We start from the raw sequence: 57,671 nt of genomic DNA, 5'->3' as shown, positions 1-57,671 counted from the left end.
ACTCCATCAGCCGTCAGAAGACCGGGCGAAAATCCGGGGAATTGCTCATCCGCAATTACACACTCAACCAAACTAGGAGGTGAATACTCCATGACGGACTTACAGTCACGAAAACCAAATCCATTTACGTTTTACCGCGTCGCATTGCCATCTGATCATCCCGTATCCGCGCAACAGGCGCACACGTTCCTTCAGTCGCTCTCTGGCATCCTGTGGCAAAAGCGCATGCTCGTTTCCCAACGTCCGCTGCCCTTTCGCTTTTTCATCGTCAAGGAACCCGGTGAATCGATCATCCGTCTCTATGTGGGCGTTCCCACCGTTCGCGATTCGTCTATCCAGTCGGCCTTTCGCTCGACGTATCCGCAGGTTCATTTGATTGCTGAGCCGTCGCCGTCGTTCCTGAATCCACACATCGACCGTCACACACGCGCCATGTCGTTTCGCAAAGGTGGACAGGGTCTCGACCCCTGGTTGCCCCTCGCTTCACTCCGCGTCGGAGAAGCCGGGGATCCGCTCGACTACTTGCTCGACGCCTTCGGCTCGGATGTCTCGGGGCGCTGGGTATTTGAAGTATGGTTCTCACCCATTCGCGATACCAAGTTCCGTCGCACACTCATGAAGAAGGCGCAGCCACCCGGAAACAGAGGTTCATCCGGTAAGGCATTGTCCGAAATCCTGTCCGAGATTTTTGGGAAATCGCCGTTACCCAGCCAATCGATGCAACCAGTTCCAGACCCATACGCCGAACAACGTCCTATGGTCCGTGCAAGGCTGCTGTCCAACCATCGTCCGTATCGTGTTTCGATCCGTCTGTTGGCCGGTGGCTCCACCAGTATTCGCGCGCATTTGCATGCCGTGCTAGGTGCCATGGGCCACCTGCGCGAAACAGGGTGGATCGTCCCAAGCCGCATCACCAAACGCCGACTTGCCAAGGCGATGCGTCAGGGCACACCCACCCAGCCCATGTGGTGGACGTCCGGGGAACTCGCATCTCTGGTTCATTTACCGGACAGTCGACAACCCGGCTTTCGCTATGTCGCGACCGCCCAAGGGCTCGTTCTCCCTCCTCCTAAGTGGAAGAACCAAGGACTCCGCCTTGGCTGGTCCAACTTTCCGGGCAGAGAAGGTCAACCGATCCACATCCCGTTTGCACAAGCCGCCAAGCACACATTTCTCGCGGGCGCGACCGGGTCGGGGAAAACCACGACCCTTCTGCAAATCATGTTGGGGTTGGTGGAACAGATGCAGACGAATCCCGACACCGCGCCCGGATTCACGTTCTTCGACCCGCATGGTGGGGCCATTGAACGATTGCTCGCCCATATCCCGCCGAGCCTGCATCACAAGGTGCATGTGATCCCCCTTGGCCCGACCGACTACCCACGGGGACTCAACCTGTTTCGGATGGACCATCGCTCCGATGCAGAGGCGATCACGGGAGAATTCGTCACCACCTTGCAGGAACTGTGGCCCGGTTCCCGACCACGCTCGGAACACTATTTGCGTAACAATGTCCTGTCACTGCTCCAGCAACCACCGCAAACCGTCCTTGGCATCGCGCATCTGTTCTCCAATGCGCGGTTCCGAAGTGATCTGATTCCAAAGCTCCCGCCCCACCTGCAATACTTCTGGCTGCAGGAGTTTGCAGAGATCCGCAACATCGCCGACCATTTGGGTCCCATCTGGAACAAGCTCGGCGCACTGACCACCTATCCATCGCTGCGGCGCATCCTGGGCCAAACCCAGAGCGCCATCGACACGCGCACCGTCATGGATGAAGGAGACATCGTGTTGATTGATGGCTCCGGTTGTACCACCGACGCCATCAAAATCGTTGCCGGACTGTATTTGATTGACCTGCATTTCACGTGTAAACGCAGACCCGAACACCGCTCCCGACTTCATCTCTTCATCGGCGACGAGAGCCATTTGTATTCCGTCAATGTGCTGCAAAAGATCCTCGCGGAGGATCGCAAGTTTGGCCTGTCCCTGTTCCTGGCTACCCAGTATCTCGACCAGTTACCCGACCCGATCCTTGCAGGCATTCTCGGCAACGTCGGCACCCTCATCCTGTTGCAATTGGGCGGCCCGGATGCGGACAGGCTCACGCGGTGGCTGAAACCCGATGTCTCCTCTCGCCAACTGATGACCCTGCCGGAGATGCACGCACTGGTCCGCACCAAACTCGAAGGCGGCGTTACGGAGCTGTTTACGATGCAGAACTCCATTGTCTCCTCCGGGAACGAAGACTGGGCAAGGCAAGCGATTGACCGTTCCAATCGCGAAGATGGCCGACCGGCAGAAGCGGTGGATCGAGACATCGAGGCGATGTACGAACGCTCGAATCGAACGACGCACGAACAAATGGGCTTCCAGTAAATAGACCCATATCCATGTTGAACCCGTGTACCTTCCGCAGGCACTTCCGCAGTAGGTTCGGCAGTACCTTACGGGGAACATCAAGAATTTGGGATGCCCTCAGATCCCACACGGGGTGGGGCTTCCCACATCAGCCGAAGCGAGACATATCTCCATTTGGCGGCACACAGAGAGGAGGGAGGGCCCATGGACGCACCGCGTCAGATCGAACGGGACATCCTGCTGTCACTTCACCGCTATAGCATGCTCACAACCGATCAACTCGGTCTATTGCTGCACTACCAACCAAAGACCGTCCACAACACCTTTCGTCCCCTGAGATCCAGGGGTTGGCTGGAATCCCTCTCCCTTGAGTTCCTCACGCGCAATGTCAAAGGGTGGGTGCTGACAAAAACCGGGATGCGTATCGCTTACGACCTGGCCAAGGAAGAGCGGAAGTGGCTACTCCGACAATCCGGATTTCCGCTTGGGCAGTCAGAGCATTTATATGGCAGCAATCGGTTCTTCACGGACCTGATTCGGCAGAGCCTGACTCGTCCCGCACAGGAGGGACTCGTCGAATGGATCGGCATGCGGGACAGCGGGGATCGATATCCCATCTTCAACCGGAAACAGCAACGGACCACGCCACTGCGTCCCGACGGGATCGGCATATACCAATTTGTCAACGGCAGTGAGGCCGTTTTTCATGTCGAGTACGACACGGGAAGTGAACGTTTGTGGATCCTTCGCGGCAAGCTCTGGAATTACCGCGAGGTTCTCAAAACCTTTTGGGCGGATATCACCTGCGCCAACGTGCTGTTTATCACGCGGGATTCTCGTCGATCCGAACGCATTCTGGAACTTTGGCAAGGCATACGGAACGATGTCTTCCGCAATCAGCCCACACCCACCATTTGGACAGCAGCAGAAGATGAACTTGTGCAACGCGGACCCTTCGCGCCTGTATTGCAAGGGATTGAATCGAAAGCCGTGTCCTTTCTGGATTTCCCTCGACTCAGCGGCGGAAACGGGGATCGAAGCATTCCGCTTGGCAAACAGTTCCGCAAGAAACCGTTCACGAGAACAAAGGCAACAAATTCGCCCTCGTCTATTTGATGTGAAGCGGTGTCATGCATCCGTCAGAGGAGATGTTTCCCACGCTCAAATTTCTCGATGTATTCGCTGGCATTGGCGGCATTCGTCGCGGGCTGGAGGACGCAGGCATGCAATGTGTCGGCTCCGTTGAACGTGACAAGTTCGCCCGCAAGTCATATCAGGCGGTATTTCACACAGAAGGAGAATGGTCGCACGATGACATCCAAACCGTTACACCGGGCACGCTCCCGCAAGCCGACCTCTGGGCATTCGGCTTCCCCTGCCAGGATCTGTCCATCGCAGGAAAACGTCAAGGATTTCAAGGCGCGCGAAGCAGCTTGTTCTTCACCGTTCTCGATCTCGTCCGGACGTTGCCCGAAGACCATCGACCCGAATGGCTGGTCGCTGAAAATGTTGTCGGATTTCTCTCCAGCAACCGGGGCTACGACTTCCTGTCCGCCCAAACTGCGCTGGCCGAAAGCGGGTACGACTGTGAATGGGCGGTGTTCTGTGCAACCTCGTTCGGTATTCCCCAGCATCGGGAACGCGTCTTCCTTATCGGACATACTCGAACCCGAGGTCGACGAACGGTTCTTCCTCTCTACGCGGGCAGAACAGATTCTGCTGTCCCGTCGGCAGAAAGAGCTTGCCGATCACAACAAGACCACCGAGGCCAGGAACAAACAAATGAGGCAGAACATTGTGAAGCCAACCGTCCCATCTATTCCGCCGTCTCCACCCCAGGATTTCTAAGCAAGCAGCAACGGCGGCGATTCAAGGAGCCGGATGAACCGATGTTCACCCTGACCACCACGAATCCACACGGCGTCCTCGTGACGAGGAAAGGCCAGGGACCAGACGCAGAGTGGTTCGCACGAGACGTTGCAACATGCCTGGATGCCAATTACTTCAAAGGGCTGGATGCCCATCAGATGCGCACCGGCGTCGCAGTGCAAACCATCGGACACCTCCCCGATGACTCCAGCCAAACGGGGCGCGTTTTCGATCCAAACGGCATCGCCCCCACCCTGTTGAACCATCACGGAGGCGCTGTCGCAAAGATTCAACTCGAAACCCGCATCCGGCGACTGACGCCACGGGAGTGTTGGCGGCTGATGGGCAGAACGGACACGGAATTTGACGCCGCAAAGTGGGCGGGTGTGTCGAACACACAGCTCTACAAGCAAGCAGGCAACTCCGTCGTCCCACAAATGGTCACGGCCATTGGACGGCGGATTGTGCAAGTCACTGACCCAACAGGATGTCATACCAACGAGAAAATCCAAGACAGGAAAGAGGGATGAATATGCCGCTGATTTCCGATGTTCTATCACTTGGCGCAGGTGTGCAAAGCTCGACTATTCTGCTCATGTCCATCCATGGTGATCTCCCCAAACCGGACGTGGCCATTTTCGCCGATACGGGTTGGGAGCCCAAAGCTGTATACGATTGGCTGACGTTTTTGAAAACACAGGCAGAACGCTCCGGGATTCCCCTTTTGACCACATCCAAAGGAAATCTTCGTGATGTTATTTTGCAGAATGCGGGACCGGTTCGAAGAAAACGATTTGCTGCCATTCCCTTCTTTGTTCGCAATCCAGGCGGTCAGGCCGGGCGCTTGCGGAGACAATGTACACGAGAATTCAAGATCGATCCGATTGCCAGGACGGTGCGGGAATCCATTGGCTTACGCCCACGGCAACATATGAAGCATTCGGTGCGTATGTGGCAAGGCATCACCACGGACGAAATCTATCGAGTGAAAACCGCTCGGATCCCATGGCAAGTGAACCATTACCCGCTCATCGACCTGGGCCTGTCTCGACATGATTGTTTGCAGTGGTTGCGTGAACACGGTTACCCCGAACCGCCCAAATCCAGTTGCATCGGATGTCCCTATCACGACGACGCCTACTGGTCTCGAATGAAACGATGGGCACCGGATGAGTTTGCGGAGGCCGTTGCCTTTGATCATGCCATCCGGCGTTTAGCAACGGTCCATGGCGATGTCTTCCTGCATCGGTCGCTCCAACCGCTCGACCAGGTTGAGTTCAAGCAGAAGCTTGGTGTGGAACCGGACTTTCTCGAAGAATGTGAAGGACTCTGCGGCGTTTGATGGGCGAGTATTTCTTCCTGGGCTACGTGAAGTTCACGTTCAAACGTTTAGTCTCAAGGAGGTGAATGATATGGACTTTATCAGCACTGGCATCACGTGGGCCGAACATACACTTCAGGCCATCTTTTTGTGTGTCGCCGTCTATCGCGGTGTCCGGCTCTATGCGCATGGGGAGCAGAATCGGCTCTGGGGACACATCATCCTCTCCTGCATCCTGGCCATCTTCGTCTTCTTCCCATCGATCGCAGAGTTTCTCGCACAGTACCTGTTGAAACAACTGGGGATCAGCCTCAGTTCCTGACGCACCAGCGGACAAAGGAAGGTGATCCATATGGCCGACCCGCGCGCGGATCGGGCGGTTTACCATGCCTATCGGAGCCTGTTCAAAATGAAAACAGTTCTTTATCAGATCGGGGACATCCGTCTCTGGATGCCGATTGATCAGGATCTCATCTTGCTCTGGCTACAGGTGTTTCTCTTGTTTCTTCTGTTCTATTACGTGATCCCGCTCCTTCGCTGGATCTCTCCCGTCGGACCCGCGCTGACCCTCAGTGTCGGTCCTGCGGCCCTGGCGTACACCCTGCACAAGCTCGACCCGGCAGGCAAATCGACCTCGGCCTATCTGCGGGACATCCTGCGCTTTCTGATACGGAAGAAAACTGTCCGTCGCTTCGAGTACGTGTCGCTGCCACGTGCCCGCCGCACGATCAAGTGGTCCCTGTCCGGCAGGCGTTATCAAACCGTCGATCTGCCAGATGGACAGCGACTGCGTTTCTTTTACGCGGAAGCGATCGCCGGGCGCTTGCAACCGGGGACGACCCTGCGCGTGTATCCAAAAGCGCGACTGCGTTGGCACACGCACAGCCAGCGCTTCACGCTCACGCCACTCACCGACAAACAGGCACTGCGATATCAGGAAGTACGCACCAGGCGCAAGAGAAGTACTTGGGAATGGGCGATCACGGAGCCAGCGGATCTGACCCTCACCGCAGCGGATGCGTCCGTCCGAACCCACACGAGGAGGGGAACCGGATGACGTATCCCAAGTTCCCCGTCCTCTACTACGAACAAAACGTGCTCTTTGACATCAAGCGCCAGGCTTGGGCTGCTTATCGGATCCCGCAGCAACCTTATGCGTTTGCGTCCCAGGAGAAGAAACGTGCCATGGTGGACAGTCTGCGCCAGTTCCTGCATGCCCATCGTGGCGCTTGCCATCTGCTCTCTCTCACCGATGACATTCGCCCGACCGGATTCTTTCAAGCGGATCATCCGGGCGGGGATGAATTTGAGCGTTACAAACAAGCCGTGATCCAAAAGGTATCCAGGCAACGCCCGTGGCGTCGTTCCCTATTTTTGCTCGTCAAGCTTCCGAAATCCCGGTTTGCCATGCCGGACTTCGATCTGGCCGCACCGGGACGGGCGCTCACGTCAGTGGGCGCATTCGTCAAAGGGATCGGGCAATCACTGCAACAGCGCTTCATCGTGGTTCCGTCCGGGGAGATGAACCGTCAGGTGCTGGAGGATACCCTCTCTGCCGAGACCCTGGTGGCGCAGACTGTTCGCGCTTCCCTCGGCGGTGAACGATTAATCAGTTCGGACATCGAATGGTTGCTCTGCCACCCGCTCCATCGGGCCATCGTGCATGAGCATGCACCGCGCCTTGGTCTTGAACCCAGCTATCAGATCGCCGTTCGAGGAGAGCAGGTGTGGCTCAGACCGCGTAAGTCTTTGCCGATCCTCGTGGCGGGAAATACGGTCATTGAAGAACGTCTGCGCACGCTCGTCGTACACCATCAGGATGACGGGTCACAGATGAGCTGGCAGACCTTTTTCTTTCTCGTCGATGTGCCCGAAGAAGTGTCCGACATTGGCTCAGAGTGGTTGTATCGACTCGATGATTTATCTGATCCCGTCGAATGCAGCATTCACTTGGCGTTGGAAGCGCCGCATACGGCAGCCGCAGGTCTCGAACGCAGTCGCAAGGCGCTCAAGGATCAACAGCGGGAATATGTCGACGGCACCGGGGAGTTGCCGATGACGCTGGAATGGGCCGGAGACCGGGGACGACTGCTGGAACACAAACTCCAGCACGGGATGCCGCTTGTCCACGCGACGATCACATATGCCATTTTCGCGCCAACGCGTGAAGCGCTGGAGGCCCGAGCCACACAATTCACCCAACTGTGCAGCACCCTGCGGCTAAGGGTGGTGCGTTCACCCGGTGATCAGGCGCGCGGCTTTTACGATTTCATGCCAGGCACCGATATCGAGAAGAAACCCTGGTCGCTCCCGATGGACCCTGGTTACCTGGCAGCGGGTATGCCACACGGCAGCCGGGATGCCGGAGACCCTACGGGTGATTACATCGGTCGCACCCGTCAAGGCACGCCCGTCCTACTCGATCTCGCTCGCCCGATGTCACGGGAACTCAACCGCAGCGGTGCAGTCGGGATCGTCGGCACCCTTGGCGGCGGCAAATCGGTCTTAAAGAAACTGCTCTTCTACCTCGCCTTCAATCGAGGTGGAAGTATCTTTTCGATTGACCCGAAGGACGAGGATGGCTGTTTCGCGGACATGCCCGCCGTCGCCAAGGGCCTCACAGTTCTGCGCTTGTCTGCTGGTTCACGTACACAAATCAATCCGTTCCGGTTATCCCGGAGTGAGGAACGCAGTCATGCCATCGCGCTCGACTACCTGAGTCTGTTACTGGACGGACAACGCAATGACGAACGCGCGGACATCCTCATGGACGCAGTGGAACGCACCTTCTCCACATCGAAACGGGATCTGTTCCAGGTCATGACCGAACTGCAGAAACTCAGCCAATCCGGCGGTCATGAAGCGATGCGGGTAGAGGCCCGCAGGTGTTTGACCCGCTTGCAGGGTTATCGCAAGAGTCCGTACGGACGCCTCGTCTTTGCAAGGGACAATGGCGTCAGCGCATTGCCGGAGACGCCATTCGTGGTCGCGAGTCTCGCCGGACTCCCATTACCCAAGCGCGTTCCTGGAGAAACCGGCAACTTCACGCCGAACGAGCGCTTTGGTGTCGGCATGATGTACCTGATGGCGGCGCTCGGTCGGGAACGGATGTTTCATACCGCGCTCGGCGGGCTGAAGCTCTTTGGCATCGATGAGACGTGGTTGTTACGCTCGTTCCCCGAAGGACGGCAACTCATTGACGAAACGGTGCGCATGGGCCGCTCTTATGGCGTGGTCCCGGTGCTCGTTACGCAAAATCCAGGGGACATCGCCGAGGAGGAACTGCGCAACAATCTCGGGTCCATTTTCTGTTTTCGCACCGAAGACCCACGCGCCAGCCGAGACAATGCCATTCTGCTCGGTCTCGACCCGGACGAAGCGTCCCTCTGGCAAGCGTTTCGCAGCCTGCGCTCCGGGGATTGTTTCTTCAAGGACATCGAGGGGCGCGTCAGTCTTATCCATGTCGATCCGACACCGGATGATCTGTTGACCGTGTTCAATACCTCTGTCGATGGGGGGCGTCCGTCATGAGAACACGATGGATGAGGATGACGCTTATCACCGCTTGTTTGTTTGGTTTTATGGTCACCGGGATGGCTACCACGCCTTCTGTGATGGCCGCCACGCAAGTCGAAGCGCCATCGATGGTCAATCAGATTCTACCAACCGAACAGCAGATGGGCGTGTCCACAACAGTCACACCGACCTATCGAACCTATCCGCCGGATCGATACGCGTTTGACTTGGGCTACAACCTCGTCACCTGGCAATGGGGTGGACTGAAACCGACGCTCAATGATCCGATCCCGTTTCTCGGCAACGCCATCGCCAGCTGGATCTTTATCGGCGCCGGATTCGTCACGCGTTTTGGTATCTTCCTTGCCGAACTCGGTTTTCACACCAATCTCGTGAACGATCAACTTGCTGCCGTCATTCCGCTACTGGTTGGTTTGCGCCAGAGTCTGTTTGGTCGATTCCTCCCCTTCAGCCTGATCGCCCTTGGTTTTTGGGCCGTCAAAAAGGGCATGATCGACAACCAGGCGACGCGCGTGTGGTCGGGGGTTCTCGCCAGCATCGCGGTCCTGGCGGGCGGATTGTTTTTCATGACAAACACCGGCACCGACATCCGTTTTCTCTCCAACACCATGGACCAACTGTCGCAGGTCACGTTGGGCGCACTGGCACAGCCATTTCAAAAGATCGAAGGCACTTCGTCTTCCCTGTCCCCCACGCAGGCGGCGGACACGGAGTTGGTGGTGACCGCCAATCAGGTCTGGGACTTGCTCGTCACACGTCCATGGGTCATTGGGGAATTTGACCAAACCGAAACACAGCCAGTACCCGTCACATCCACCGAGGCGACGGCCATTGAAAAGTCTGCGGCATCCGACAACGTCTCTCTGCCCGTGACCGTCGGGGAGAACTGGATCGACCTGATGCGCCAGTACCCGGATGGGTCGCAACAACGCACCATCCTGGCCACGACGCTCGGCAATCCATCCCTTGACCACGCGGGACACGAGGATATGCCAGATGTCCTTGGCGCGGGAAGCGTCGTGCCGAGAATGGTGCTCGCGCTCTTCTCCTTGGTCGCATCCTTTGCCTTCCTGGTGTTTATCGCCGTCATCGCAGGCATGCTGGTGGCCGCCCAGGAAATGGCCCTTGCGCTTATTCTCGTCTGCCCGATTGTCTTTCTCGTCGGAGTCTTGCCCGGACATGGATTCGGGTTGGTTCGCGCATGGCTTGGCTGGCTCATCGGCGCACTCGGGACGAAGGTCGTCTATGGTCTCTACTTCGGTTTCACCTTGTTGCTCGCCGACGTGATCACCGATACCACAGGACTACTCATCCTGCAGCAAGTACTCGTTTCCCTGCTATTTTTCATGGCATTTTTGTTCCGCAAGCGGGTGCTGGGTGCGGTGCTTTCCAAAGTCGGCGCGCCCACGCCGCACGAGATGTGGCGCACCTCGGTGGTGTACGTTCGTGAACATTGGCGGGATACGGCGACATCTGTGAATCAGGCTCATGGGTTCGCGAAGAACGTGTTCCGCCGATTTCGGTCAAAGGGTGGCAACAGTGACGGTGACGGATCGTGAAGCGACCCGTTCGGCTCATTCTGGGATGGGGATTGGCAACCCTTGGTGTTTGGGGGTTGGTCATCGTCCTCCTGTTGTTCCTGCTCATCATCATGATGCTTGGAGTCGTCATTTCATCCCGTGACAACGCACTACCTGCATCACCGACAGCGACCGTGGAACCCATCCCGGTCCAACTGTTGCCGATCTATCACCGGGCGGGCGCGAGATATTACGTGCCATGGGCGGTGCTGGCGGCCATTAACCGCGTCGAAACCAACTTTGGGCAGGACATGGCGGTCTCCTCGGCAGGCGCAATCGGGTTCATGCAATTCGAGCCAGCGACTTGGGCACAGTACGGTGTCGATGCGGATGGAGACGGCAAAGCGGATCCCTACGATCCGGTGGATGCCATCTTTTCTGCCGCAAACTACTTGTCTGCGGTGGGGATCGCGAGGAACCCGGAACAAGCAGTGTTTCAGTACAACCACTCCGAGACGTATGTACAGGAGGTGCTACAACTCGCGGAAACCTACCAGACGTGGAACCCGCTGAGTTCCGACTGGGTGTGGCCAGTCACCGATGCCAAGGTGTCTTTTTCGGAGAAAGAAGATTCAGCGGATGAACCCATCCTTGTTTCTATCCACAGCCCGAGAGGAACATCCGTTCGAGCAATTCACGCAGGTACCGTGACAGCCGTGACAAACACAAGCGTCACGCTTGATCTCGATGACGGGCTCATCGTGATCGAACAAGGACTACGTCCGAGCGTGACAACTGGTCAGACGATACATGCTGGTGAAACGCTTGGTATGGCGAATGGTCACCGCGTTCAGATCACCATTGATGAACGAAACACGCCATTGCCTGTGCTATGGTTCGTGAGCCCGTCGCCACCGAAGCTCATTCCTACGCCACCACTGGTGTTGACTTCTCCACCAGCAACCAGCCCGGCGAAGTGAGGGATTCTCGTTGCTTTGGTCCCCACACAGAGCTACGATGTCCGACTGAGAAAGGGGGCGTTTGGCATGCAGAGTGCCGATTTACAAGACATGGTCCGCCGAGTTCGCAAGGAAGGTAGCATTAAGCTACAGCGCAAGGCCGAGGCGCTGGAACTCATCACCCACGCGAAAATCGTGCACGGATACACGTTTCGCATCTCTCGTGAAACGAGCTTTTACTATCGGGTCGTCGATGCGGACGACGAACCGAAGTGACCTTCCCTATCCACATAGAGAGGAGTGATGAAGATGTGCGACCCCACCTATATTTGCTCGAACGGTCACTACTCAATCCTCAACCCGGATATGTTTTCCCTCTCTCCAGATGGCATTGAGATCTCTTGCTCTGTCTGTGAGGAGAAAATACGAATTTCATGTGTGCAGACCAATCATCCTCGCGAAAATCCTGAACACAAACCAGACGAAAACTGACCCAAGAGGTCTGTCCATGACACGATTTCTTCTCGCATTCAGGGGGGCGAAATGGCGTCTTTCGCCCCCAGCTTCTTCTCCATCTCCTGCCGTTGACTCTTCACGCAACCCGAGCGAAGATGGACCTCCAACCGGGAGCCACCATCACTAGACACATTCCCTGTCATGCAATGGTGACCACCCGAACTCACACCAGCAGCATGGGAGTGATGAATCATTGAACAGAAGAAAATCTACGAAGTCGCTGTCTACCTGCGCAAAAGCCGCGACGACACCGATGGTGAAGAGGACGTGCTCCTCAAACACGAAACCGCCCTCACCGATCTCGTCCGCAAGAACAACTGGCGGTACGTCATCTATCGTGAGATCGGCAGTTCCGACAGCATCGACTATCGCCCCGAATTCAAACGCCTGCTCAAAGATGTGGAGAACGATTTCTATGACGCTGTGGTTGTCATGGACTATGATCGACTCAGTCGTGGCGACAAGGAGGACCGGGCACGGGTCGAGAAAATCCTTCAACAGTCGAACACCCTCGTCGTTACTCCCTCGCGGGTATACGACCTGAACGATGAGGATCAGGAACTCATCACCGATATCGAAGGCGTGTTTGCCCGGTATGAATACCGCATGATCAAGAAACGATTCCAACGCGGCAAGAAAATCGGCGCTCGTCTCGGTCACTGGACGAACGGTCCTGCCCCCTTCCCCTACATCTACAACTCAGAGGCGCGAAGTCTCGAACCCGATCCAGATAAACTGGACATCTACAATCTCATCAAACAGCGCCTATTGGATGGCAAATCCTGCGCCGCAGTGTGTTGGGAACTCAACCGCATGGGCATCCCCTCCCCCAAAGGCAAGCTGTGGCAAGAGAGTGTGGTGTATCGACTCGCCATCAATGAGGTGCATCTCGGACGAATCATCTACGGTAAGACGAGCGGCGGTTTACACAAGAATCGAAAAACCGCGCCATTTCGTATCAATCCACGTGAGAACTGGGTCATTGTGGAGAACGCCCACCCTGCAGTGAAAACATTGGAGGAACATGCAGAGATTCTGAAGCTGCTCGAACAGCGCCGCATCCAGTCAAAACGAACCCGACACGGAACTTACGTTTATTCCGGCTTGATCTACTGCGGCAAGTGTGGGGCTGCCCATCAGTTTCAGCCGAAAGAGAATGGAAGACTGCTCGTGAAGAAGTGCCAGAAGATCGATCCATTTGGCAAGCGATGTGGCAATCCCGGTACCGATGTGGAGCATGTCGATCTCGCCGTGATCGAAAGTCTTCGCAACTACGAAGAAGAAATCCGAGCTCGACCGATTCAAATCACCGATACGCCAGACATGGCACCGCAGATGCTCTTGCGTTTGAAGGAAACCGAGTTGGAAGGACTACACGAGGGTGTGGCTCGGCTCAAGGACATGTATGTCTCTGGAGACTTGACCAAGCAGGAATACCGGACACGGTTGGACCACCAAAAGGATCTCATTGTGAAGAAGGAAAACGACATTCAGCACCTGAAGGAAACCCTGCAAGTCGGTGGCCCGGTATCGGATCACGAGCGGCTGCAACGGATCGAGCAGTTGCAGAATGTGTGGAAACGACTCGATAGTCATCCCGAGGAAAAGAACCGATTGCTCAAGCAGCTCATTGAGCGAATTGAGTATGTGCGGGATAATTATCGCATCGATGTGAAGGTGAAGTTCCGCTGAACAGACAAGCAAGCAGATGAACATTTTTCGGATCATGTGGTATGATCAAACTCGGATAGGTGATGATGATGGATTTACTCAAACCAAGTCTCGATTTCGTGTTTAAACGCATATTCGGCGTCGAGGAAAACAGAGATATTCTGATCGATTTTCTGAATGCGATTTTCGAGTCGGCCAATGAACCCGGTGTGACCGAGATTGAAATCCTGAACCCGTTTCTCGACAAGACGGCGGTCTATGACAAACAATCCGTCCTCGACATCAAAGCCCGGACTGCTGACCACACCATCATCAACATTGAGATCCAGCTGCGGGATCAGAAAGATATGGAAAAGAGAACGCTCTATTATTGGTCCAAACTGTATGGAAGCCAATTGGTGCAGGGTGAAATTTATCGGAGCCTCTGTCGCACAGTGACGATTAACATCCTTGGGTTTAATTATATTGACAATGAGCGTTATCACAATACATTTCACCTACGTGAAGATAATACGGGACTCATCCTCACGGATGACATCGAAATCCATATGATTGAATTGGAAAAGCTACGAGATATCGCCGAGGGTCAACAACGAAAACTGGTGCGCTGGATGCTGTTCTTGTTAGGACCAGCGAAAGAGAAAATGGAGGAGATTGCGATGAAGGAACCAGCGATTCAAAAGGCGCTCACGACGCTCGAATTCTTGAGTCAGGATAAAGAAATCCGAGAGTTGTACGAAGCCCGTCAGAAAGCACTACACGACTGGAACTCAAGTATTCATGGTGCGCGGGAAGATGGTATAGAAGAAGGTAAAGCAATAGGTAAGCAGGAAGGTAAAATCGAAGTTGCCATGCATATGTTGAGTAAAGGAATGTCCAGGCAGGATGTTGCAACTTTCACAGGACTGAGTGTCACAGAGATTGAACAATTGCAACGACGCCAAACCCAGTGAACATGATTTTGGACACTCTCACTATAAAAGGCTAGTGCCCAGGTTCCCTTGTTATAGAGAGAACGATAGCACTAGCCTTTTCCCATTCTATTTTCATTTACAAATCAATATTTGAGTTGATTTTTTCATTGTTGAATGATTATGCGAAGTTATAAATTAAAATTAACCCGATATTTTATGGATGAATACCTATCAGTAAATATATGTTTCAAAAAGTAATCATATACTCTGATCTCTCCATCTTCCTCCATTAGAGTAATATATGGACTTGGCATCAATGACAGGTCGATATATTACTCTATTTAAGGGTGCACTATTCATAGCCCCGCAGGGCTACGAATAGCCGATTGACAGGAACACAGCCTTCGACTCCCTCGCGGCTTTTTGGAACGCTTCTTCGCCCCACGGGAACCAATCGACCGGATTATAAGCGTGTTGGAGAAGATACGGAGACTTCTCGTGAATCAACCGATTCGGCTTTCTATTCTTATCGGACATGACCGCAACTCCTTCGTCAAAGAAAAATATGGTACGAAGTCAGTATACCCCTTCCTCTACGAAGGCATCAAAAAGCACCGACTGTTCAAGCCTCTGCCTTGTCTTGACATAGCTGCTGTTTCTTCTCGATTTCATCTATTGCATCATTGAATATCCGGTTTAAGTTCTTTATGCCTTGCTCCTCGCCCCATAATGGGGACACTTGACCAAGCAGGAATATCTGGCGCGGCTGGATGATCAAAAGGACCAGATTGTGAAGAAAGAAAACGACATTGAGCACCTGAACGATATCCGATCAAGAGAGGCGTCAGCGAATTTAGCAATTACAGGATGTGTGGAAACAGCCTGGCAGTCAGCCCAAGGAGAAAAACCGATTGCTCAAGCAGATCATTGAACGGATTGATATGTGCGGAACAATAGCTTACTTCTATTCAAATACATAACCCTGCGCTTGGACCAAGATATGTGGAAGACAAGAAGTCAATCATAGACATCCATGCTCGGACTGTGGACGGCACTCGGATCAATATCGAGATACAACTCGACAACCGTTACGACATGGAAAAACGCACACTGTAATATTGGTACTGTATTTTTCGGATCAGATGCAAAAAGTTAAGTGTAAAATACCCTAGAAGTATAGAATCAAAAGTTCGATCATAAGAGCGATGAATGGCATAAGAACGATGAATGAAAACCAAATGGCGCCTTCCTTTTGAGCTAATCGAGATCATCTCGCGCATCGCGAATTCATATGTGTATGTTGGATTGTTCACGGCCTCCGCTAGTTCGGTCAATATACCTCTTTCATGCACAACCCAATATGTCTTGCTTGTCGCGAAAATGGAGGTAGAAAGTAGACCGATTGAGACCTGCCCTCTGAACGATTTTCCGAACATTGACTACGTCGTATCCTTCCTCAAGAATTAAGTTCGTAAGTGCATCTATTAGTAAACGCTCTGTGCGAATTACGTGTGGATCGACGTGATTCAAACAAATAACCTCTTCGCAAATTTCACAACACTCAGCTCATTTCTGTCCACTAATCGACATTTACAGCTATTTTAATGATTGAATGAAATTTCTCCAGGCTATACCCTAATTATAGATGCTGTGTCGTTTAATTGTTCGGTACTTGCTATTTGCTTTTTATTAGGAAATATTAACCAAATCGGAATGAATTGTGAAGTTGTAAGGTAACCGTTGTTACGGAGGCAGACTCAGGAATGGGGGCGGGAAATCCGGGCGAGATCGCGAAAGTCGCGCTATTCTTGGCATCAAACGACTCAAGCTTTGTGAATGGCACTGTTATGACCGCTGATGCTGGCTGGACAGCATATTAAACCGAATTACGAATATGTTGCAATCAATCACAGATGTAACCAGAAAGGAAGATTACTGTGAGTACTTCAAATCAAAAGCATCCAACATTCAATCTGTTTAGTGAAAACGGAGGTCTTCCGGGGAACCTATTCCCCATATTTGCGATGATGCGAGCAAAGGGCCCGGTGGTTCGTGTACCATTTCCAATCGGCGGCAGGGACATCCAAGCATGGATGGTCGTACGTACAGATGAGGTCACTCAGGTCCTCAAGGACCATGCCCACTTTACAGTGGATCCGACCGCTATCTATGGCGAAAGTCTAATTCGGGAAAACTTGACGGAAAGCGGAAAATCATCTGGACCGTCCACCTTCTTTACCGGCAAGTCGATGCTATTTGTCGATGAACCGGATCATCGACGCCTGCGCGGACTGGTATCCAAGGCCTTCACACCAAAATACATGGAAGACTTACGGCCGCGAGTGCAAGAAATTGCGGACCAATTGCTTGATCGCGTTCAGGGGCAAGGCCACATGGATCTCGTCGAAGACTACGCCTATCCGCTACCGATTCGCGTTATTTCCGAGATGCTTGGGGTTCCTCAAGCGGACTTAGATAAAATCCACGTGTGGTCGGGGGTACTGTCCCGTGGTCTGGGTGTAGGCAAACCAGATCCCGAAGTAGTAGAGAGCATGAGAGCATTCGGCGAATATACATCCCAACTGGTTACCCATAAACGACAGCACCCTGGTGACGACTTGATTAGCCATTTAATTGGCATCGAAGACGAGGGAGATCGGCTCAGTGAATCGGAACTCATTTCAATGATCACGCTTCTGATTTTCGCCGGGCATGAAACGACATCAAACTTGATTGCAACTGGTACCTTGATGTTGTTGGATCATCCGGAGCAATTGGAGAAACTTAAGACCGCCCCTGAACTGATGCCTTCAGCTGTTGAAGAACTTCTGCGTTTCAACGGGCCGTCCACAATCGTAGGACCGCGCTTCGCCACTGAAGATATCGTGCTCGGTAGTGAAGAGATTAAAAAAGGAGAAATGGTGATTTGCGTCGTGAAATCGGCGAATCGGGATGAGAACCAATTCGAAGACGCAGACGAACTCGACGTCACTCGCAACATTAAGCGTCATCTCGCCTTTGGACATGGTATCCATACATGTTTGGGCGCACCTTTAGCCCGTGTTGAAGGAGATATTGCCTTTTCAACCTTGTTAAGACGCATGCCCAATTTACGATTGAACGTTCCGAGAGAGAATCTTACTTGGAGTTCCGGACTGACCGCACAGGGACTCATCTCGTTACCCGTCGCTTTTTAAGCAGAAAAAAACACTAATTGGCGATTGCCGGACATCAGCGGAGTGTCGGAACATGCCTTTCAGTTCTAGACAGAGGAGATCCAAAAGCGAACGACAAAAGCAGAGCACGTCAACATCCCCGTCAGCGAAGCTACGGGGATTATTAATGTATCCAATTAAAATCGATAAGCACCGTTATCACACAGGGTGTGCTAGTTTGACGCTCGCCTCTATTTGGCCTTTGTCATCGATTGGATAGCGTCATCATCTTGGAGCATTCGTGCAACCACAAGAGACAAAGCGGCCGTTAAAGCGCCGGCAAGAAAACCAACGTGATAACCTAGTAAGTGCACAGTCGTACGCGTATTCGTTACGTTATGATCAGTCAATGAGGATAAAAGTATTGTAGATACAGCAACACCTATAGCGCTTCCGAGTTGCTTACTTGAGTTGAAAATAGATGAAGCCTGTCCTGTACGAACTTTATCAATGGTTGCCATGGACGCCGTTTGTGAGGAGATAAATACTGCGGCAACACCAAGGCCAAGTCCGAACATAATAAGGCGTATGTACCATAGATTAGTGTGAAGCGTTACGCTGGACATGAAGACTAGGGTAATTGTGATGATGAGGAGTCCGCCAACCACAGTACGACGAGGTCCAAAACGTCTATAGAGTTTTCTTGCTACAATTTGTCCACCTAACACCACGCCAACAGCTGATGGGAATATGGTTAGGCCAGATTGCAGAGCAGATTTCCCTTGTGCATCTTGCAAAAATAGCGCAGATAAGTACAGCGCACCTAGATAGGATATGGAAGCAAGGCCGTAAAGACTGGTGCAAATCGTGAACAGTCGATTTCGAAAGAGGCGCAAATTGACGAGTGGATGGTGGGACCTGTTTTCAATAATGACCATGCTGATAAGAAACACGACACCGATGATGAGTGTAAATAAAACCACAGGATTAGACCAACCGATAATAGACCCTTCAGATATCGCGTACATCGCCATCCCCAAACCCAAACCGGACAAACAAAAACCTTGCCAGTCGAATTTCCCTGGATGATGTTGCGTGTGTCTAGTGAGCTGCAAAGAGCCATAAAGACAAATCACTATACCGATTAAAACATTGACGAAAAATACCAAGCGCCAAGACCAATAGGTCGTGAAGATACCTCCTAAAATCGGTCCCAAAGCTGGTGCTATCGCTGTAAATATCGCGATCAACGCTGCAATACGGACGCGCTCAGCTGGTGGGTAAACACGGAAGAGCATGGATAATCCAACAGGCGTCATAATCGCGCCACCGATTCCTTGAAAGACGCGGAATATCACGAGCATTGCAAAGTTTGTAGACATGCCGCATAGGGCTGAAGCAATTGTGAACACCCCGATAGATCCTAATAATGCAAACTTACCGCCTAGACGATCCCCTAACCAACCAGAGACGGGGATAAAAATCGTCAAGCTGATGAGATAGGAACTAGACACCAGACCAACTTCGCCGGGACGAGTGTGAAATTGATGGGCAATGGTCGGTAATGCCACGTTGACAATGGTTGTATCCATCACAGCCATAAACATCGCCGCAATGTAGACGACTGGCACCGTTATTTTTTGATTGGAGTTTTGCAGCATGCGCATTTGTGAACACCACTTTCTGTTTTGAATCTTCTGTTCGACGGAGTGTAGTACAAAATGAGGTTAACAAATTAGTGACCATTGGTCAATAATTATATCGTTCTGTTCACGGATTTGCATCTTGCTTCCGATGCGCACACTTTCCGCATTGGCAGGTAGAAAGGTCCCTATGATAAACTATAGATATGAAAATGACTGGAGAAATTCAAACCACTCGCGGACGGCCGCCACGACTAAGCCGCGAGTTGATTGTCGCCGCCGCACTACAAAGAAATTTGGAAAGTTTAACGATGCGCGAACTAGCTGATTATCTTGGTGTATCACATGGTGCACTCTATCGTTGGGTTGAGAGTCGCGATGAATTGCTCCATTTGATTAGTGAAACGCTGGTGGAACGTGTTCTCTCTGTCGGCGTTTTGGATGGAACTGATTGGCGAAAAAGGATATATCGATTAGCTTGGGCAATGTACAACGAATTCCGTCAGGTCCGAGGATTCGCGACGCTCATGGTGCGTCCCCATCGTCACAATGCGCAGGCCTTCACTCGGTTTCGCGACGCGATAATCGATGCGTTTGAACATTCAGGTGTCAATTCAAGTATGGCTGAGCAGAGTTGGTATATATTTATCATTTCAGTGATGGGTTGGATTTCCATGGAAGAGAGCGGACCTGATTTGGGTGGGACAGGTGCGAGATTTGACGTCTTTCTTGGGACGCTCATCAAAGGTCTTCCTGCGAGTGAGCCTGAAGAGTATGTATAAGTGGTCTATAGCCGCATCCAAAATTCCTTTCCCTTCGTCTGTCACACGAATGAAACGATGTAGCTTTCTTCCGTGGGGGTGACGTATCCTTGGCCTTACTTACATCATTCTATATTGTGACATCTTTGTATGAACGGACGGTGAATACAGAACGATGAGTTGAGCCATCATTCACGAGGAAAGACATTGGTCACTGCGAAGAACAACAGCATTTCAACGAGTAACAAACACATCTGTATCAGCCAAACCACACGATTGTTCACCATTCCAAGCAACATGACGCTCATAGATATACTCATCAGAGATGTGATGCCAATTTCCCCAATTTCCAGAATGCCAAACTCCTTCATTCCCCAGACCATAGGCACACAGACCGATATAAATGGCACAAGTACAGCGAGACTTTTACTCCCTGTAGCCAACTCAACGAACATAGCAAAAATAAAAGCCAATGCCATGGTATTCATCATGCAAATGCGCATTCTCGCTGTTTCAGCAACCTGTTCTAAAGTAATGAGTGTCCGGTAACAGACATAAAAACCTACTAGAGAACCAATAAAACTCGTTATGGCCAACAAAGCCGAATGAACACTCATATAAGTGTACCCCCCACCTATATGTATATTCATTCGGCATCGGACAATTCTTCAATTCCGCGATTTACCCCCACATCAGTGGGTGTATGACTATAAAGACTGCTCGGCAATCATGCCGAGCAGTCTGATGTGTTGATTCGCTTAGGCAACGTCGTATCCAGCGTCCTCAATGGCGATCTTCAAGTTCTCGACCTGTACTTTCGAATCGTCAAATGTCACTGTCGCAGCGTTCTTTTCAAGGCTCACGTCTACCTTTTGAACCCCTTCCACAGAATTCAACGCCTTGGAGACAGAGTTCACGCAACCAGCGCATGTCATCCCTTTGACTGCGATTGTCGTTGTTGTCATGATATCCACCATCCTTCCTAAAATTTCGATGAAACGGTTGTTTTACTTGAGGCAATTGCTTCAGATACCATCCCCCTTCACCGAGAGACGTGCGCGCTTCAACAGCAAACTGTTTGACACGACAGAAACCGAACTCATCGCCATCGCGGCCCCCGCAATGATTGGACTGAGCAGACCAAACGCGGACAGCGGAACACCGAGCATGTTGTAAAAGAACGCCCAGAACAAGTTCTGCCGGATCTTTTTCATCGTCAAGCGTGACAACAGAATGGCTTGAACTGCCCCGTACGTCTCAGATTTCATTAACGCAATATCTGCCGCCTCAATGGCGACATCGGCACCGGTTCCCATCGCGATACCAACATCTGCTGCGGCAAGTGCTGGTGCATCATTGATTCCATCGCCCACCATCGCCACGATATGGCCAGATTTCTTCAACGCTTGTACCTGTGCTGACTTATCACCAGGTAGTACGCCAGCCAGCACGTTGTCAATACCGACTTCCTTTGCCACTGCTTTTGCAGTACGCTCGTTGTCACCCGTAATCATCCATACTTCGATGCCTAAGCGCCGAAGCTCATTCACCGCGAGTTTGGCATCTGCCTTTATCTGATCTGCGATCCCAATCACGCCTATGCACTTGCCTTCGACTGCAACATACACAGCCGTTTTTGCCTGTTCTTCGAGGCCAGCTACCAGACTGCGGTCAAAATCATAGATTTCATGTTCTTCGAGCAGTTTTGCATTTCCAATCAATACGCGCTTAGCGTCGACTGCCCCAACGAGACCTCGTCCAGGAATCGCTTCAATGCCGCTTACTGTTGACGCCTTCATGCCCTGTTTTCTCCCATGCTCGACAACGGCACGAGCAAGCGGATGCTCACTCTGCGCTTCAAGAGATGTAGCAAAATGCAGCACATCATTCGGTTCGATGCCTTCTGTAGGTATTAAATCCGTAACCGTTGGTTTCCCTTCCGTGATCGTCCCCGTTTTATCCAAAACCATTGCATTGACTTTATGCGCCAGTTCTAAGTACTCGCCACCCTTAATCAGAATGCCGTTTTCAGCGCCAAGGCCAGTGCCGACCATAATCGCCGTTGGTGTAGCAAGGCCGAGCGAGCAAGGACACGCAATGACTAGAACAGCGACAGCGGCAATCAGAGCATGACTCCACGTACCGAAGATGCCCCACAGCAAGAACGTCACTAATGCAATACCAAGTACCGTAGGAACAAAAACCCCCGAAATCTTGTCTGCCAATCGCTGTACTGGAGCTTTCGATCCCTGCGCCTGATCGACCAGTCGAATGACCTGCGCGAGTGCAGTATCCGAACCTACACGAGTGACTTGCATCGTAAATGCGCTCATTTGATTGACTGTGGCACCATAGACTTCGCTACCTTGTTGTTTAGTCACGGGTACGGCTTCACCAGTCAAAAAAGACTCATCGATACTTGTCATCCCTTCAACGATGACGCCATCCGTCGGTACTTTTTCTCCGGGCCGAACACGAACCACATCATCAATCCGAAGTTGTTCAACAGGCACATCAAATTCCGTGCCATCGCGAACCACGTGCGCCTCTTTCGCTGCCATATTGGCAAGTGTCTCAATCGCAGAACTGGATTGATGCTTGGCGCGTGCTTCAAGCAACTTGCCCATGAAGATAAGTGTAACGACGGTTGCAGAACTGTCGAAGTATGTGTCTGGGTAACCCATCACGGTTCGAACAGCACTGTATACATAAGCAACCGATGTCCCCAACGCCACCAGCACGTCCATGTTGGCGGCGCCACCACGAAGCGAATGATACGCACCTTTATAGAAACGCCAGCCTACATAAAACTGTACAGGGGTAGCAAGTATCCAGCTAACCCAATTTGGCATGAACGCCGCGCCACCAAACAGCATAACGAACATTTGTACGACAAGCGGGATGGTCAGGATGACAGAACCCCAAAATGTAAATACATCGCGGCGATATGCTTTTTGCTTTCGCTCTCGGTCGTCAGCCTCATCCACGTTTCGGATTGGGGTTGCTTCGTACCCTGCTTTTTCAATCTTCGTCACAATTCCTGACTCATCGATAATCCCAGGGATATACTCAACCATGCCCTTTTCGGACGCTAAGTTCACATGCACCGACTCGATACCGTCTGCTCGACCAACAACTTTTTCAATCCGCGCCGCACAGGCGGCACACGTCATTCCGCCGATCTTAAATTCGGCTCTCCTTGTCGAAACGCCATAGCCTGTCTTTTCGATACGTGCTTTCACCGTCCGCCAATCGGTTCCTGGACCAACAAGAACCTGCGCCCGCTCAGACGCCAAATTTACATTGCAAGACTCAACTCCTTCGAGTTGTGAAACAGTCTTCTCTATTCGTGCCGCACACGCTGCGCATGTCATGCCTTCAACTGGGAGAGTCAGCTCCTTTGCCCCTTCACTCATGATGTGTCCCCCCGCCCTAATCATTATGATACCATTACGATACCCCCGTAGAGTATTAAAGTCAAATTGGTGCTGCTCATATTTCATCTTTAGAAAACAAGTTGATGTATGTACAGCCGTATATGGTCTTCGATCACCATGGAGAGTCGCTATTGAGGTTCCCTTAGTCGCTTTGGTTCACATTCAGTTCATAAACAGCAGTCATTCTATGGGCACAGGATTCAATTCTGATTAGATTCGTCGTACAGGTATATCCTCATCTTGATGGTTTGAGAGAAGGCTTCCTCAATTTAAGGATGGCACCCTGTTCAGTTCTCCCACACACAGTGTGGGTTTAATGTTTGAATTAACAATTTCGCAGGGGGAAAGCATATGGATACGGATGTAATTGTGGTTGGCGCAGGACCAGTAGGTCTCATGCTGGCGACCGAGTTGGCTTTAGCCGAAACCAAGGTCATCGTCGTTGACGCGCTCACGGAACGCAGCGGGCAAAGCAAGGCCATGAGCCTGCAACCTCGCACGGCCGAAGTACTCGACCTGAGAGGTTTGCTCGCCCGCGCCAGCGAACACGCCATCGCACGTGTGACGGAGGGGCATTTTGCGACCATCCCATTGAGCTATGACGGTCTCGGCACACGATACCCATATCAGATCGGGCTCCTGCAGTGGCACCTCGAGGCGGTTCTTGAAGAGCGCCTCGCAGAACTCGGAGGTGAACTGCGCCGGGGATGGAAACTCACAGACCTCCAACAAGACTCCGAGGGAGTCACAGCGATCGGCCCAAGCACGCTTCGGGCGTCCTATTTGGTGGCTGCTGATGGGGGCCGAAGTACGGTGCGTAAGCTGCTTGGCGACCCTTTCCCCGGCACAGACGCGACGCGCTACACGACGATTGCCGATGTCATCCTCGGTGCAGGTACCGCAGAGCCGCCGACCCTTTGGGCGTCGATGGGCCAGACCAGGCGGGTTAACCCGGACGGATCATTCGCGAGCGTCGTATCGCTCGGCGAGGCGAGTCTATTCCGCTTCGTGTATTTCGATGGGCAGACCGAACGTACCGACGTCACGGACGAAGAGGTGACTGCCGCTTTTCGACGGTTCTACACCGACGAATACGAGTTGCTGGACATCCGGCACGCATCGCGATTCAGCAACGCAACACGGCAGGCTGAGAAATACCGCTATGACCGGGTGTTTCTCGCTGGTGACGCCGCGCACATCCATCCGCCGACCGGTGGACAAGGTCTCAACCTCGGTGTGCAAGATGCTTTCAACCTAGGCTGGAAACTTGCAACCGTCCTCGGCGGTACAGCCCCGGAGACACTGCTCGATACCTACCAGGCCGAAAGGCATGCTGTCGGAAAGCGCGTTCTCGACAACACGCTCGCCCAAGGTGCTCTTGGCACGCGTGATCCTCAACACATCGCGCTGCGGCAGATCTTTGCTGAACTGATGAAAATCCCCGAGGCGAACCGACACATCGCAGGAATGATCACTGGCCTCGGCATCGACTATGGCGGCGAAGGTCACGTAGGCACTCGACTGCCCGATTTCGAAACCGGGGACGGCTGGGTAAGCGAACTTTTCCATAGCGGCAAAGGTGTATTACTTGCGACCGACCGGATATATTTGGAGGCGGCTGCGCCATGGGCAGATCGGATCATTCGCACGAATGTCCCAAGGCTACCTTGGCCAGAACTGGAGGCGGTTCTGGTACGACCCGACGGCTACGTGTGCTGGAGCTCGTTAACCCGGCCGATCGCGACAGCGCTCCGCGCATGGTTCGGTGACGCAGAATGAGTCCAACCACGCCCGTCGATCGCGATCATCAGCGGCGGCCTCGGTTGCCTGACCACCGCCGCTGTCCTCCACGCACGCACCGCATCGAGTCGGACCGTGGTTGAACTCGATGCAGGTCACCATGTCCGAATTTGACGCCAAATAAGGTACCCCCCGCAAGCTGGGAGTACCTTATCTAGCTCATTTACACAGCACCTTTGACGTAGACTTGAGCTTGTGACTCTAATATTCTCCTTTAATTACAAAAAACGTGCCGCGAATTGTTCCTGCTAATTTAGACTTCTGCCTAGCAAACTTAAACTTGCCTTCTAACTCCTTTGGGACTTCCATCCCCTCAGAAAGCTTTAAACCAACAGCCCGCTTCTTCGGATCATCAACCGTATACATGACATTGAGCCCAAGGCCATCCTCATAAAAGACGTAGGCAAATTTGATGTTTTCCACTTGAAACCGCGACGTTTCTAGAGGTTTTGTCGCAAATTCAATATCACGTTCTTCTTTCAAAATTCGATTCACATAATCAAGGGTCTCCTGGCTTTCACTGGCTGGTACAACCGTAAATTCATGCTTGTATTTGTTCATCAAATAACGGGCTTCATTACCCCGTAAACCAGCAAGCGCTTCCGCTACAGGGGAAGACGTTAACCCAATTGTTGACACATTTTTAAAATCAACGATATAAGACACTTCTGCCCATCCTTTTACCACTTTATTTACTTACAACCGGAATCCACATTTCACCATAAACGAAGCCGTTTCGCTGCCCCATTTCAACAGCTGTGTTTGGCGCACCAACATAGGCAAAGTCCTTCACTTCAGGCAAGACTTGGCCAAAAGCAACGCCAGCAAGCCTATTGTTCAATTCATCAGTCGTCTTTCCTTCGCCTTTGACAACTAGGTATTTCCCTTTAGGAAATTGGATAACCCTCGCTTCTTCAGGTGCTGATGCCTCTGTCATGACGCCAGCATAATGCATCATCTTATTATTCACCGCTTCGTTCACAGCAAACACATAATCGTTTGCAGCGATGGCTTTCAAAGTGTCAAGTCTTCCATCTTCACTGACAGCCTGCCAAAAATCTGACTTTTCCTTGTTTAAGCCAGCAAAGTCTGTGTAATGGCTCTTCAGCTCAGTTCCAAAACCTACAACAATAAAACCATCTTTTTCTTCCAGAGAATAATTTTCCATGTTCGAATCCTCCATTTAAATGAATTTAATGACTGGTATTTCTCACTTCATGGTTATATATTAGCCTTAAATTATGTCAAAAAATGATACTGTTTCGGAGGACCAATGAAAAAAGTTGAACGGATCAATATCATCATGCGGTATATCAACAATCGCGGCCGCTTTACAATTTCGGAAATCATGCAAGAATTTAATATTTCTCGTTCGACAGCGATCAGAGATATCAGAGAAATTGAGGCAATGGGCATGCCGCTTGTAGGTGAAGTTGGAAGAGATGGCGGTTATGTGGTCATGCGCAACGCTGTCCTGCCCGTTGTTCGATTTACCGATAATGAGGTCAAAGCCCTATTCATCGCCTTTATGGCCACAAGAAATCAACAATTGCCCTATCTAAAGAGTCGTCAGTCTTTAGCTGAAAAATTACTTGGCCTCATCTCAGAAAACCAGCAAGATGACCTTGTTCTTTTAAATCAAATCTTGCTTTTTGAAGGGACCAACCCCAATAATCCCGACCTGCTTGAACTTTCAGACCTCCCCCACCCCATGTTAGAAAAACTCATCCAACTCCTTCTTTTGGACAACTATTTACTGATTACGGTCACAGAAGAGGGCATAACAAAGTCTTATCCAATTTATCTTTTGCACCTTTATCGTGAAAAAAGCCTTTGGTTCATTGAAGGCTTTGGCTTAAAGGAAGAGAGGAAACAGATTTTCCCTGTTGATCAGCTCATCCATGTCCAACCCTGCCCGATGAAAGAGCGATTAAGTAAGAAAAAGATTGTAGAAAAACTAAGCAAGCAAGAAGAAGCAATCAACCTTGTCCTTGAACTGGGTCCAAAAGCGATTGCCCAGTTCAAAAAATACCACCCTTTGAAAGTTTCCATTTCCTATACGAGCCCTTACCAAGCCACAGCTATTCTAAGGACATTTATCAATGTTAATCAACCCGAGGAATTGACAGAAATAACAAATTGGCTGCTTTTCCTAGGTGCGGATGTCAAGGTCAGGGAAATGCCAGAAGAGATCGTAAAAAGTTTACAGGAGAGATTAAACTTATACTGCCCATAAATCTCAGCGAAGGCGCCGGATGTATTTTACACTCATAACCACCATTTCCCACGTTCATCAAAGTACGCGGAATCATCTACAAACTCGCTGCTATACCCGATAATTCGCATAGCAGCGGGCATTCTTCTACCCATCTCCCTGTCGTTACACAATCTTTAGCTTCCGTTCATCGAACGTTTATAATGCCATCAACTTTGTTGGCTAGAATCGAAATGAGAAAAATGTGTCCTGTTTAGGTGAAGTGCCCCAGTAGAACATCTACGAACCATCTAGGAGGGTGTGCGTTTTGTTGCCAAATTTCCTAATTGTAGGTGCAGCCAAGAGTGGAACTAGCTCACTGGACAGATACCTGGGCCAGCATCCCGACGTTTACATTCCACCGAAGAAAGAGGCTCATCTCTTCTCGATTCCCGACTTTCCGGCAAAGTTTGAAGGTCCAGGCGATGAAGGTATGAATATGTATACGATTCGGGATAGAATGGCCTATCAACAGTTGTTCGACGACGTCCGAAATGAGTCAGCGGTCGGGGAGTCATCGGTATTTTATTTGTATTATCCGGGGACAGCTGAACGTATTCACGGGGAGATTCCCGGAACGAAAATCATCATTCTGCTCCGCAACCCAGTCGATAGAGCGTTCTCTGCCTACATGCACCTGATTCGCGATGCTCGAGAGACGCTTTCTTTCGAGGAGAGCCTGGCGCTTGAAGAAAAACGCAAAGCCATGCACTATGAGCCCATGTGGCTGTATCGAGAACTTGGACTGTATTCACAGCAAGTGAAACGGTTCCTCGAAATATTTGGTCCAAAACAAGTAAAAATCCTGCTGTTTGAAGAATTTGTGCGCAATCCGGAAGCCGTAGTTCGTGGTGTACTACAGTTTCTCAATGTCGATCCCGACGTCCCCGTTGACACTTCCCTTCGCATTAACGAATCTGGATTGCCCAAGTCCAAATGGCTGTATGATTTTATATCAAAGCCCAACGGTCTGAAGGAAATGATAAAACCATTGTTTCCTGATCCCGTACGCGAACGTCTGGGTCTTCGAGCGAAGTCGATGGCGCTTGAAAAGGTATCTATGCTCCCTGAGACCCGCGCAGAATTGAAGGAATACTTCTCGCAGGACATTCTGCAACTGGAATCCCTCATCAACCAGGACCTCAGCATTTGGACAAAGAAACCAGTTCGCGTCCACTAAGGGAAAATACAGATGACAAACCCGATTTTTATGGACAGTTTTGATGTAATACTAAAAACACAGATATTGTGTTTCCTAAAGCAAAAAGCCTAGGGCCACAAGCTCCCCAGGCTTGCTTTTTTATTTGCTGCTCAATACCTCGTTGGTAATCGCTTTAAGGTCAATTCCAGAAGCCTGCCGTTCGCTTAGCATATCAGGCAAAATGATATTTAAAAAATACGCAACGCAATGCAAGTCTACATTTTGAATCACGTTCAACGCATCTTTGTACATCGTCACAAAACCAGGTTCAGTATTTCCTCTCTGGATTTCCTGGTACGCTTCGTATACCTGGTCCATCTTGTCTGCCACTTGTAGAATCTTTCCCTCGACCGTGTTATCTTTGCCTTCCTTCAATTTCTCGCGGTAAAGATCCTTAAATTCATCTGGGATTTCTTTATCGATAAATTTCTTTGTCATTTCTTCTTCCACATCCAAAAGCAACTTGCGCAGTTCCATCGAAGCATACTTCACCGGTGTTTTAATATCTCCGATAAACACTTCTGCATAATCATGGTTCAGCGCCTTCTCATAAAGCGCTCTCCAGTCAATGTCGGCCCCATGCATTTCTTCGACAGTCCCCAAAAATTGCGCATATTGAGCAACCTTGAAACTGTGACTTGAAATATTGTGCTCTTCGAATTTGAACTTCCCTGGAGCACGGTAAATACGTTCCAATTCGTTTAAACTTTTGAAAAATGCATGTATTCCCACATAAACACCCACCGTCAAGAAATGAACCTCCATCCTAAACGACTCACGCCTTTTAAGATGAGATTTAATTTTATTTTATGTAAAAGCACAATAGACTAATCTCTCGATAACAACACGCGCTTGGAAAGTCATCCACTGCACGCCCTCATTCGAATGCTTTACGAGTTCTTAGGATTTTCATCTCGCCTATAAGTTGCGCCCGCTCGATGCATCCATGCTGGCTTCTATGGTTATATCAGATGGCTTCATCAAACGTATGCCTACGACAAAAAATATGGACACAATGCTACTGATTGCACTCACAAGGAACACCGCGGAATAACTGCCCGACCATGAAATGACCAATCCGGCTAACGGCGCGGCAATCATTAAGCCGACGGATTCCATAATTGTAGTAACTCCGTACAACCCACCGCGCAAACGCTCCTCTAGCTGTTCATCGTGGATGATTTGATGGAGTAAGTCTGATGCAAGCGCAAATGATACCGTCAAGTTCATCGACCAGAAAACACCCTCTATTCCAACGACAATAAAGACAGCTGTCAAACTGTGGACCACGAGTCCGGCAAGTGAGAGAACACCATAACAAAAAAGCGAGATCGAGAGTAGCATTTTTGGAGATATCTTACGATACATTCGTCCCACCAGAAAAGCGGTCAGGATGCCTGTTGCAGTAAACAGGGCCATCGCAAAGGCCGCATCCATTTGCGATCCTTTGACGACATGAATAATAAACAACGTAAAAAACGATGCGAGTGCTTCGTAAGATAACCAGGATAAAAAATGAACGATAAAAAACAAAACGAGATCGCGTTGTCGCAATACTTTGTAGGAGAGCTTGTTTGTGCGGGATTGTAGGGGATCCACGACGCGTTCGGGTACACCAATGACTGTTGCGAGGCCACCAAATACCATCAGTGCAGATGTCAACACAAAAGCTGCGACGTGATTCACCGTCCAGACCATCGGGACGACTAGGAATGCCACGAGGTTTCCTGCTAGCCACCACAAATTCAAGATACCTGATGCCACGCCCCATTTCGCGGGCGGAACAATTTCGGGCATCCACGCTTGATAGGGACTGATGACACTCTGCTGAAACAAGTAGAAAATGACGATGAGAAGCATGGCGGGTATCGGGCTATGTAGAAAATAGAATAACAGCCATGCCAGCGCCGCACCTGGAAGACAAATTCCCACGTAGATTTTGCGTCGAAACCCAGGCTTGGTGGTATGGTCACTAAGCCAGCCCGTGAGCGGATTCATCAATAGACCCATAAGCCCTTCTAGTCCGAGAATAAAGCCGATGAGCGGCTGTGACGCCTTGAGAGACGTAAGCATGGGTCCTGTAAAGACCTTGTTTGCGCCATAACCAATGTTTCGGCTAAACCCTGCCATCCCTAACCAATTTACAGCCCGCCGCTGAAATAGGTTCTCGCGAGACATATTTCCCGTCCTCTCATTTTGGAAGTCAGTTTCAGGGCATCATAACATAAATATATAAAGTTATCGTAAATTTTAGATAAAGATCTCGTTTATACCGTAAACCATGTGTGACGGAAGACAACGGCTAAATATGACATATACATGCAAGTATCCACACATTCTATGTACTTTCTAACAGTATATTGTGATTTCCCTTTGTAATTCCTCTTCACGCGGATTCCTTACAGTCACGGTGGATGCCCGTGAAGCTTAAAACTTTGTCGTCTAACCGATATCGGCCTCCAAACTATCGACACTGCTTCGAACAATTTCGATGAATTGAGTCAATGCAGATGAGACATATCCATCTTTTCGCCGAACTAAAACCGTCGGGGCAATACGATACCTGTCGGGAATTTGATGCACAGCCAGCGGATATCTCGCTTCACTGGCAACCTTTCTTGGAACGAGTGATACCCCTAACCCAGCGGCCACACATCCAAGGATGCCTTCCAAGGTTCCAAGCTCAATCAGCTTGATTGATTTCACCCCAAGATCATCTAGATACTGTTCGAGCCGTTTGCGATAGGCACACCTTTCCCGAAACACAAGCGCAGTTACATGCTCATTGGCCAAAGGAAAGCTCGTATGTTTCGCATTAGAAACCAGCACAAGAGACTCTTCGATCACGGCAGTATGTTGCAGAGATGGATGATCGACTGGTCCTGTAACGAGCGCCGCTTCGATGTCGTAGTTTAAGACAGAATCCAGTAACTGGATGGTCGAACCTGTCGCTAATGATAACTCGACGTTGGGAAACGCTTCGTGATATTGAGATAGAATGGTTGGTAAGTGGATCGCTGTAGCGGATTCGATCGCGCCGATGCGAAGCGTTCCACTGGGTGTGTCAGAATCTCGCACAGCTTGTTCCGCCTCAATGCACAAGTGCAGAATTTTCTCCGCGTAAACAAGCAATTTTTCTCCGTTCGATGTCATCGCCATGCCTCGCGACAGTCTGTGAAATAGGGTTGTATCGAGCTCATGTTCGAGGTTCTGAATGCGCGCTGTGATGTTCGATTGGACATATCCCAGTTGTTCGGCTGCCCTGGTTACCTATCGTTCATCGCTCATACTATGCATGGCAACTACCGGAGCCATGTCGATATCTTCGAATGCCTGGGTTTGGTCTGCGATGAGATTCATATCAGGAACGGCAAGCGGACTCGTTTATGTTTTAGTATCCAGTATCGTGTTAGATGAGTTGGCGAGGCAAAATCGTTCCTCGTTATCAGGTGTGTTATATGGCGGAGTGGGAATCGGCATCGGCATCACAGGATTACTCGTCCCCACAGCCAATCACTCGTTCGGATGGCAGGGTACCTGGTTGGAGCTGATGTGCTTGACCGTCTTGCTAGGTATCCCGTCCATTCTCTGGATGAAGGACCGCGCTGGAGGATTGACACAGCGACAATCGACCGTGAGAACCAAGGGGAACCGAGACCGTTTTTTCTACTGTCTCACGGTAGCATATGGTTTTGGCGGGATAGGTTATATTATCACTGGCACTTTTCTAGTAGAACTTGTCACGAACATACCCACACTGCATGGATAGAGAGGGATACTCAACCATGAATCATTTCGATCCGCCGCGTATTCCGGTGTCTTTACACGCACTCCATTATTGACAGGCAACGGCCGTCTCTATGTATCCGTCGATGTAGACCGAATCCCCGACTATCGGAAGTAGAACTTGTACGAAGTTATCCTAAAACAACAGGCCCCGCACCAATCGAGGCCTGTGCTCCTAGGTTTGATTCGTACCATCGGTGACTCATCCGAAACTTGCCTAGCCCACGGCCCCAAAGGCCTCCCCACTGTTAAAATGAGATATCCGTCAGTTGAATTTGATGGAACTGGACAAACTCGTCATCCAAGGCGAAACCTAACCCAGGTTCGTTCGGCACTGCAATTCGCCCGTCGACAACTTGCATAGACTTAGTAAACAGTCGTTCCCGGAGCGGGTTCGGATTGGCATCGAACTCAAGAATCATATTTCCAGGCAGTGCAGCGGCAAAATGTATGCTTGCAGCCAAGCATACAGCTCCTCCTAGAAAATGCGGCGCATATGGAACTTCCCAACTCGCGGCCATCTCCACAATACTGCGGGACGTGGTGATCCCACCTTGTTTGCTGAGGTCAGGCTGAATCACATCGACCCCGTGTTTCTCCATCACCATGCGCGCTTGTCTGACACCGTAAATGTTCTCCCCAGCGGCAATTGGGACACCCGCCTGCGCACGAACGATTGGCAACCCTTCATAGTCGTCGCAGCGCAACGGTTCCTCAATCCACGTTAAGTCAAAATCCCGGTACCGTTGCAACGCACGAATCGCTGTAGCGCGATCCCAGGCCTGGTTTGCATCGATCATTATCCGCGCCGATGGAGGCACAAGTGACCTTATCTGCTGAAGATTGACGAGATCCTGTTGTTCATCCTTCCCAACCTTCAATTTGAATGCATTCACACCCACGGCAAGTTGCTGTTCAACCAGTTCTGCGAATGGACCAGGGCCAAGACCGCTCGCGTAAACTTCGACAGATTGCTGAATGGGGCCACCAAGGAGTTCCGCGACAGACTGGCCCCTATGTTTGCCGAGCAGATCCCACAAAGCAATGTCAAGGCCACTCACACTGTGGTAAATTGGCCCCAACGCCCCCCATTGTAGCCCCATCACCGTGAGTGCACGCAGAAGTTTGTCATGAATTTTAGTGATTTGCGTTGGGTCCTCTCCGATCAACAAAGGTGCAGTCCCATATTTCAGTGTAGTTAGTTTTTCATAGAGCCCCCAGCTCGGAAAGTTGTTCCACATCTCGCCAATTCCGTATTCCCCAGTATCTGCTTCCACACGAACCAATACGCTCGTCCTAGAGGTCATTGTGCCGAAGCTGGTGACAACCGGAGCGTCAAGCGGCACCTGTAGGACAATGGGTTCAACATTCACAATTTTCATGTCCCAGCTCCCCTTACAGGCGCCACTTCATCGAATAGTTTGTAGACAGCAGCGCAATCCTCGTCGCCCAAGCCAGCATCTACCGCTTTGTCAAAATACGTCAATGCCAGCTCGGTGAAAGGAGACGGCTGATTCAATTCCTTCGCCATGCCGACCCCCAGACCAACATCCTTTCGCGTCAGATGAATTGAAAATCCAGGTGTAAAATCGCCGTTTCGCATTTTTGGTCCACGCAACGTCAATTGGTACGAGTCTGCTCCCGTGGTTGCCAACAGTTGTTGCAACAGCACCGGATCGATACCAGCCCGTTCGCCAATGCGAAGCCCTTCACTCAGTACCAGTGCATTCGTCATCCCAATGAGGTTGCTGACGATTTTAAATGCGGTTGCCTGCTCCACATCTCCCAAATAGTGAACAGACGTACTGATGTCCTTCAGCAGCGGCTCATATTTCTGGTAAACATCCGGTCGCCCGCCAGCATAGATGGGTTGGGTCCCCTCTTCCGCCTGTGCCGGGCCCTTGCCTAGCGGACATGCCAGGAAATCCACATCCTCTTGTGAAGCGGAATCCGACAGCCTTCGAGCCGTCGACGGATCAATCGTGCTCACGTCGATCACGACCGCCCCTGCCTTCATTTGCCCCAATAGGCTCTCTTCGTCAATCAACAAGTCGGTGAGATGCCTCGGCATCGGCAGACTCGTGAAAATGACATCTGCTGTGGAGGAGAAATCTGTGATAGAAGCCGCAGCTTTCCCCCCAACTTCGAGCACTCGCTCAACGGCTGCTTGGTTCAAATCAAACACGCTGACATCATAGCCGCGCCGAATTAGATTTCTTGCCAGCCCGCCACCCATTTTGCCAACACCGACAAATCCAATCTTCATCCTGTTCGCTCCCATCTGTTGTGCGTCTCATCAACGCGACAAGCCAATTGACATGTACTTATACTCCAGGAAGGATTCCAGTCCGTAATAGCCGCCCTCGGCACCAATCCCGCTAGACTTCCAACCGCCAAACGGCGCCTGCACGACGCCGGGCAGTGGGTCATTCAGGCCCACGATACCGTACTCCAGTGCTTCTCCCAGGCGTAAAGCGCGATCGAGATCACGCGTGAATACATAGGCGGCGAGTCCATATTCCACGCGATTGGCCATCGCCACGACCTGTTCCTCTGACGTGAAAGGAATCATGGGTGCGACAGGCCCAAACGTCTCTTCCTGGCACACCCGCATCGTGTCTGAAACCTGCGTCAGAATCGTCGGCGCGAAAAAGGCCCCTTTGAGCCCGGATGGCGTAACGGGTCCCCCACCAAGTACGACGCGCGCCCCATGTTTCACCGCTTCGTCCACCTGCGCTTGAATTCGATTCAGCGCGTCTGCGTGGATGACAGGGCCAACCTCTACGCCCGCTTCAAGCCCATTCCCAACTTTCATACGCTCGACCCGATTTTTCAGTTTGTGCGTAAATTCGTCGATCACGCGCTGATGAACATACACACGATTCGCGCAAACGCACGTTTGGCCGGCATTCCGGAATTTGCTTACAACACACGCTTCGACTGCAGCATCCAAATCGGCATCTTCAAACACGACAAAAGGCGCGTTGCCACCGAGTTCCATGGAAACGCGCTTCACCTGTTCGGCAGCGCCTTTCATCAAGTACTTGCCAACGTGGGTCGATCCAGTGAACGTGATCTTGCGAACCCGCGAGTCAGCTAGAATCGCATCCCCGAACACGTCCCCTGGACTTGTCGACACAAGGTTGACCACCCCAGCAGGGAATCCTGCAGCTTCAAACACGGAAAACAGCGCGATGGCGGTAAGCGGGGTATACTCAGATGGTTTCAGCACGACGGTACATCCAGCCGCGAGCGCTGGGGCAATCTTGCGCGTAACCATTTGCGCGGGGAAGTTCCACGGCGTAATCGCAGCCACGACACCAACCGGCTGGCGAATGACCATAATACGCTTATGTGTGGCCGACGCCGGAATGGTGTCTCCGTAGATCCGGCGCGCCTCTTCGGCGTACCAGCGAAGATACTCTGCCGCAAATTTGACTTCGCCCAAGCCCTCCGCGAGCGGTTTCCCTTGCTCCAATGTTAAAATTTTCGCAATTTCATTCGTTCTCTCCAAGAGAATTTCGAAGGCGCGATAGAGCAAGTTCGAACGCTCCAGTGACGTTGTTTTCGACCATGAAGAAAACGCTCGATGTGCTGCGGCAACTGCTTGGTTTACATCTTCTTGGTTGCCGGACGGCACATGACCGACGACTTCAAGCGTAGCTGGGTTGACGACAGGGAATTCCTCTCCCGAGACAGACTCAACCCACTGGCCATCAATATACATGCGACTTGTCATACGCCCACCACCTTATTGACGCTATCATATTTAAAGATATTCGTTCGAATTACCCCAGCGGCACAGTATCTGAATCGGAAAGCACAGTTTCCGACAGTTCTTGTTCAAGGTTTTTGCCAGTGGGATCCCAACGAATGAGCAGGGAGGTCACTAACCCAATGGCCGGGCAAATGATCAAAATGAGCAGCGTAGCAGACAGTCCCAACGCAGACAAAATGATTGGGAAGAAAAAGATTCCAATGATGTTTCCTATACGGCTGGCAGCCTCGGCTGCACCCGTTCCGAGTGGGCGCAGATCCGTCGGATATGAGTTTGCTGCAATTGCCTTCCCTTGTGCCCCAGGACCTGCAGAGTGACCGAAGATAAAAACCGCAATGGGTAATGCAGAAAGCCACAATACAGAATTGCCAGTTTTCAACCCGGCGAACAACAAACTCGCGATGACAAGCACAAATCCCCAAATGGTCAGTTTCCGCATGCCATATCGCGCTGTCAGATAAGCCCCGACAAATCCTCCCAATATGCCAAACAAATTGAACAGAATCGTGCCGGAGATACTGTTGATCATCGACTTCCCGAAGATAAGCGCGGAGATGGCTGGTATATAGAACCCAATCGAATAATACTGCATGGACTGTGTGGCTGAAATGACTGTACCCATGATCGTTCGTGCTCGATACCTTTTGGATAGAATGGCTGAATACTTCGGTTTCCAAGCTTTGGGTTGTTCCGCTGTGCTGCTCTCCACGACGGTTTGGATGTGATATGTCTTCTCCACAATTCGTGCAGCTTCCTCAATTGCGAGATTGTTCGCCGCCCACATTGGACTCTCATTGACATAAATGAATCGTAGAATGAGGACGATGATGGAGACCACCCCGCCAAATCCTACAGCGTAGCGCCAAAGCGATGCGCCGACGCCAAGTTCATATAAAACCAAGTCCACCAGCCCAGTAGATACTGTAGCGACATACCAAAATGCTTGCCAGAAATTTGTGTACTTGCCTTTGCTCTTGAGATTACTGAACTCTGCGATGAAGCTCAGCGCGACTGGCATATCAATGCCTACACCAGCGCCCATCAAAAACCGAAATCCTAAAAGTATGGGAAACAGCGTAGACAGGCTAGCGCCAAACGTCGCGACAATGAGCAACAGAAGATCAAAGAGAAATACTTTGTTGCGCCCGAATTTCTCGGCAATATATCCCCCAAACAGCGCGCCTATCAACGCGCCTAGTGCCATGATTGCGGTAACCGACGCCATCCCGAACGCGGACAGATGAAATACCTTCTGAATTTGCGCGTTGCCAATGCTGATACTCGTAAAGTCATATGCATCAATAAAGATTCCGCCCAGTGCCACAAAAATAATCAGCAACCCGCCCTTGCGGTTTGGCGCATCGTTAACAAAGTTGATGATGTCATCTCTGGACCGGATGAGTAGTCGGGTATCCCCCATCGTTGTTCTCCCCCCTTGTAGGAACACAAAAAGGCCCACTCTGCCTCTGCTCTCCTGCAACAAGTCAGGTAAGTAAGAGACGAGAATGAGCCTTCGGTGGACCGATCAGCTGTAATGTAATTTTTCATTATTTTAATGTTTATCATTTCTATCTGTCAACTGCGATTTAATGATGACCGTCAATTGAATGACTAGACACCAAGCTTAAGCCTATATCACCTCCCGAAAAACTTGCTGCTCACTCCGTTAGAAAATAAGCGTGTACATACGCATCAGCCGAGCAATTGAAGGGCAATGCTCATATCACTTATCCACTTGCTTACATATTGTCAATCTGGACTGGCTCAATATCATCAGCCGGTGTAAAACCAAACACCCGACTGTAGAAGTAGAACTCGCCATCTAGAGAACGCTTGATGTTCTCACTCATCCGAAAGCCGTGTCCCTCTCCCGCAAACGCCACATATGCCACGGGCAATCCCTTTTTGCGCAATGCCTCGACCATCAACTCGGCCTGGTTCGGTGGGACAATTTTGTCATCCAAGCCTTGAAAGAAGATGACCGGGCAGGAAAGCTGATCCGTAAAATTGATTGGTGAACGGTTGTAATATACATCTTTCGCCTCGGGATAGGGACCAAGCAGTCCATCCATGTAACGGGACTCGAACTTGTGTGTCTCATTCACGAACACCTCGAGCTCACTGAGTCCAAAGTGACTGGCCCCCGCACGATAGACATCCTTGAATACCAACGATGCCAGCGTCGTATAACCTCCGGCACTGCCGCCAGCAATCGCAAGTCGGTCTTCGTCGACATCCCCACGTTTCGCTAGATACAAGGCGGCATTCGCACTATCGTCCACGTCGACGATACCCCAATTCCCCTTTAATCGATCCCGATATTCCCGTCCATACCCGGTGGATCCACCGTAGTTCACGTCGACCACGGCAATCCCGCGGCTCGTCCAATACTGCGTTGATAGATTGAGAACAGCCTGACTCGCCGCTGTCGGTCCACCGTGCACATGCACCAACAGAGGCGGTTTCTCCTGCCCAGGCGCCACAAAATCCGGGTTCTTCGGCGGATAGAAGATTGCATATGCCGTCTTGCCACCCTCCGTTGGAAAGGCAATCGACTCCGGCACAGATATGTAATCATCACTCACCTGCAGCGCCGCGCTTGACTTTAGAACCTCCACCTCACTGCCATCCGGGTTCGACACCACAATATGCGGGAATGAGACTGGCGAGGCGCCGATATAGCCAATTTTACCGCCATTGCTGTGAATGGATGTAAAATACGTGTCCTCCGTCTCCACCAGTGCAAGCATGCCAGACGCAACACCAAGCGTGGCGAGGTACTTACGACCATTTTGGCTGTAGGTGCAAATGATGTTATCGGGATCGACAAATGCGTAATCGGAGATGCCAAATGCCCAACTCGGCGAGCCAAACTCTGCCTCCATCGGACACACAGTCGTCACCGCTCCGTCATGCTCCAGCCGCATGATATTCCACCAGTTCGATTTGTCCGACACAAAGTACAGTTGGTTGTCAGGTGACCAAACTGGCTGAATCACAGACGACTGATTGCCCCCTGCCACTTTCCGCTCATTTTGGAGTGATCCATCCGCCATCACGTCGGCCACCCACAACTCCGTCTCATCCCACGGCATGTTCGGATGGTTCCAAGTAAGCCAAGCGAAATGTCGACCATCCGGGCTGAACCGCGGATTCGCGTAAAAATCATTGCCGGAGACGACAATCTGCTCGTTTGATCCATCCGCATTCATGCTTACCAGCGTGGTCTCTGCAAAGATATCAGAGTTGGTATGATCTTCACGAACGAGGATGAGCCGGTTGCGCAATGGATCGATCACGCCGTCCGCGTAGTATTTTTTCGTATCTGACGTCATGGCCTCAATCGTACCGTCCGGTTTGCGGACATAGAGGAGATTATCGGCGAAATTAGAGAAGTAAACCATACCCTCGTGGATGACGAACGGCGCGCCACCATATTCATGAACGCGATCGCGCACGTTAAAAGGGGCTGGCGTAATTTCCTCCACCATACCGTTTGCTGCCTGGCGCATCAGTACATTGCGGCCCGCTTCAGACGGGCGGGCTTCCACCCAATACCTGTCAGCCCCATCGAAACACATGCCGACGAGTGAAATTGTGCCCTGCACAATCATGTCCGAAGAAATTGGCGATTTCCAACTGCCGTAAGCGGCTGTTTTTTGCCCTGCCATCCAACAAACCTCCTAATGATTACACGAGAGATATTTCTAGTATTGTAGCAGAGGAGTCTGAAATCACCGCTATCAGTCTTTTCATTTCTATTGTACACTCCCCTCACCCAGTCATGTGTTAGAATTCCCACCTAAAGAACACTCTAAGAGAGAATCGACCCACGATTTTGAACATGATGGTCACGAATGAAGTGATACAATGTGGTTCAACATCATTTTACGGAAAGCAAACGCGAACCAAGCGTTTAATCTTTCAGGGAGGAATCAAGGCATGCGAAGTCGTATCAGCAGCATCATTCCACTATTGCCGATACTGTTGGTCACCGGATGCGCTACACAGCCAGCCAACTCCAGTACACCTGCGCAACATGCCACACCTTCAAAAGCCAAAAAGTTTTCACTGCCATCCGGTAAAAAAACCAAAGTTCAATCGGACAAGAAACCCACCTCATCCGGTCCAACCGTATCCATAATCTGTGATGACGGCAAGTCTCTCTCCTTGCCCGTCGTGGGCATCAAGGCAACTTATGGCGTCTCTTACGCGACCGCCCCACCTGTAAATCCAGTCAACCCACTACCGCCAGTCCATTTCAATCTTCCGAGCAATCAAGTGGATGCATTGACGGCATACTGGGTGAACGAAGGCTACAAGAATCAAGGCACACTATTCCTCGGCCCGAACGGTTGGACTCCGACTTCAGCGACTGTTGGCGCAGACGGGTCAGAGCAATTTACCTTACACTCCCCATCCGACAGTCACCAAAATATGACACTTGCAGATGATGGCGGATGCCAGGCTTGCGGAATTAGAGATATTGGCACTTATTTCCCCGATCAGAAACAGTGGGCCTCCGAAAAGGGGTACCCGCCACTTTCACCCCCAGCTTTCACATCAATGTCGCGTATCAATCAAAATACAATGGCTTATTCGCTCCAATCACCAAATCCAGGTTACGAAACCAACGGCATTGCGTACATGGCGCAGGGGGAAAATATTTTCTTTGGCAGAGAAGAGATTTCGTTACCCACCTCACAGCACAGCCTGGAAACCACCATTTTGAATTTCTACACAGCGTATACCGTTCAATAAGCCTTGGTGCCGTCCGATTCCTTTGTTCGTTGAAAGAGGAGCTTCCAACTGCTCTTGCCCGAATTTCGAAGCGCAAAACGCTTGTACACAGATGCGCCGTACCATACGAGCACACCATTCAAAGCGAGCGTCAAGCAAATCGACAGCATGATTTGCCACGCTGAGACCCCCTGCACGGACAGCGCCGTACGTGTAAACATCGCCATTGGCGTGATGATGGGGACAAACGACGCAACGATGGAAAACGTCGAATCTGGGGCGGGCAGCACACCAAAGAGCGAAACATAGAAGAGCACGAGCATGAGCAGTACCACTGGCGTCAAGGCCATTTGCTGTTCCTCAACGCGAGTGACAAGAGAACCCGCAATGCCGTACAGCGTCGCGTATAATATATAGCCAATCACGAAGAAGACCGGCATGAGCGCAAGTGTCGCAATCGGCACATCCGTGAACGCGGACGCTGCTAGGTGGCTACGCAACGAAAAAGCTACACCCGCACCAGCTATCCAGATGACGTATTGTAGAATTCCGACGAATCCAATCCCGACGATTTTCCCGAACAAAATCTGCCAAGGTTTCGTTGTGACGAGCATCATTTCAATCACGCGGTTGGACTTCTCTTGGACGACCCCCTGTGCGACCCAACTGCCATAAATGGTAATGGTCGCGAAGAGCAGAATCAGCATGTAGTAGACCACAGCTCTCGATTCCCACAGCTGACTATTCGACTTCGCCCCAGCTTGCAACTGAATCACGTGCGTATGAATAGGCGCAGTGAGGGTTGTCTGGGTAGACGTAGGAAGTGAAGCGATTCGAGCCGCCGTAATTTCCTTCTGGGCCAGTGTTTCTACGCTCGAAACGAGCGACGGATCTACGGAGCCCACTTCTTGTACTGTAACACTTGCAGAGCGCGGTGTGTCTCCATTGATGGTTATCAACAAGTGGCTATGTTCTGCTTTCACTTTCTCTGCCAACGCAGCCTTGGTCAATCCAGCCGAATCGAGCTTGCTTTGTTTGAGGACAAAATGATATGTCGAGGGATCGCTTGCGGCCTGTGCAATCATTTCTTGTGCCAATATGCCTTTTGGATCCGCGATGAGGACCGTTGATTTCGATTTGTCGTTGATGGAGGAAAGCAGTCCCGGCAGAAACGTCAGACCAATCAGGATGGCAAGTCCAACAATCGTGAATATCCAATACCCGCGGCGCGACGCGCGTCCGTGGAACTCCTTGTGCACAAGTATCCAAAAAGCGCTCATCCAAGTTTCCCTACCTTCCCGAGGAAAATGTCATGTAAGGTCGGGCGGACGAGTTCAAAATGACTCACCATCGTCCCCGAGTCAATTAACTCCTTTAAAAGCTTCTCTGCATCAATGCCGTTGGCAGGAATAGAAATCCAGCGATCTCGTTTGTCTGTTTGGATTGCCGCTGCTACATCGGGCGCAAGTACCGCGCGAACGGCCTCTTCTGATGCACAAATTCGAATCTCTGTGGGCTGTTCGGCGGACAAAATATCCGATACCGCTCCTTTGAGCACCAAATTCGACTGATGTATAATACCGACAGAATGGCTCAGTTCTTCAACGTGATCGAGCTGATGGCTAGAGAACAAAATCGTCGTACCGCCGTCCACAAGCTCGCGAAACACCGATTTGAAAAGCGAAGTATTCACCGGATCCAGCCCGCTAAAGGGCTCGTCGAGGATCAACAATTCAGGTCCATGAAGCATCGAGGCGATAAACTGGATCTTTTGCTGGTTTCCTTTCGATAAATCGCGTACGAGTTTCGACGCGTAATCTGGGATCTCAAAGCGATTCAACCAAGCGTTGGTTCGTTCTGTGGCTGCAGATATAGAAAGACCATTCAGCCGACCGAAGAGCACAAGTTGTTCCATCACCTTCATATTCGGATACAATCCGCGTTCTTCGGGTAAGTACCCAAACGTCGGCCGGGGGAGCGCTTTCGCGGGTCGATCTCGCCAGAGCACCTGACCTGCATCCGCCTCCATGATGTCGAGAATAATTCGAATGGTCGTCGATTTTCCTGCGCCATTCAATCCAAGGAGACCAAATACTTGTCCTTGTTTCACGCTGAAGGAGATATCCTGAATCGCACATTTGCCTGCGTAGGATTTCGACACGTGAGATAAAACTAGGCTCAACTGGTTACATCCTCTCTTTGCAGAGTCGTTCTTCGATTAGTTCGCGCAAGTTCCGCTCAAACCTTCTTTCCACTTTGCCCCCCTGCCTTAGACGCAAAGAGGCCAACCAGTCCGCGCCGACTAGTTGACCTTATCATACGAAAAGCTGCCCATTGCGTGGCAGCCTTGAACTTTGCCAGTCCTTATCACATCATCATACTGGTCAACTTTTGCGAAAGAACGTTTAGCATCGCAAGCGTGGCCTCGTCATGGATCACGTTTGGCCGCGATTCAGGCGCAAAAAGTTGATGAACCCGCATCTCATAGTAATCGAGCATGGCTTGTTTGCATGTGAGGTTCCTCGCAATAAGAGCGCTTGCATCCCCCAGTTTCGCGAAGCAAAGCTCATCCTGCATAATCAACAACTCCACATTCGCCCGGACAAACACGCCATCCTTCATACCTTGTTCGTAAAAGTCGTGAAGTGCGACATTTCGGGCCAACCAAGCAGCGTGGAGGCGCTCCATCAACTCAGGGTAGAGTGCACGCAAGTCCCTTCTGAATACCTCGGAACCGTAGTTTGCAACCATCAGCATTTTTTTAAAAACAACGTGATACCGCTCTTGGTAACTCCCGGATGTTTTGTCCAAGGCTGGGCTCACGTCGAACAATTTAATAAAGAAGTTCACAAAGTGCTCGATGACATCGTCCTTCGATTCGAAGTACTTGTACATGGTCGCCTTCGACAAATCCATGTACTTCGCGATATCGTCTGCACGCAAATTTGCAAGCCCATCATTTTTAATGGGGATCAGCAATTTCATAATCAATTTTGTTTTCAGTTCTTCATCACTGTATCGACAGTTCGGAGAGTCAAACCCCAAGTGTAGGACCCCCTTTCCATTTACATGCACCATTATAGTCGATGACTGAACTTCTGGCAAAAACCAAATGAACAAATTAAACTAATTTACACAAAATCAGTTTACACAGTTTTGTGCCTGTGCTATGATGGTCGCACTTGCAAAAGGGAGGTCCTACCATGTCAAATACGCCTCGTCAGGTGAGCGCTACTCACTCACCCACTTCAATGAGGTCCATCCTCGTGCCACTGACCGCTATCATCGTAGGTATGTTCATGGTTGTTCTCGACAACAGCGCCTTGAATGTGATGGTTCCTCATTTCATCACTGACTTCAAAACGTCATATAGCACTGTGCAATGGGCAATCACGGGATATGCGCTCGCACAAGCCGCAGTCATCCCGCTTTCCGGATGGCTAGCGGATCGATTTGGTGCAAAGCGCGTATTTCTCACATCGATAGCCCTGTTTTCCCTCGGCTCGCTCTTATGCGCTTTTGCGCCTGGTATCAAATTATTGGTCGTTTTTCGCATTGTCCAAGGTCTTGGTGGAGGAATGGTTGCGCCACTGGGGTTTGCTTTCACGTTCCGTTTAAGTCCACCTGAAAAAGTGGGGACCGTGATGAGCTTCATGAGCATCCCCATCCTCGTTGCCCCTGCACTCGGACCGGTCGTATCCGGCTGGTTAGTGGATTACGTCTCCTGGCACTGGATTTTCCTGATCAATGTGCCGATTGGTATCATTGGTGTGCTGATTGGCAGCAAGAGCCTCCCCAAACTGCCGGCACAAGCTGTGGCTCCGTTGGATCGCGTTGGCATGATCCTCGCGCCGCTTGGATTCGCAAGCTTGTCTTACGGTGTGACGGAAGGCAGTTCCAGTTGGACTTCGTGGCAAACAATCGGCGGACTTGTTGTGGGCATCGTCGCCCTTTTATTGTTCGTCTTTACACAACTGCGTCAGGCAAATCCTTTGATGGAGATACGTGCATTCAAGTCGGCGAAGTTCACACGGGGGATCATTGTGCTGTGGATCACGCAGTTTGCGTTTTTTGGCACCATCTTTTTGATTCCTCAATACCTACAAAATGTCCGAGGTTTCAGCGCGTTTCATGCAGGTCTCTGCATGTTGCCATACGCCATCACGACCGCCATTTTGAATCAAGTTTCAGGACGCCTATTTGACAGATATGGTGCCAGATGGCTTGCCGTTATCGGCGTCGGTTGCCTGACAGCTGCATCATTTTTGTTCTCGCAAGTACAACCGCACGCCACACTCAGTCACATACTCATTCCTGTCGTGCTACTTGGCGCAAGTTTGGGCTTGTGCATCATGCCGCTCAATTCACACGTATTGAAGGCTGCACCTCAACACCTAATTGGTCGTGTCACATCGCTGACGAGCGCCATGCAGCAAATCATGGTCTCTTTCTCGGTATCCGGCTTGACCACGGTGCTGACCTCGAAAATGCATGCGGCAACCAAGATGCAGCATGCATCGCAAGCATCCATATGGTCCATCGCGTTCAATCACACATTCCTTATCGTTGCGGCGATTGCCCTCGCTGGATTCATCTTTAGTTTCATGATTGGGGGACGCCCGCAGTCCGAAGGTAAAAGGACCGAAGAATTTGGTCTGATGATGGAGTGAAGCATCGAAACAAAGAGGATATAGATGGCCGCAGCGGACCACCACTGGTCTGCTGTGGCCTCGCATTGCAGTTGCTCGCTCTCCAATGATGTCTGATAGGCAACACGGAATGCCTCAAACCGCGAGGGGTCATGCCTAAACCATTGGAGGTCTGAAGACGGAGCGATCTCCTTTAGCCATATGTCAACACGCGCATCCGCTTTTCGGACTCCCCGCGCCTTGAGTATCACATGAATGATTTCACACCATCAGATAGCCCTTACTTTATAGCCATCACTTGTCCCTTCGTCATTTCAACGAGTTGATGGGGCGTTAATTCAAATACAGCTTTAGGATGTCCTGCCGCTGCCCAGATTGTTTTGAACTGGAAGAGATCTTCGTCGATAATGGTCATTATCGACTGTACATGCCCCAGTGGAGGAACTCCTCCGATGACAAATCCTGTGCATTCACGTACAAAGTCCGCATCCGCTTTTCCGAGTTTATCGTTTAACTGATTTGAAAGGTGCTTTTCATTCACACGATTCACTCCGCTGGCAACCACCAATAATGGGCTATCCGCATGCTTTAAACGAAATATAATGGACTTTGCGATTTGAGCGACCTCACAGTGGATTGCATCCGCGGCTTCTTGAGCAGTTCGCGTGCTGTCAGACAGTTCCACGATTTCGTTTGTATATCCCAAATCCAGCAACCTATCTTGCACGCGTTGAGCGCTTTCTTTTAGTGGCCTCGTCAAAGGAATCTCCTCCTAAGCATCTGTATAATGCATGACAACTTGAATGATCACATCTAGATCCGTTTGATTTAGGTAACGATGCGCCACATTACCTGTAAATCGTATTGCATGCCCCACTGGCAACGTATACATCTCATCATTTATTTGTATGTTGAATACCCCTGAAACCACGGTGATGTACTCCTCAACGCCTGCATGATGCGGAGTTGAAAGATAGTTGCATGTAGGGCTGAGGTGGAGTGTAAATATCTCTATACGGGTTTGTGGATCGAACGGAAACAATAGATATACTTTGCATTTTCCATTGTCCTCTGTAACGTCAGGGAACTCTTTTTGAATGACAACAGATACCATATTTTCATCTTCCTTGAGAAAGGACGAAAATGATGTATTGAGCCCAATCGCAATCTTCCATAAAGTTGTAACCGTTGGCTGTGTTTCTCCACGTTCAATTTGGTGAAGCATACCTTTGCTTACCCCAGTTAAATCAGCGGTTTTTTCTAAGCTCAGCCTCCTTTGTTGCCGAATTCGCTGCAAGTTACGTCCAACTTTGATATGTATCGCTTCCATCGAAAGTGGTCCCGCCCCTTCATACCACTATATTACACAATCATAACAACATACAATACAAAATGACATAAAAACATTTTTGCGTCAATCTACAATTAGTGATTAGCGCTGCATTCATTTATTCATCAGTCGTCGGTGAAATAGCGGCTCGCTCGCCGTCTATGAGGGCGGACCAAATTTGGGTGGAACAGAACCGCAGTTCGCTCTCTTTTTGGATATGCTCATTTGAGGCCTGCCCACGCGCGAGCTTGATGAACAAATCTAACGTCAAATACACACACCATGGCATCTTCCGTTGCGCCTTTAACCATTCGGTGTTCTGTTCACACCTTGTATGATGCCACAAAAAAAGACGTGGTTTGGCGCCTCCAGTGCCATCCACGTCTCTTTATAAATACGTTCCCCACCAGTTCTACTTGCCTATCTGTTGCCGTACCATACATGAATATTCCATTTTTCAGGCCCATGCAGCGGCTTACCTACGATATCTAAAGTTCCGCGATTGTTGACGTCGGCTAGAACGGCCTCATGTGTACCTGTGCCCTCGTCAACCACATGACGTGTCTTGAAGTTTCCTTTACCGTCATTCTCATAAATGTACATTGACGGAGCGTGTACTAAATAGTCATCTGTCTTTCTATCGGCCATGCCAATTTCGGCTACCAATAAATCGAGGTTCCCATTTTCGCAAAAATCCGCGAGAGCCAATGTGTGGGCGTCTAAGAGGCCGTTGTCAATGACGTGCTCTTCCCACAAGTCCGTGATATCGGAACGTGGCTTAAACCAGGCGACCTTTCCACCTTCAGTTCTACCATACACACATGGATCCCCTTCAGAAAGTATCATTTCATTCGCTCCATCGGAATCAATGTCGCCGATGGCCACTTTGGTGGTTATGTACCCACTTGCGAATTTATGACCATCCCAACCATCTCCGGTGTACTTGTACCAGTGCGTTCCACATACGAATTCATTTTTGCCGTCCCCATCAATATCCCCTATCGCCAAGCCTTCTTCCGGCTGATGGTTCGTCCCTTCTGATTTGCCCGTCGTAACTACCTGTAGACCCGGCCACGGGCTTTGAGTAGGATCTTGAGGCAAAGGGATCCGATACACAGTTGTGCCCTTGTTGCCGATTTGGTTCGTGAAAACCAATGATAGGTTGCCATCGCCCGTGATATCACCAATGACCGTATCATGAAACTGTCTGTTCCCCGTTTTGGCGATGACTCTCTTGATCCACTTGCCACCATTGGGCCCTGGATTTTCCCACCAATAAATCTCGTCGTGGCTTGCGTCACTTCCGTTGATCAAATCTGGGTAACCATTCCCAGTTAGATCATATAAGATACCGCCACACTCCATGTTCGAAGCTTCATCCAGAAAATGCTCAGTCCAGGGCGCTTGGTTCCCCTTGTTCTCAAGCCAAATCATCTTCCCATTCCTACCCGATACCACCAAATCCAGGAGTCCATCCTGATTGATATCCCCAACTGCCAAAAGCGTGTTCATTTGTCCGCCACCAATGGCATTCTCGACGCGTCCTACAACGCGCTTTGTGAAAGTTTTCAATGTATATCCCTCCAACGGATTATCTCGACTGGAAGTTCATTAGAATTTTTCGATCACTGTACGCACATGGTTGTAGGACAGAGATGCAGTAGTTCAGATCAGTTTTATGCATCGCTCTTGTCAACAATAAAACCAAGGGCTCCGCATCTTAGCGTATTCTTGGACAACGCAACGAATGTCGAGCAGGCCATTCCCCACTTCACAATCTATTCCTGCAAGTATAGCACGAGCATTTCGCGGCGGAATAAGCGTAAACCGATACGAGACAAAACAAATGCAATGATACCCAGTGCGATTGTAAACTTTGTCACCCACGTCGTCGTGAGCGAAAAATGAAGCCACCCAACCAAGAACGGGATAATGAAAAGTGCCACCGAAAAAATCGTGATCAAATATGCCGCTCTCTGCTCACCTACGCGGAGTGCCACAAATGTGCCTATTACAGCGACATACAGACTGAGGGTAGCCGTCGTACCAAACGCCACGACGCGACCGAGCGGAAAAGCCAAGAACAACCAATGCCAGCCGGAACCGCCCGTGATGCCGGATACGATTAACTGGATGGCGAGTGCAAGTAACGCCGCAATGTAGCCTACAGCAAAAGAAATGAGCACTTTAGCGCCAAAGATCGCATAGCCTGGAAGCCTTGTCGTCAAAAGATAGTCCAAGGTATGTCCAACCCGTTCATGTAAAACCATGTCTGGCGCGGTTTGGCCAACAACAATGACCGTCGCGAACAAAACATAGAGCAGCCGGAACATCATCATCGCTGAAGAATTTGAAGCCGGTCCATGGTGAAGCGTGGGCAGGATGCCCATGACGAGTACGACGATTGTAAAAATCAACAAAAACCGACGGTTACTGAATAACTCAACGACTTCTTTCCACATCACTGTGATCAAATCAGTCATTTTTTTCACTCCCCACCAAGCGCAGATATTCCTCTTCCAGTGAGACTTGCTCTGGAATGACGGCCCTGACGCCAATGTTGGCGCCGACTAAGGTCTTTACAATGGATTCAATGTCCTCCGGGACGGCGACGCTCACCCGCCATTCCTCTCTGCCGAGTGCAGTCAGTTGACCATCCTTTGGTAAAGCCAAGCGCCTCATTTTGTCCGAATCGCCCCCCGACAGGGTTAAACGAAAGGTAGGAACCCCCTGTTTGCCGAGTTTATTCGGGTCACCCGAGGCCACCAGATGTCCACCCTGAATAATGGCGACATGATCACAAATGCGTTGTGCCTCTGCCAGCAGGTGCGTGCAGAGAAAAACGGTGATCCCTGATTTTTGCACGAGTGAAACGAGCAAGTCTCGCACCATGACAATGCTTGCAGGATCTAGCCCTGCAGTAGGTTCATCTAAGATCAGCAATTCAGGGTCAGCCATGAGCGCCCGTGCCAACCCGAGTTTTTGGCGCATGCCTTTGCTAAAGCCCGAGACGCGGTCGTTCCGGCGATCCCATAAATCGACACGGTAAAGTGCTTCTTCGATCCGCTTGCGTCCTTCGCCCTTCTCAAAACGCGCAACCTTAGCTGCGAGTTGAAGGTTCTGGATGGCAGTGAGCCGATCATACAGACCCACATTGTCCAGCATGACGCCGCATTTTGAACGAACCAATTCTCCTTCTGAAATCGGGTCCATTCCAAGTACTCGCACAGTCCCTGCAGAGGGTCGAAGCATGCCGACCATCATCCTGACCGTGGTCGTTTTGCCCGCGCCGTTTGGTCCAAGAAACCCAAACACCGAACCGCGAGGTACGTTGAATGCAAGATTTGAAACGGCTGTTCGTTCACCAAAACGCCTCGAAAGTCCATGACATTCGACTGCTTGATTATTCACCGGGTATGCTCCTTTGCTAAGGCATAAAAAGTGATATCACTTTTATATCTAATATCACCATGGTATACTCAATGTCAATTATGGAAGCAAGGGAGAATCAATGTGACCGCATCGTCTTCAGGCAGTTCAAATACAAATGGAACGAGCTTATTGATACGGGAGACAACTGCGTTTAACAAATCTGGACCGCGCATCCTGTTTATCGGTATGATTGCCTTGCTGGCAGGTATTATTTTGTTCATCTACGCCGGTGCTTCCGCTGGTCATGATGATAAAGCCGTGCGAATCATCCTTCGAATTGTCGGAATTCTGATCATTGCGCTCGGCGTAATTGGGCTACGCGGACTGACGAGCGTGTCGCCTGGACAGGCAAAAATTGTTCAATTGTGGGGCCGCTATCAAGGCACAGTACGTACACAAGGTCTTCGATGGGTCAACCCACTGTCACGAAGACTCAATGTATCCACACGGATTCGGAACCTTGAAACCACGTTGGTCAAAGTCAATGATGCGGATGGAAATCCTATCGAGATCGCGGCGGTTGTCGTTTGGCAAGTCGCTGATACAGCACAGGCATTTTATGAGGTAGAGGATTTTGCGTCTTTTGTGGAAACGCAAGCTGAGACGGCTGTCCGTCACATTGCGAGTGTCTATCCGTATGACAGTTGTGGGACTGAACGGTTGTCACTGCAAGTGAATTCTGAGAAGATCACGGAAGCGTTAACCGAAGAAATTGGCGTACGAGTCAGTGTCGCCGGCATACGAGTGATTGAGTCGCGGTTAAGTCGATTGGCCTATGCACCTGAAATTGCACATGCGATGTTACAGCGTCAACAGGCAGATGCAGTGGTCGCAGCTCGTGAGCGGATCGTGACAGGGGCCGTAGGGATGGTTGAAATGGCCCTTCAACGTTTGGCGGAAGATGACGTGGTGGACCTTGATGATGAACGAAAGGCAGCCATGGTCTCTAACCTGCTTGTCGTCCTATGTGCTGATCGCCCGACACAGCCCATCGTCAATGCGGGTTCGTTATATCAGTGAGCGGGCGTGAACACCATGTCTGAGCGTAAAAGCCTTTTACTACGGCTAGATCCCGCGATTTATGACGCGCTGATGCGCTGGGCGAACGACGAACTTCGCAGTACCAACGCGCAAATTGAATTTCTATTGCGCAAAGAACTCGCTGAAGCAGGGCGCCTCCCCAAGAACACCGGGCGCCTGCCGAAACGCGGTCGGCCCCCAAAAGGGGCTTCTACGGAGAAACTGCCATCAGAAGAACCCTCTGAATAACGTACATATCACATCCGGTACCAAAGCAAGTTCAAGTCCACCACGGCGGCCTCGATGCCAAAGTGGTGGATTCAACTGATGAAATGCATCACTATGATTTTCATCGAGATTTTGATGACTTACAAATTTCCCCTTCGTAGAATTGGATTTTTCAAGTGCTTGCAACGCTCATCTCCCCGTACTGCGTCCCGACACTGCTCTGTTTACGCAAAGTTGCTCCTTGAATCTTGTCTGTTTTTCCGTCACTCTTCAAACCTGTGTATTATCTGTTGCGCATTACCTTACTTCTTGCGTGCCATTGCTAAACGCGCGTGTAAAAGTCAAAGACGTCTCGCACACAAACAAGAAAATCAGAATCCCAAGGATGACTTTCCCACCGATCAGAATCGGTTGCGATAGGTCGACATTCGCGGGCAACCTGCCCCCCCAAGCATCCAACTGATGCATGAAAGCTAAACGCCACAGATTCATGTTGGCAAGAACGATCACCGCCGAAACAAGCGATAAAATACCCATTACCGTATTTACGACCGCGAATTTAAAACTGTAGCGAATAACGACCATTTTCATGATCTCTTTGACAATGCCGATTCCAAAACAAACATAGACGAGCGCCTGATAGCCATGTGATATGCTGAAATTAAAGAGCTGAAAAGACGCGTTGCTACTCCCTGGTAAATGTATACCGAACTGCCCCGTAGCAATGTTAAAAAGAATAAGCAGTATCACCATGAAAACGATTCTCTTGACGGACGTCGAGCGCTTGGGAAGTATTGCTCCGCTTTTCGGTATTTCGGGTAAGTCTGATGGCTTCCAATTGGCTGTATCCCGTTTTACCGCTCTGATTTTATCCGCTGCGAAACGTTCTATAAACACGAAGAATACGGTCAGCCACGCGAATACCTGAATGAGGGCATCCGGCAGTTTCCCCAGTAACGATCCGATGATAAAGCCTAATACATTCCACAGATTTTGTGGTGGCGCAGTGACGTACTGTACGATTGTAGCTACAACCATCCCAAACGCGACGAGCGGCAGGACGATCTTAAGCAATAGGATATAGGCATCGTACATCTCCGGCCCGATGATATACCGTGGTCGATCCGCATACCTCGCGGCAAGTTTTGATGGCTCGCCGAGTTCCTTGAGCACCGTCTCTACGTCACTCACAGTGGGTTCATGCTCTGCCGCACGCGTATCAAGCATATCCTCGATGAGAACACGCAGTTCTTGAGCGATATCTTCCCGCTGCTTTTCCCGCAAGCGCCGTGTAACGGCGTAGATGTACCTTTCTACCATTTCCATCCGATTCACTCTCCTTCTCCTTTGCGAAAATCGATTAGGTTGGAGGGGGCAGAATTCGTTGGCATATCTCCATTCAAAAGCTTCCCCATGTTCTCCATCATGGACGTCCATTCCGCACAGAGCGTGTGATACACCTCTTTACCCAAATCGTTCATGACGTAATACTTGCGCGGCTTCGAACCGCCGACCTCCCAGTCACTATGCAACAGCTCCTGCTTCTCCAATCGCCGGAGCAGCGGATAGAGGGTGCCTGCATCCACGGGCACGCCCTTTTCCTGAAGAGTTTGCACCAACGAATAGCCGTACTTGGGTTCATGCAACTGACTGAGCACGACCAGTACGATGACGCCACGCCGCAATTCCGACACAAGGCTTGAGATCAATTCCGCTTTATCTGCCATGTCACCACCTCAGAAGTGATTATAGTGTGCGACACACACTATCGTCAATAAAACAATAAGAAACAATGAACATTAGTATGTATAAGACCATAATCATTCGATGACGTTGTACCTAGGGTTTAGGGTTTTTCGCAAAACAAGGGGTTCACGCGGTGGATAAAGCGAGTGTGCACTGTATATTCGCAGAATGTGTTCTTGATCTTTTGCCTGAGTATTTACCGTGGCCTGTCCATATCTACAACGTGCGAGATGGGCATCAGCGCGATAATGGGGTTCGTCCGCCATTTTGGCGGACATAGATAATACAAACGAGCGTCTCAATGGGTTCACTGCGCTTTTAGCGCGGATACCCTGAAATATCGTGTCCACCAAAGAAGGAGCGCCGCTGCCAAAATGATGACCCCCGACAACAGCATTGCCATGCGATAACTATGCGTTGCCGTGGTGAGCATTCCAGCCAATATCGGCCCTACCACCTGCCCAATGCTAAACATGGCTGTCATCAGTCCAAGCACAGGTCCTGCTTTTTCTGGGGAAGACATTCGGCCAATGGATAAAGCGAGCGAAGTAATCCCCATAAACGTGCCGCCAAATAAGATAGCACCCAAAATTGCTTCCCAACCCCCTGCATGAATGACCGGAAGTAAAATGCCAACCGCTTGTGCCACAAAAGCGATGATGGTTGCTTTACCCCATCCCCATACTTGAGCCGCTTTTGTCCAGAGCCATGTCGAAGGAACACCCGCCAAGCCTACAAAGACCCAACTCACTGTCCCCAACCATGCGATAGATGTTTCTCCATGAAAAAAGGCAGTAATAAAAGTAGCCATGACGATGTAACCAAGCCCCTCTAACCCATACACCAGCGTGATGCTCCAAAGCGGAAATGGGGATTTCAAACCCAATTGTTTTTTTGCCGGCGAACGCGCATCCAGATTCACATCTCGTGCCGTTCGCAGCCACACCAACGCGAAAATCGTAAAAATACCGCCTAGACATCCCAGCCCCAATCATCCACGCTGCCATGCACCACCACGCCCAAGATAGGGCACGAGTATACCGGTCAGCGCGATCCCGACGCCTACCCCGGAGTAAAGCATCCCTGCTTTCTGGACATCCCCTCTTCTCGCCAGCCAATCCATCACAAAACTGGACGATATGATAAGGACAATCGCACTGAAGAACCCGCCTAGTCCTCGTAACACACACCATCCAGCATGGGCGTCTGTTAGTCCCATGCATGCCGTGGTCACCACACTCCCGATGAGTCCGATGGCAATGGTTTGAAACCGAAACCTCATATCTCTTTGTAGTCGAACTGGAAGCGCGGCAGCAAAAATTGATCCGATGAGATAGCCAAAATAGTTCCAAGAAGCAAGCACGCCAGCAAATGCAGTAGACAAATGCGCATGTTGCTGCATGATGGGAAGCAGCGGTGTATAAGCAAATCGCCCAATCCCCATGGCAACCGCCAAACCCAACAGTCCACCGATAACCGGGCGGACGGCATGCCCTTTTGAGGTTGACGCTACAATCTCTGTATGAGAATCCATTGTTTTTTCTCCCCTCGTGATCCTTGTCTCTCCTTCTTGCCAGCTTCCATATAGAGGCCGCTTCGCAACAAATTGGTCACATCCACTCAAATTCCGCTTTATTTAGGTGAATCGTTGACAATGTCTCGTCGAGATCATCATAATAGGTGCACACAAAAGCGTAAAATGATTGTTTGTGATATTAAATATCATTCTCACTGATGAAGGTGATGCAATGGAACTCAGGGACTTAGAGATTTTTTATACGGTGGCACGCACGGGAAGCATGACCGGCGCTGCGAAACAACTTGGATTTGTGCAGTCACATATCACTGGCCGAATTCGCCTTCTTGAAAAGGAGTTACAACAACTTCTTTTTGATCGTTTGAAAACAGGGGTTGTTTTAACTGCAGAGGGTAAAAAATTGTATCCATACGTGGAATCGCTGCTCGTGCAATGGAATGAGACCCGCAATGCGCTTTTAAAGCAGGATGAACTGTTCGGCGCACTTCGCATCGGATCGCTCGAAACAACGGCGGCTTTGCATACCGCTAGCTGGATTGCAAAGTTCCACCAGAAGAACCCGAGCGTAGAGATTTCACTGCAAACTGGAACCTCAAAGGCGCTTCTCCAAGGTGTTGTGGACAGAACATTGGACATTGCGCTGATTGCCGGTTCAGTAGCGCATGTGGAGTTAGATTTCAAAGCTTTGGTGGTAGAGGAACTGGTTATTATCACACCGCTTAACCGTACGCCCGTGGACATGCTTGCTGGAACGCCAGTCATCGTCACATTCCGCGAAGGTTGCACCTATCGGCGCGCACTCGAAAAGTGGGTAGCAAATAGAGGCGTTACCTTATTCAAAACGATGGAAAGCGCCAGCATCGATACCATCCTGCAACTGGTTGCGGGAGGATTAGGCATCTCCATTATGCCGCTATCCGTCTTGGCCCGTTCAACTTGGCGTAAAGAACTGACAGCCCACCCCATGGATATAGCCGATGGTCTCGTAACGACCCATGCGATATGGAGACGTAGGCCACACGTTCCGCGCGTCATATCGTCATTTTTGGAACAATTGAGCGAAGACTCCGCTCTGGCGAGATCTGTTGACGCTGTCAGGGTGCCGATAGGTGCTCAAGAACCAAGTGCGGGCGATGATTGACATGTTTGAGTTTTGTAAAAAACACGCCCTCATCAACCGCACTGCGACTCTCAGTGCTAGGTACAGAGTCAGATCAACAACGAACAGGAGTAGGATCATGATCATGGAAAATAAAGTTGTATGCTCACGTTTGATATATCAGGGATGTGCCGAATTCTTGCCGCTGATGTTGTGATGTTTTCCCCGAGAAATCATCCTTTTATGCTTCCTATGAATCCCGTCCTGCGTTCGCCGGACGATGTTCTCTGGCGCAAATGTGGCATCCAAGAGGAGTTCCTAAACTCCATACACAGTTTCTAGGCATCATACATAACTTGCAGTGAAAGAGGGGAGCGGATGTGGAAATCCATGTTGTCCAAAGAGGGGAATCCTTGTTTACTATTGCTCGAAATTACAGTGTTCGTTGGAAAGACATTTCAAACATCAATCTACTGCCCCCTGCCCGTCCATTGTTCCCGGGCAGGCTTTACTCATTCCTGCAGGAGCACCCCAAGTTGAACATCCTGCAATTACAGTGTTAGGGTTTATTGGAATAGGGGCTCCTTACCTTGATCGGACAAACATCATCAGTTACGGGCGTACAACACGTTTTTGAGTCTATACGGCTACATGATGGATTCGAAGGGAACATTATGCCAGTTAACGATGAATCGAACATTGCAATCACGAAGGAAACGCGTTCATCTGCAACTGCATACTTTTCCAACTTGACATACTCAGGATTTAACGGTGGAGTGCTTAATCGTGTCCTGAATGATGCTGGTCTTCGAAACGCCTATATAAATCAGTTATTTGAAATGGAATGGTATGGACAGAGATACATGCTAGGATATGGCTTACCGGAGCTATAGAGTAGACACGTTCCTTATGATCGTTTAGGCACATCTTCTCCAATCCTGCTTCAGTGGAATATGTTAATTCACAACATGAAAGAAATACAAGGGTTCTTTATGTCACTGAATTCTCTTCACAAACGGGCCGTTGTTACATTCTAAAGTGTGGTTTGTGGTAGCATTCCACGCTCTTATACCTCCTCTTCAATCCAGACTGTCTAGATATAATTGGAGAGCCTTCTGCAATTCTTTTGTCGATTGAGGAGTACCAGCGTTTAACGATGCCACGAACTAAATTGACTGATTTCTTTAGGTCATCTCCTTTATGCGATGAGGAGCTTGATCTAGAAAGAAGTTCGGACATGGCTCGTGAGGTGGAGTTGTGAAATACCTTCTTGATACCAATGTGATTTCCGAGTTAGTCAAAAATGGTATTAAGTCAATATGGTGGACACACCAAACCGAGAATGTATGAAAATCCCATTTCGTTTGCTTAGGCTGCAGGTTTGTGTGTCCGCTCGTACGTCGCTTG

General features: G+C 50.5%; 51 protein-coding genes and 5 pseudogenes (1 of these 56 running past the window's edge). 27 read left to right on the top strand and 29 right to left on the bottom strand.

What is annotated here, in order from left to right; translation table 11 throughout:
• The 13 genes from ACFSB2_RS08825 to ACFSB2_RS08765 form a co-directional block, all read left to right on the top strand.
• Positions 1–83, top strand: the 3' portion of a protein-coding gene (locus ACFSB2_RS08825; protein ID WP_377942667.1) for a DNA adenine methylase. It extends 703 nt beyond the left edge of the window; only the last 83 of its 786 coding nucleotides appear in the window; its start codon lies off the left edge, out of view; its stop codon occupies positions 81–83.
• 7 nt (positions 84–90) lie between these two features.
• Positions 91–2,379, top strand: coding sequence for a type IV secretory system conjugative DNA transfer family protein (locus ACFSB2_RS08820; RefSeq protein WP_377942666.1), 2,289 nt, complete (start codon positions 91–93; stop codon positions 2,377–2,379).
• A 186-nt stretch (positions 2,380–2,565) separates the two neighbouring features.
• Entirely contained in the window at positions 2,566–3,477 is a 912-nt protein-coding gene (locus tag ACFSB2_RS08815; protein ID WP_377942665.1) for a replication-relaxation family protein, read from the top strand.
• Between the two features lie 14 nt (positions 3,478–3,491).
• The gene (locus ACFSB2_RS08810; protein ID WP_377942664.1) at positions 3,492–4,760 is read left to right on the top strand and encodes a DNA cytosine methyltransferase; all 1,269 of its coding nucleotides are present in this window, start codon (positions 3,492–3,494) and stop codon (positions 4,758–4,760) included.
• A gap of 2 nt (positions 4,761–4,762) precedes the next feature.
• Positions 4,763–5,572, top strand: a complete 810-nt coding sequence (locus ACFSB2_RS08805; protein WP_377942663.1) for a hypothetical protein — start codon at positions 4,763–4,765, stop codon at positions 5,570–5,572.
• A gap of 70 nt (positions 5,573–5,642) precedes the next feature.
• A complete protein-coding gene (locus ACFSB2_RS08800) occupies positions 5,643–5,873 on the top strand; it encodes a hypothetical protein (RefSeq protein WP_377942662.1) in 231 nt (76 codons plus the stop codon).
• Positions 5,874–5,903: 30 nt separating this feature from the next.
• Complete coding sequence (locus ACFSB2_RS08795; RefSeq protein ID WP_377942661.1) at positions 5,904–6,608, top strand: TcpE family conjugal transfer membrane protein; 705 nt, start codon at positions 5,904–5,906, stop codon at positions 6,606–6,608.
• Complete coding sequence (locus ACFSB2_RS08790) at positions 6,605–9,082, top strand: ATP-binding protein (protein ID WP_377942660.1); 2,478 nt, start codon at positions 6,605–6,607, stop codon at positions 9,080–9,082. Before ACFSB2_RS08795 ends, ACFSB2_RS08790 begins: the two co-directional genes overlap by 4 nt.
• The gene (locus tag ACFSB2_RS08785; RefSeq protein WP_377942659.1) at positions 9,079–10,647 is read left to right on the top strand and encodes a hypothetical protein; all 1,569 of its coding nucleotides are present in this window, start codon (positions 9,079–9,081) and stop codon (positions 10,645–10,647) included. The genes ACFSB2_RS08790 and ACFSB2_RS08785 overlap by 4 nt, the downstream gene beginning before the upstream one ends.
• The gene (locus tag ACFSB2_RS08780) at positions 10,644–11,588 is read left to right on the top strand and encodes a lytic murein transglycosylase (RefSeq protein ID WP_377942658.1); all 945 of its coding nucleotides are present in this window, start codon (positions 10,644–10,646) and stop codon (positions 11,586–11,588) included. Before ACFSB2_RS08785 ends, ACFSB2_RS08780 begins: the two co-directional genes overlap by 4 nt.
• A 66-nt stretch (positions 11,589–11,654) precedes the next feature.
• Positions 11,655–11,843 carry a hypothetical protein gene (locus tag ACFSB2_RS08775; protein WP_377942657.1) on the top strand — a complete coding sequence of 63 codons (189 nt, stop codon included), beginning with the start codon at positions 11,655–11,657 and terminating at the stop codon, positions 11,841–11,843.
• A gap of 429 nt (positions 11,844–12,272) precedes the next feature.
• Positions 12,273–13,775 carry a recombinase family protein gene (locus ACFSB2_RS08770; RefSeq protein ID WP_377942710.1) on the top strand — a complete coding sequence of 501 codons (1,503 nt, stop codon included), beginning with the start codon at positions 12,273–12,275 and terminating at the stop codon, positions 13,773–13,775.
• Positions 13,776–13,840: 65 nt separating this feature from the next.
• Positions 13,841–14,707 (top strand): Rpn family recombination-promoting nuclease/putative transposase, encoded by an 867-nt coding sequence (locus tag ACFSB2_RS08765; protein ID WP_417281885.1) that lies wholly within the window; start codon positions 13,841–13,843, stop codon positions 14,705–14,707.
• Between the two features lie 336 nt (positions 14,708–15,043).
• Here ACFSB2_RS08765 and ACFSB2_RS08760 read toward each other — a convergent pair.
• Positions 15,044–15,205, bottom strand: a pseudogene (locus tag ACFSB2_RS08760) (DUF255 domain-containing protein); the annotation flags it as partial.
• A gap of 202 nt (positions 15,206–15,407) precedes the next feature.
• On the opposite strand from ACFSB2_RS08760, the gene ACFSB2_RS08755 reads away from it, so the two are divergent.
• Together ACFSB2_RS08755 and ACFSB2_RS08750 are read left to right on the top strand one after the other, a co-directional pair.
• Positions 15,408–15,599, top strand: a complete 192-nt coding sequence (locus tag ACFSB2_RS08755) for a hypothetical protein (RefSeq protein WP_377942655.1) — start codon at positions 15,408–15,410, stop codon at positions 15,597–15,599.
• 35 nt (positions 15,600–15,634) lie between these two features.
• Positions 15,635–15,784: a PD-(D/E)XK nuclease family transposase gene (locus ACFSB2_RS08750; protein WP_377942709.1), complete on the top strand. Its 150-nt coding sequence runs from the start codon at positions 15,635–15,637 to the stop codon at positions 15,782–15,784.
• Between the two features lie 228 nt (positions 15,785–16,012).
• On the opposite strand, the gene ACFSB2_RS08745 is transcribed toward ACFSB2_RS08750, so the two are convergent.
• On the bottom strand, positions 16,013–16,198 hold the full coding sequence (locus ACFSB2_RS08745) for a helix-turn-helix domain-containing protein (protein WP_377942654.1): 186 nt from the start codon (positions 16,196–16,198) through the stop codon (positions 16,013–16,015).
• Between the two features lie 239 nt (positions 16,199–16,437).
• Between ACFSB2_RS08745 and ACFSB2_RS08740 the strand changes: the two are divergent.
• Positions 16,438–16,548: pseudogene (locus tag ACFSB2_RS08740) on the top strand (SDR family oxidoreductase); the annotation flags it as partial.
• Between the two features lie 57 nt (positions 16,549–16,605).
• Positions 16,606–17,865: a cytochrome P450 family protein gene (locus ACFSB2_RS08735; protein WP_377942653.1), complete on the top strand. Its 1,260-nt coding sequence runs from the start codon at positions 16,606–16,608 to the stop codon at positions 17,863–17,865.
• A gap of 209 nt (positions 17,866–18,074) precedes the next feature.
• Here ACFSB2_RS08735 and ACFSB2_RS08730 read toward each other — a convergent pair whose 3' ends face one another.
• The gene (locus tag ACFSB2_RS08730; RefSeq protein ID WP_377942652.1) at positions 18,075–19,490 is read right to left on the bottom strand and encodes an MDR family MFS transporter; all 1,416 of its coding nucleotides are present in this window, start codon (positions 19,488–19,490) and stop codon (positions 18,075–18,077) included.
• A gap of 182 nt (positions 19,491–19,672) precedes the next feature.
• On the opposite strand from ACFSB2_RS08730, the gene ACFSB2_RS08725 reads away from it, so the two are divergent.
• The gene (locus ACFSB2_RS08725; RefSeq protein ID WP_377942651.1) at positions 19,673–20,248 is read left to right on the top strand and encodes a TetR/AcrR family transcriptional regulator; all 576 of its coding nucleotides are present in this window, start codon (positions 19,673–19,675) and stop codon (positions 20,246–20,248) included.
• A gap of 167 nt (positions 20,249–20,415) precedes the next feature.
• Here the strand turns inward: ACFSB2_RS08725 and ACFSB2_RS08720 are convergent, their stop codons facing one another.
• The 3 genes from ACFSB2_RS08720 to ACFSB2_RS08710 all read right to left on the bottom strand — a co-directional run bounded on the left by ACFSB2_RS08720 (position 20,416) and on the right by ACFSB2_RS08710 (position 23,643).
• Positions 20,416–20,844 carry a hypothetical protein gene (locus ACFSB2_RS08720; RefSeq protein WP_377942650.1) on the bottom strand — a complete coding sequence of 143 codons (429 nt, stop codon included), beginning with the start codon at positions 20,842–20,844 and terminating at the stop codon, positions 20,416–20,418.
• Between the two features lie 141 nt (positions 20,845–20,985).
• Positions 20,986–21,192: a heavy-metal-associated domain-containing protein gene (locus ACFSB2_RS08715; RefSeq protein WP_377942649.1), complete on the bottom strand. Its 207-nt coding sequence runs from the start codon at positions 21,190–21,192 to the stop codon at positions 20,986–20,988.
• Between the two features lie 60 nt (positions 21,193–21,252).
• Positions 21,253–23,643 (bottom strand): heavy metal translocating P-type ATPase, encoded by a 2,391-nt coding sequence (locus ACFSB2_RS08710; RefSeq protein ID WP_377942648.1) that lies wholly within the window; start codon positions 23,641–23,643, stop codon positions 21,253–21,255.
• Positions 23,644–24,015: 372 nt separating this feature from the next.
• Here ACFSB2_RS08710 and ACFSB2_RS08705 point away from each other — a divergent pair, with 372 nt between their 5' ends.
• On the top strand, positions 24,016–25,443 hold the full coding sequence (locus ACFSB2_RS08705) for an FAD-dependent monooxygenase (RefSeq protein ID WP_377942647.1): 1,428 nt from the start codon (positions 24,016–24,018) through the stop codon (positions 25,441–25,443).
• Positions 25,444–25,665: 222 nt separating this feature from the next.
• Here the strand turns inward: ACFSB2_RS08705 and ACFSB2_RS08700 are convergent, their stop codons facing one another.
• Together ACFSB2_RS08700 and ACFSB2_RS08695 are read right to left on the bottom strand one after the other, a co-directional pair.
• Positions 25,666–26,130, bottom strand: a complete 465-nt coding sequence (locus ACFSB2_RS08700) for a phage tail protein (protein ID WP_377942646.1) — start codon at positions 26,128–26,130, stop codon at positions 25,666–25,668.
• Positions 26,131–26,152: 22 nt separating this feature from the next.
• Complete coding sequence (locus ACFSB2_RS08695) at positions 26,153–26,632, bottom strand: GyrI-like domain-containing protein (RefSeq protein ID WP_377942645.1); 480 nt, start codon at positions 26,630–26,632, stop codon at positions 26,153–26,155.
• A 105-nt stretch (positions 26,633–26,737) separates the two neighbouring features.
• Here ACFSB2_RS08695 and ACFSB2_RS08690 point away from each other — a divergent pair, with 105 nt between their 5' ends.
• Positions 26,738–27,700: a helix-turn-helix transcriptional regulator gene (locus tag ACFSB2_RS08690; protein WP_377942644.1), complete on the top strand. Its 963-nt coding sequence runs from the start codon at positions 26,738–26,740 to the stop codon at positions 27,698–27,700.
• Between the two features lie 277 nt (positions 27,701–27,977).
• A complete protein-coding gene (locus ACFSB2_RS08685) occupies positions 27,978–28,898 on the top strand; it encodes a sulfotransferase family protein (RefSeq protein ID WP_377942643.1) in 921 nt (306 codons plus the stop codon).
• A gap of 120 nt (positions 28,899–29,018) precedes the next feature.
• Here the strand turns inward: ACFSB2_RS08685 and ACFSB2_RS08680 are convergent, their stop codons facing one another.
• The 4 genes and pseudogenes from ACFSB2_RS08680 to ACFSB2_RS08665 form a co-directional block, all read right to left on the bottom strand.
• Entirely contained in the window at positions 29,019–29,651 is a 633-nt protein-coding gene (locus tag ACFSB2_RS08680) for a YfbR-like 5'-deoxynucleotidase (RefSeq protein WP_377942708.1), read from the bottom strand.
• 186 nt (positions 29,652–29,837) lie between these two features.
• Positions 29,838–31,097, bottom strand: coding sequence for an MFS transporter (locus ACFSB2_RS08675; RefSeq protein WP_377942642.1), 1,260 nt, complete (start codon positions 31,095–31,097; stop codon positions 29,838–29,840).
• 264 nt (positions 31,098–31,361) lie between these two features.
• The gene (locus ACFSB2_RS08670; RefSeq protein WP_377942707.1) at positions 31,362–32,072 is read right to left on the bottom strand and encodes a LysR substrate-binding domain-containing protein; all 711 of its coding nucleotides are present in this window, start codon (positions 32,070–32,072) and stop codon (positions 31,362–31,364) included.
• A pseudogene (locus ACFSB2_RS08665) lies at positions 32,067–32,177 on the bottom strand (LysR family transcriptional regulator); the annotation flags it as partial. The pseudogene ACFSB2_RS08665 and the gene ACFSB2_RS08670, both read right to left, overlap by 6 nt.
• On the opposite strand from ACFSB2_RS08665, the gene ACFSB2_RS08660 reads away from it, so the two are divergent.
• A complete protein-coding gene (locus ACFSB2_RS08660) occupies positions 32,134–32,688 on the top strand; it encodes a YbfB/YjiJ family MFS transporter (protein ID WP_377942641.1) in 555 nt (184 codons plus the stop codon). The pseudogene ACFSB2_RS08665 and the gene ACFSB2_RS08660 sit on opposite strands and share 44 nt — an antisense overlap.
• Positions 32,689–32,953: 265 nt before the next feature.
• Here ACFSB2_RS08660 and ACFSB2_RS08655 read toward each other — a convergent pair whose 3' ends face one another.
• The 5 genes from ACFSB2_RS08655 to ACFSB2_RS08635 form a co-directional block, all read right to left on the bottom strand.
• Entirely contained in the window at positions 32,954–34,087 is a 1,134-nt protein-coding gene (locus ACFSB2_RS08655) for a mandelate racemase/muconate lactonizing enzyme family protein (protein WP_377942640.1), read from the bottom strand.
• Positions 34,084–34,971 carry an NAD(P)-dependent oxidoreductase gene (locus ACFSB2_RS08650; RefSeq protein ID WP_377942639.1) on the bottom strand — a complete coding sequence of 296 codons (888 nt, stop codon included), beginning with the start codon at positions 34,969–34,971 and terminating at the stop codon, positions 34,084–34,086. Before ACFSB2_RS08650 ends, ACFSB2_RS08655 begins: the two co-directional genes overlap by 4 nt.
• A gap of 30 nt (positions 34,972–35,001) precedes the next feature.
• Positions 35,002–36,444 carry an NAD-dependent succinate-semialdehyde dehydrogenase gene (locus ACFSB2_RS08645; RefSeq protein ID WP_377942638.1) on the bottom strand — a complete coding sequence of 481 codons (1,443 nt, stop codon included), beginning with the start codon at positions 36,442–36,444 and terminating at the stop codon, positions 35,002–35,004.
• A 49-nt stretch (positions 36,445–36,493) separates the two neighbouring features.
• Positions 36,494–37,903, bottom strand: a complete 1,410-nt coding sequence (locus ACFSB2_RS08640) for an MFS transporter (protein WP_377942637.1) — start codon at positions 37,901–37,903, stop codon at positions 36,494–36,496.
• Between the two features lie 319 nt (positions 37,904–38,222).
• Complete coding sequence (locus tag ACFSB2_RS08635; RefSeq protein WP_377942636.1) at positions 38,223–40,154, bottom strand: S9 family peptidase; 1,932 nt, start codon at positions 40,152–40,154, stop codon at positions 38,223–38,225.
• A gap of 271 nt (positions 40,155–40,425) precedes the next feature.
• Here ACFSB2_RS08635 and ACFSB2_RS08630 point away from each other — a divergent pair, with 271 nt between their 5' ends.
• A complete protein-coding gene (locus ACFSB2_RS08630; protein ID WP_377942635.1) occupies positions 40,426–41,244 on the top strand; it encodes a DUF4850 domain-containing protein in 819 nt (272 codons plus the stop codon).
• Here the strand turns inward: ACFSB2_RS08630 and ACFSB2_RS08625 are convergent.
• The 3 genes from ACFSB2_RS08625 to ACFSB2_RS08615 all read right to left on the bottom strand — a co-directional run bounded on the left by ACFSB2_RS08625 (position 41,238) and on the right by ACFSB2_RS08615 (position 44,268).
• Positions 41,238–42,503, bottom strand: a complete 1,266-nt coding sequence (locus ACFSB2_RS08625; RefSeq protein ID WP_377942634.1) for an ABC transporter permease — start codon at positions 42,501–42,503, stop codon at positions 41,238–41,240. The two genes, ACFSB2_RS08630 and ACFSB2_RS08625, sit on opposite strands and share 7 nt — an antisense overlap.
• On the bottom strand, positions 42,500–43,405 hold the full coding sequence (locus ACFSB2_RS08620) for an ABC transporter ATP-binding protein (RefSeq protein ID WP_377942633.1): 906 nt from the start codon (positions 43,403–43,405) through the stop codon (positions 42,500–42,502). The genes ACFSB2_RS08625 and ACFSB2_RS08620 overlap by 4 nt, the downstream gene beginning before the upstream one ends.
• Before the next feature lie 185 nt (positions 43,406–43,590).
• Positions 43,591–44,268: a TetR/AcrR family transcriptional regulator gene (locus ACFSB2_RS08615; RefSeq protein ID WP_377942632.1), complete on the bottom strand. Its 678-nt coding sequence runs from the start codon at positions 44,266–44,268 to the stop codon at positions 43,591–43,593.
• A gap of 158 nt (positions 44,269–44,426) precedes the next feature.
• Between ACFSB2_RS08615 and ACFSB2_RS08610 the strand changes: the two genes are divergently transcribed.
• Positions 44,427–45,893, top strand: a complete 1,467-nt coding sequence (locus tag ACFSB2_RS08610; RefSeq protein WP_377942631.1) for an MDR family MFS transporter — start codon at positions 44,427–44,429, stop codon at positions 45,891–45,893.
• A gap of 83 nt (positions 45,894–45,976) precedes the next feature.
• Here the strand turns inward: ACFSB2_RS08610 and ACFSB2_RS08605 are convergent.
• The 6 genes and pseudogenes from ACFSB2_RS08605 to ACFSB2_RS08580 form a co-directional block, all read right to left on the bottom strand.
• A pseudogene (locus tag ACFSB2_RS08605) lies at positions 45,977–46,123 on the bottom strand (DUF488 family protein, N3 subclade); the annotation flags it as partial.
• A 29-nt stretch (positions 46,124–46,152) separates the two neighbouring features.
• Positions 46,153–46,632 (bottom strand): YbaK/EbsC family protein, encoded by a 480-nt coding sequence (locus tag ACFSB2_RS08600; protein ID WP_377942630.1) that lies wholly within the window; start codon positions 46,630–46,632, stop codon positions 46,153–46,155.
• A 12-nt stretch (positions 46,633–46,644) separates the two neighbouring features.
• The gene (locus ACFSB2_RS08595; RefSeq protein WP_377942629.1) at positions 46,645–47,202 is read right to left on the bottom strand and encodes a helix-turn-helix domain-containing protein; all 558 of its coding nucleotides are present in this window, start codon (positions 47,200–47,202) and stop codon (positions 46,645–46,647) included.
• Positions 47,203–47,622: 420 nt separating this feature from the next.
• Positions 47,623–48,774 (bottom strand): FG-GAP repeat domain-containing protein, encoded by a 1,152-nt coding sequence (locus tag ACFSB2_RS08590; protein WP_377942628.1) that lies wholly within the window; start codon positions 48,772–48,774, stop codon positions 47,623–47,625.
• Between the two features lie 206 nt (positions 48,775–48,980).
• Positions 48,981–49,685: a hypothetical protein gene (locus ACFSB2_RS08585; protein WP_377942627.1), complete on the bottom strand. Its 705-nt coding sequence runs from the start codon at positions 49,683–49,685 to the stop codon at positions 48,981–48,983.
• Positions 49,678–50,613: an ABC transporter ATP-binding protein gene (locus ACFSB2_RS08580; protein WP_377942626.1), complete on the bottom strand. Its 936-nt coding sequence runs from the start codon at positions 50,611–50,613 to the stop codon at positions 49,678–49,680. Before ACFSB2_RS08580 ends, ACFSB2_RS08585 begins: the two co-directional genes overlap by 8 nt.
• Positions 50,614–50,715: 102 nt before the next feature.
• Here ACFSB2_RS08580 and ACFSB2_RS08575 point away from each other — a divergent pair, with 102 nt between their 5' ends.
• Both ACFSB2_RS08575 and ACFSB2_RS08570 read left to right on the top strand, forming a co-directional pair.
• Positions 50,716–51,654 carry an SPFH domain-containing protein gene (locus tag ACFSB2_RS08575; protein WP_377942625.1) on the top strand — a complete coding sequence of 313 codons (939 nt, stop codon included), beginning with the start codon at positions 50,716–50,718 and terminating at the stop codon, positions 51,652–51,654.
• A gap of 15 nt (positions 51,655–51,669) precedes the next feature.
• Positions 51,670–51,903, top strand: a complete 234-nt coding sequence (locus tag ACFSB2_RS08570; RefSeq protein ID WP_377942624.1) for a type II toxin-antitoxin system antitoxin — start codon at positions 51,670–51,672, stop codon at positions 51,901–51,903.
• A gap of 276 nt (positions 51,904–52,179) precedes the next feature.
• On the opposite strand, the gene ACFSB2_RS08565 is transcribed toward ACFSB2_RS08570, so the two are convergent.
• The 3 genes and pseudogenes from ACFSB2_RS08565 to ACFSB2_RS08555 all read right to left on the bottom strand — a co-directional run bounded on the left by ACFSB2_RS08565 (position 52,180) and on the right by ACFSB2_RS08555 (position 55,162).
• Positions 52,180–53,208 (bottom strand): HAAS signaling domain-containing protein, encoded by a 1,029-nt coding sequence (locus ACFSB2_RS08565; protein ID WP_377942623.1) that lies wholly within the window; start codon positions 53,206–53,208, stop codon positions 52,180–52,182.
• A 5-nt stretch (positions 53,209–53,213) separates the two neighbouring features.
• Positions 53,214–53,609, bottom strand: a complete 396-nt coding sequence (locus ACFSB2_RS08560; RefSeq protein ID WP_377942622.1) for a PadR family transcriptional regulator — start codon at positions 53,607–53,609, stop codon at positions 53,214–53,216.
• Positions 53,610–53,935: 326 nt separating this feature from the next.
• Positions 53,936–55,162: pseudogene (locus tag ACFSB2_RS08555) on the bottom strand (YbfB/YjiJ family MFS transporter).
• Between the two features lie 214 nt (positions 55,163–55,376).
• On the opposite strand from ACFSB2_RS08555, the gene ACFSB2_RS08550 reads away from it, so the two are divergent.
• Positions 55,377–56,306 carry a LysR family transcriptional regulator gene (locus ACFSB2_RS08550; protein WP_377942621.1) on the top strand — a complete coding sequence of 310 codons (930 nt, stop codon included), beginning with the start codon at positions 55,377–55,379 and terminating at the stop codon, positions 56,304–56,306.
• Positions 56,307–57,671 lie beyond the last annotated feature (1,365 nt).

The organism is Alicyclobacillus fodiniaquatilis (assembly GCF_042678105.1).
In the GTDB taxonomy this organism is placed as follows: domain Bacteria; phylum Bacillota; class Bacilli; order Alicyclobacillales; family Alicyclobacillaceae; genus Alicyclobacillus; species Alicyclobacillus fodiniaquatilis.
Note: the sequence above shows the minus strand (reverse complement) of the source record. Positions and strands in the feature narration are given on the sequence as shown.

Excerpts from the sequence above, each read along its gene's own strand:
- ACFSB2_RS08725 (WP_377942651.1), top strand. The coding sequence starts at position 19,673 with ATGAAAATGACTGGAGAAATTCAAACCACTCGCGGACGGCCGCCACGA.
- ACFSB2_RS08785 (WP_377942659.1), top strand. The coding sequence starts at position 9,079 with ATGAGAACACGATGGATGAGGATGACGCTTATCACCGCTTGTTTGTTT.
- ACFSB2_RS08720 (WP_377942650.1), bottom strand. The coding sequence starts at position 20,844 with ATGAGTGTTCATTCGGCTTTGTTGGCCATAACGAGTTTTATTGGTTCT.
- ACFSB2_RS08810 (WP_377942664.1), top strand. The coding sequence starts at position 3,492 with ATGCATCCGTCAGAGGAGATGTTTCCCACGCTCAAATTTCTCGATGTA.
- ACFSB2_RS08625 (WP_377942634.1), bottom strand. The coding sequence starts at position 42,503 with ATGAGCGCTTTTTGGATACTTGTGCACAAGGAGTTCCACGGACGCGCG.
- ACFSB2_RS08710 (WP_377942648.1), bottom strand. The coding sequence starts at position 23,643 with ATGAGTGAAGGGGCAAAGGAGCTGACTCTCCCAGTTGAAGGCATGACA.
- ACFSB2_RS08805 (WP_377942663.1), top strand. The coding sequence starts at position 4,763 with ATGCCGCTGATTTCCGATGTTCTATCACTTGGCGCAGGTGTGCAAAGC.
- ACFSB2_RS08635 (WP_377942636.1), bottom strand. The coding sequence starts at position 40,154 with ATGGCAGGGCAAAAAACAGCCGCTTACGGCAGTTGGAAATCGCCAATT.
- ACFSB2_RS08570 (WP_377942624.1), top strand. The coding sequence starts at position 51,670 with ATGTCTGAGCGTAAAAGCCTTTTACTACGGCTAGATCCCGCGATTTAT.
- ACFSB2_RS08585 (WP_377942627.1), bottom strand. The coding sequence starts at position 49,685 with ATGACTGATTTGATCACAGTGATGTGGAAAGAAGTCGTTGAGTTATTC.
- ACFSB2_RS08610 (WP_377942631.1), top strand. The coding sequence starts at position 44,427 with ATGTCAAATACGCCTCGTCAGGTGAGCGCTACTCACTCACCCACTTCA.
- ACFSB2_RS08730 (WP_377942652.1), bottom strand. The coding sequence starts at position 19,490 with ATGCGCATGCTGCAAAACTCCAATCAAAAAATAACGGTGCCAGTCGTC.
- ACFSB2_RS08800 (WP_377942662.1), top strand. The coding sequence starts at position 5,643 with ATGGACTTTATCAGCACTGGCATCACGTGGGCCGAACATACACTTCAG.
- ACFSB2_RS08820 (WP_377942666.1), top strand. The coding sequence starts at position 91 with ATGACGGACTTACAGTCACGAAAACCAAATCCATTTACGTTTTACCGC.
- ACFSB2_RS08655 (WP_377942640.1), bottom strand. The coding sequence starts at position 34,087 with ATGAAAATTGTGAATGTTGAACCCATTGTCCTACAGGTGCCGCTTGAC.
- ACFSB2_RS08640 (WP_377942637.1), bottom strand. The coding sequence starts at position 37,903 with ATGGGGGATACCCGACTACTCATCCGGTCCAGAGATGACATCATCAAC.
- ACFSB2_RS08775 (WP_377942657.1), top strand. The coding sequence starts at position 11,655 with ATGCAGAGTGCCGATTTACAAGACATGGTCCGCCGAGTTCGCAAGGAA.
- ACFSB2_RS08650 (WP_377942639.1), bottom strand. The coding sequence starts at position 34,971 with ATGAAGATTGGATTTGTCGGTGTTGGCAAAATGGGTGGCGGGCTGGCA.
- ACFSB2_RS08815 (WP_377942665.1), top strand. The coding sequence starts at position 2,566 with ATGGACGCACCGCGTCAGATCGAACGGGACATCCTGCTGTCACTTCAC.
- ACFSB2_RS08670 (WP_377942707.1), bottom strand. The coding sequence starts at position 32,072 with ATGACATCGAACGGAGAAAAATTGCTTGTTTACGCGGAGAAAATTCTG.
- ACFSB2_RS08765 (WP_417281885.1), top strand. The coding sequence starts at position 13,841 with ATGATGGATTTACTCAAACCAAGTCTCGATTTCGTGTTTAAACGCATA.
- ACFSB2_RS08560 (WP_377942622.1), bottom strand. The coding sequence starts at position 53,609 with ATGGCAGATAAAGCGGAATTGATCTCAAGCCTTGTGTCGGAATTGCGG.
- ACFSB2_RS08690 (WP_377942644.1), top strand. The coding sequence starts at position 26,738 with ATGAAAAAAGTTGAACGGATCAATATCATCATGCGGTATATCAACAAT.
- ACFSB2_RS08705 (WP_377942647.1), top strand. The coding sequence starts at position 24,016 with ATGGATACGGATGTAATTGTGGTTGGCGCAGGACCAGTAGGTCTCATG.
- ACFSB2_RS08595 (WP_377942629.1), bottom strand. The coding sequence starts at position 47,202 with ATGGAAGCGATACATATCAAAGTTGGACGTAACTTGCAGCGAATTCGG.
- ACFSB2_RS08715 (WP_377942649.1), bottom strand. The coding sequence starts at position 21,192 with ATGACAACAACGACAATCGCAGTCAAAGGGATGACATGCGCTGGTTGC.
- ACFSB2_RS08695 (WP_377942645.1), bottom strand. The coding sequence starts at position 26,632 with ATGGAAAATTATTCTCTGGAAGAAAAAGATGGTTTTATTGTTGTAGGT.
- ACFSB2_RS08790 (WP_377942660.1), top strand. The coding sequence starts at position 6,605 with ATGACGTATCCCAAGTTCCCCGTCCTCTACTACGAACAAAACGTGCTC.
- ACFSB2_RS08565 (WP_377942623.1), bottom strand. The coding sequence starts at position 53,208 with ATGGAAATGGTAGAAAGGTACATCTACGCCGTTACACGGCGCTTGCGG.
- ACFSB2_RS08660 (WP_377942641.1), top strand. The coding sequence starts at position 32,134 with ATGCGCGCTGTGATGTTCGATTGGACATATCCCAGTTGTTCGGCTGCC.
- ACFSB2_RS08645 (WP_377942638.1), bottom strand. The coding sequence starts at position 36,444 with ATGACAAGTCGCATGTATATTGATGGCCAGTGGGTTGAGTCTGTCTCG.
- ACFSB2_RS08550 (WP_377942621.1), top strand. The coding sequence starts at position 55,377 with ATGGAACTCAGGGACTTAGAGATTTTTTATACGGTGGCACGCACGGGA.
- ACFSB2_RS08675 (WP_377942642.1), bottom strand. The coding sequence starts at position 31,097 with ATGTCTCGCGAGAACCTATTTCAGCGGCGGGCTGTAAATTGGTTAGGG.
- ACFSB2_RS08630 (WP_377942635.1), top strand. The coding sequence starts at position 40,426 with ATGCGAAGTCGTATCAGCAGCATCATTCCACTATTGCCGATACTGTTG.
- ACFSB2_RS08795 (WP_377942661.1), top strand. The coding sequence starts at position 5,904 with ATGGCCGACCCGCGCGCGGATCGGGCGGTTTACCATGCCTATCGGAGC.